The following is a 56,921-nucleotide window of genomic DNA, read 5'->3' on the forward strand; positions in this document are numbered from 1 at the left end:
GGAGGCCGCGATACCCCGTAGCGACACCGGAGCGAGGGAACCCGAAGCGCAGCGTAGGGCCCCTGGTGGGGCAAGAATTTTTGCTTACTTTTTTTTCGAATGAAAAAAGTAAGGCGCCGTAAGGGCGCAAAGGTGATTCAGCGCCACCCTGGCAAATGGATAAGCTCGCAGCACTCACAGCACTCACAGCACTCACAGCTACAGAGCAAAAAAACTTTCCCGACAATCCGAGAAGAACCTTTATTTGCCTTTCCAGACAACGTAAATCCCTCGTAGGAGCGAGCTTGCCCGCGAAGAACCAGAGAACACCGCGTTAATTCAGGCTGCCCGCGTCATCGTTGACCACCATCGCGAGCGGGCTCGCTCCTACAGGGATCAGGGGTGTTCCTGGACGGTCACCGTCGCGGTGGTCCCGGCGCGCAATTTGTCTTTACCGACATAGTCGGCATCGATCTCGATCCGCACCGGCACCCGCTGTGCCAGTTTGACCCAGGTGTAACTGGGGTTGATGTTGGCCAGCAGTCGTCCGCCCGGCAGGTTTTCCCGGTCGGCAATGGCGAAGGCAATGCTCTGCACTTTGCCGCCGAACGTTTCGCCACTCATCAACTCGATCTTCACCCGGTCGCCCTCCCCGATCCGTGGCAGCTTGGTTTCTTCAAAGTAACCACTGACATAGAACGAGTCGCTGTCCACCAGTGCCAGCAATGGACTGCCGGCCGAGGCGTAGTCGCCCTCCCGGGTCAGCAGATTGGTGACATATCCGGTCACTGGGGAGACGACGTGGGTACGCTGCAAGTCGAGCTCGGACTGGGTCAGTGCCGCGATGGCCAGTTGCACGTTGGCCTGGGCCAACACCAGGTTGGCCTGATTACGCAGCAAGTCAGCCTGAGCCACCGACACATCGGTGTTGGCTTTTTCCCACTCTTCGCCGGAAATCGCCGAACGATCCTTGAGCGTGCGCCGCCGTTGCTCCTCGCTCTGACGTTGCTTGAGCAAGGCTTCGCTGGCGGTAATGGCCGCCTGGGCTTGCCCGAGCGAGGCTTTCGACACCTCAACGGCACGTTTGGCATGTTCCACCGCCAGCGTGTAACGCGCCGGATCGATCTCCAGCAGCGCCTGGCCTTTGTTCACGTGTTGGTTGTCCTGCACGGCCAGGCTGACGATTCGCCCGGAAACATCGGCGGACAAGGTCACCACGTCGGCACGTACCCGGGCATCCCGGGTCCAGGGTGCGCGGGTGTAGTGCTCCCAGGCGAACCAGCCCAGGATAAGGGCCAGCAGCACCACCGCTACTGTCGTGAGTCGGGAAAGGATGTTCTTCAAGGCATCAGGCCCCCATCACCAGTATCAACGTGGCGCAGACACAAACGTACAACGCGCCTTCGAACAACGCCTCATGCCAGACAAACTGCAGCACACCGAGGCGCCGCAACGTCCAGTCCAGCAACAGGAAAATCGGCAGGCCCAACAGCAGCGCCTGAGCAATCGGGGGCAGATAGGCACCACCCACTTCCAGATCAATGGGCAAGGACAGGGTCTCCTTCAAGGCCAGCGGGTTGAAAATAGCCGCGATAACGCTCGACGAACGACACCACGATCAGCAGCGCCACACGCATGCGGAACACTGACCACAAGCGCTCATGCACATCGGTATGCAGGGCATCCAGTTCGTCGCCCAGGGTGCGCAGGTTATCAAGCACCTGCGTCACTTCGACCCCGGGCCGGCCGGCGACCAGCCTTCCCGTGTCCCGAACGGTCGAAAACAGACGGCTCTGCAGATCCGGGCTGAGCAGTGCATTGTTCTGCCCCTGCTGCCTGAGTTGATTCAGGGCAATGCCAAGCGCCATGCAGCCCAGGCTGACCTGGAACAGTTCACGGGACTGTGGCTCCTGCGTCGCCGGTAGCAGCCCCAGCATCATGGTCAACCGATCGACCATTCGGCTCTCGAACGCGAACTGCTGTTCATCGGTCGCCGAGGTTTTCAGCAAGGCGTATACCTGCTCGCCGTTCTCCTTGTGGAGCCGGCGCATGCGCAAGTCCGGCCGGAACGGAAAAACCAGTGCGTAGACACTCAACGCAAGTACGGTTGCACAGGTATAAGCCCCGGCAAATTCGAACCACTGGTTGGCGGTATTTTGTCCAATGCCCACGTTCAACGGGCCGAGCAACAGAAACGTCGTGAGCCCCAGGCCAATGCCGGTACCGGTGGTGGGTGGGCTGGCCAACCCCACCGCAGCCGCGTAAAGCAACGGCACCAGCAGCAAGGCAAGCATCTCGAAATTGCTGATCATTGGCACAAACATGAACTGAAGCAGCGCAGACGCCACCAGCGCCAGGCCGAATCCCCGCGCGTAGCTTTGAACCGCGAGCAGCGGCCGGGGAAACGTCGACATCAGCGAGCACAGGATACCCAGCAGCACCATGCCGGCTCGCGCACCGTCCCAGCCGGTTTCGATCCAGATCAGGCCGGCGATCAACAGCGCGGAAAAGGCCCGGATGGCATTCATGGTCGCCAGGGTGAAGTCCAGGTGCAGCGGATTTTCGCGCCCGCGAAACACGCTGCTGGCAGGTCGTCCGCTCTGGATGGCATCACTCAACTCCAGAATCTGCTCAAGCTGCTGCAGCAGACGTGCCTGCTCCCAGCGCAGCGACCAGGCCAGCGAGCGCAAGGTGGCCGGCAGCGGCTCGGTCAATTGTTCGGCCCTGTAGGCCAGCTCATCAAAGCGTTGTTGCAGCGACGTGAAGCGATGGCGCTGTTCACTGGACAGCGATCGCCCCTTGCGCGCCAGCTCATCGAGAAAGGCCAGTTCTTCGGCGCGCAGCCGTTGAATTTCTTCAGGCAGCTCGCCCTCCCAGCGCTCGGTCAACAGCAGTCGCTGGTGGCGCAGGGCTGTCAGTCGCGCGGTCAACAACACCAATTGATTGCCCAACAGTTGCACCAGGCCGTTGGCACTGCGTAACCGGGGCGCATCGTAGTACATGTGCCGGCGCACGCCTTCCAGGCCGCTGATCTGGCCCAGCAGCTGCATTTGCCGTTGCTGGAAGTCGGCTTCGCTCTCTTCGGTTCGGATCACGGCGCTGGCGTGGGTGGCCAGCAGCCGGGTGATTTGATCGATCCTGGCGAAGTAATCCCGGGCAACGGCTTCCGGCCTGGCGGTGAGCAGGCTGACCACGCACACGCAGGCAACCGCCAGCAAGGTTTCGGTGAGGCGAGTCACGGCCAGCAAAAAGGTGCCGTCCTGATCGGGAATCGCCAGCAGCGCGATGACCACGGCGGTGTAACCACTGAGCACGAATGCCCCGGAACTGGTGTAGCGCAAGAGCGTGCCACCGGCGGTGCACAGCGCCAGCCAAAGGGCCAGGGTGGTGATGAACGGCATCGGCGCCTGCGGAAAAATCGCCATGATCGCCACCGCTACGACCGCCCCCATGGTGGTCCCGATGACTTGGCCAAAACTGCGGGCCAGCACCATGCCGCCCAGTGGCTGGCTGATGATGACCACGGCCATGATCGACCACTTGGGCTGGTCCAGATCGAACAGGAACGCCAGGTACAGGGTCAACAAACCGGCCGCGATGGTTCGCAGGGCAAACAGCAATACCCCGGGCCCGGGGTTGAGCATGGCCTTGAAGTACTGCAACAACGCTTGCATGGGAACACTCGTCGAGACACCTCCAGCAAGCGTAGTCACTGTGGCGGAGCCTCGAAAGGTTTTGCTGTCGGCACCGCTTGCAGGCCCGTTTATTGTCGGCTGAAGGGCTTTTCAACGGTTTGATTCGCCAGTGAGCGTCGTCAAGGTTTGACTCAAAGCCTGGCCTGACCGAAGCTGGCGCCTTTGCAAAAGCTCGTCAGCTTCCGGATTCCTGCATGCCCAAGTCCCGCCGCTATCTGTTTATCAGCCTCTTCGCCCTGCTCGTCGTTGGCCTTGCGTGGTTTTCCCTGCGCGATACCACCCCGGTAGTTCCCGAAGCCATCCAGCATGGCTACAGCGAAGCGCTGGCGGCTGCCCGGGCCGGTCAACCAGGTGCTGCGCGGGTGCTCTATCAGCAGTTGGGTCGTCCGGACCTGTCCCCCAAGCGCCGTGTCTGGTTGCATGCCGAGTTGCCCAATTATCCAAGCTCGGTGGCCCTGAAACTGGCGAATGCCGACTTGCAGAACGAGTCGCCCGAGGTGCGAATCGCCGCGATCAGGAGCATCAGCGGGCTGGTACCGAACGGCCAGCGCAGTTTATTGCTGGGGCCATTGCTCGATGACAGCGAACAGAGCGTGCGGCTGGCCGCCATCAACGCGCTGCTGGGTTTGTCCCCGGATGAACTCGGTTTGTACTTCGGGCCGCTGGAACAAGCCATCGATGCCTGGGAGCAAGTGCTCAAGAGTGAGCCGCAAAGCGCCGAAAACCATTACCAACTGGCCCGGCTGCACCTGCACAACGCCGAACTCAAGGAAGCGCAACAGGCGCTGGACAACACCCTGCGCCTGGCGCCGGACAACCTGCCGGCGCTGGTGCTGCAGATCGAAGTGCTGGATAAACAGGGCCAGAACGACGCCGCCCGGCAGCTGCTGGCCAGGCAACTCCAGGCGCAACCCGATTCGGCCTACCTGCAACATGCCCTGGGGCTCTGGTTGCTGCATCACAACCAAAGCGAATTCGCCCTCCTCGGCCTGTCCAAGGCCGTTGAACTTGAGCCGAACAACCGCGATTACCGCTTCGACCTGGCCACCACGTTGCATGTCGAACAGGAACTGGAAGCGGCTCAGAAACAATTGCAGGAAATCGTTCAGCGCCATCCGAATGATCGCAAGGCCCGGGTGCTGCTGATCAATTACTGGAAGGAAAGCGGGCAACTGCAAAACGTGCAGATCCTGTTGGCCCAACTCGAACAGATGAACCCCGATGATCCGGCGCTGCAACAGGGGCTTTGACCCCGACTGAAACTTCGTTAAGCCCTCATCCCGGCCAAGGGTGTTGACGGCGAAGGTAGGGGAGATGATCCGCGGCGGAACGCTTACGAAAGCATGTCCTGCATCAATTCCTGCAACTTATCCAGATCGAACGGTTTGTCCAGGATCGGCGCCTTGCGTGTGATCGGGCTGTCGGTCTCGCGGATTTCCTGGGCATAGCCACTGATGAAAATCACCTTGAGTTCCGGTCGCAGCTTCACGGCGGGCTCGGCGATCTGCACGCCGGAGATGCCACCGGGCAGGCGGAAGTCGGTGATCATCATGTCCAGGTGCGGTTTGCTCGCCAGGATCTCAAAAGCCTGTTCGCCGTTTTCGGCCTGCAATACGCGGTAACCCTCGCCCGACAGATAAGCAGACAGCACCATCAGAATCGAGGGGTCGTCCTCGACGACGAGTACTACATCTTGTGCATCTTCGCTCATGGGAAGCCTTTGTTCGGTCAATTGCTGCTGATACGACCGTGGGGTCGATCAGAGGTTGCGTTTATCCGGCTGTTTTCCTGCAGCGGCAGACAAACGCGAAACAAGGCGCCTTCGCCAATCCTGCTCTGGACCGTAATAGTACCGCCATGGGCGGTCACAATCTGTTCTGAAATAAACAATCCCAGACCCAGCCCGGCGACGGCGTGCCTGGCCGATACCCGTTCGAACTGCTGGAAAATCCGCTGCTGGTTTTCCTCGCTGATGCCGATCCCCTGGTCCCGCACGTCCACCAGCGCCGTGTTCCCTTCACTGTAGACCTTCACCGAGACCGGGCTCTTGGCCCCGTAGCGCAAGGCGTTGGTCAACAGGTTGGAAATGACCTGTTCAATACGAAACTCATCCCAGTTTCCGATCACCGGCTGCTCGGCATCCAGCGTGACCGACGTCTCGGCGGCGTCGATTTGCCGGGAAAAGTTATGCAACAGGTCGCGAACCAGCGCCGAAAGGTCGAAGCGTGTCGGCCGGATCGACAACTTTCCGGTGCGAATGCGCGAAACATCGAGCATGTCTTCGATCAAGCGAATGAGGCTTTTGATCTGCCGCTCGTCGCGGTCGACCATGGCGTGCATCTTGTCCAGGGTGAAAGCGGCGGCGTTGTCCCGGGCCAGGTGCATCTTGCGCAACTGGGTTTCCAGGATCAGGCCGTTGAGCGGCGTGCGCACTTCGTGGGCGACGATGGACATGAAGTCATCGCGCATGCGCACCGCCTGTTCCAGTTCCAGTCGGGTGTCTTGCAGTTGCTCGAGCAATGCCTCCTGCTCACGGCGCCCCTGCTCCAGGGCCAGTACTTGTTCCTGCATCGCCTTGCTCTGGCGATAAAGATCGACGAACACATTGACCTTGCTCTTGACCGCATGGATGTCCAGTGGCTTGTGCAGGAAGTCCACGGCACCGCTTTCATAGCCCTTGAACGCGTAGTTCAGTTCACGCCCGGCGGCGCTGACGAAAACGATCGGGATGTTCCTGGTTTTTTCCGTGCCACGCATCAGCTCGGCCAGCTCGAAGCCATTCATGCCGGGCATCTGCACATCGAGGATGGCCATGGCGAATTCGTGTTGCAGCAGCAGTGACAAGGCTTCGTCGGCGGACAACGCCTTGTACACGATCCGGTCCTCACGCTTGATCAGCGCTTCGAGCGCCAGCAGATTCTCCGGCAGATCGTCGACGATCAGCAGCTTGGCCTGGACATGACTCAGCATGCGATTCGTTCCAGCTCGCGCGCGCCACCGACAGAGACACCGATCACGATCGCTTCGATAGCTGGCAGGTTCGTTGCACTGCTCATGATTTTCGGTAGATCCGTTCTTGTTTGACCAGCGGCTCGAACTGATTGCCGAAGGCTGAAAAATTCGGGGTTTCCTTACTGCCCAACACCAAAAAACCGCGATGGCAGAGGGATTCATGAAACAGCCCGAACGCCCGATCCTGAAGCTTCTTATTGAAATAAATCAGTACATTACGACATGAAATTAATTGAATTTCTGAAAATACACTGTCCGTCGCCAGGCTGTGATCGGCGAAGGTCACGTTCTCGCGCAGTGCCTTGTCGAAAATCGCGTACCCATAAGCCGCCGTATAGTAGTCGGCAAACGAACACTGGCCACCGGCCTGCTGATAGTTAGCAGTGTAGGTGCGGACATTCTCCATCGAGAAAATCCCTTGCCTGGCTTTTTCCAGGGAGCGCGGATTGATGTCGGTGGCGTAGATGATCGTGCGGTCGAGCAGGCCCTCTTCGCGCAGCAGAATGGCCATTGAATACACCTCTTCACCGGTGCTGCATCCGGCGATCCAGATCTTGATCGAAGGGTAGGTTCGCAGCAGCGGCACCACTTCCCTGCGGATGGCCAGGAAGTGCGAAGGGTCGCGAAACATCTCGCTGACTGGAATGGTCAACAATTGCAGCAACTGCATGAAGGCCGTCGGATCGTGCAGGACCTTTTCCTGCAGCGCCGAGATGGTATTGCACTCGAACTGACTCATCGCATGGTTGACCCGGCGCTTGATCGAAGCACCGGAATAATCACGAAAATCGTAGCTGTACTTGAGATAGATCGCCTCGGTCAACAAGCGCAATTCGATTTCGGTATTTCGCTCCACTGAAACATTGCGCTCCACTAGATACGTTCCATCTTCGGTAACCACACACGAATCAGCGAAAACAGGCGATCCAGGTCGATGGGCTTGGCCAGGTAATCGTTGGCTCCGGCCTGCAGGCAGCGCTCCTGATCGTCCTTCATGGCCTTGGCGGTCACCGCGATGATCGGCAGCTTGCGCCAGCGCGGGTCCTTGCGGATTGCAACAGTGGCTTCGAAACCATCCATCTGCGGCATCATCACGTCCATCAACACCAGATCGATGTCCTCCACTTCATTCAATCGTTCAATCGCTTCGCAGCCGTTGCGGCCAATGACCACGACTGCGCCCTTTTGCTCCAGCGCGCTGGTGAGGGCGAAAATGTTGCGCACATCGTCGTCCACCAGCAGCACCTTGCGGCCTTCGAAGACCTTGTCGCGGCTGCGGGCGACCTTGAGCATCTTCTGCCGCTCATGGGACAACCGCGATTCGACTTGGTGCAGAAAAAGCGTCACCTCGTCCAACAGCCGCTCCGGAGAGCGTGCCCCCTTGATGATGATCGAACGCGAATACTTGCGCAGCTCGGCCTCTTCATTGCGGGTCAGGTTGCGCCCGGTATAGACGATGACGGGCGGAAAGGAGCAGATGTCTTCGGTGGACATGCGCTTGAGCAGGTCACTGCCGAGCATGTCGGGCAGTTTGAGGTCGATGATCATGCAATCGAATACGCACGTGCGTAGCAGGTCCAGCGCCTCCTGTGCCAGACCAACGGCGGTGATCTCGATGTCATCGTCGCCGATCAGGCGGGCAATGCTGGCGCGCTGCAAGTCGTCGTCCTCGACCAGCAGCACGCGCTTGACCTTCTGGGTCAGCTTGGCCTCAAGACGGGCAAACACATCCTTGAGTTCTTCGCGAGTGGTCGGTTTGACCGCATAGCCAACAGCGCCCAGGTGCATCGCCGCTTCGATGCGGTCTTCGACCGAAATCACATGCACCGGGATATGCCGGGTTTCGGCGTGTTCCTTCAGGCGTTGCAGCACGGTCAGGCCGGAATGATCCGGAAGGCGCATGTCCAGCAGGATCGCATCGGGGATGAACGTCCTGGCCAGGTCGTAGCCTTCGTCGGCGCCATGGGCCACCAGGCACTGATAACCCAGTTCATGGGCAAGGTCGTAGAGGATGTGCGCAAAGTTCGCTTCATCTTCCACCACCAGAATGCAGCGGCTGCTGAACGGACCGTTGTTGCGATCGTCGTCGAAACGCGGAATATCGACTTCGGCTATCAGTGGCGACAGCGTGGACGGCAATACCCTCGGCGCAGCCGCCACAGGAGCGGCCCGCATCGGTTCAACTGGCACTTCACCGGGTTCTACATAGTGTTGCGGCAAGACCAGGGTAAACACACTGCCCTGCCCCGACGCGCTGGTCACACTGATGGAGCCGCCGAGCAAGGCCGCCAGATCACGGGAGATCGACAAACCCAGCCCGGTGCCGCCATAACGCCGGTTGGTGGTGCCATCGGCCTGACGGAACGCTTCGAAGATGCTTTCGTGCTGATCTGGCGCAATGCCAATCCCGGAATCACGGACGCTGAATGCGATGCCGTCGTTCGGCGCAGGGGCAACAGACAGGCTGACACTGCCGCTTTCCGTGAATTTCAGCGCGTTGGACAGCAGGTTCTTGAGGACTTGCTCCAGACGCTGGTGGTCGGTGAACAGCGTCAGCGGCGCCCCCTCCTGCATATCCACCTGAAAATCCAGCTGCTTGTCCGTGGCCAATGGCTGGAACAGGTCATGCAAGGCATCCACCAGGCGCACCACGCTGGTGCTCTCTGGACGGATTTCCAGTTTTCCGGCCTCGACTTTGGAAATATCCAGAATGTCGTTGATCAGGTGGAGCAAGTCATTGCCGGCAGAGTAGATCGACTCGGCGAACTTGACCTGCTCGGCGCTGAGGTTTTGCTCCGGGTTTTGCGCTAACAGCCTGGCCAGGATCAACGAGCTGTTCAGCGGTGTGCGCAACTCGTGGGACATGTTGGCGAGGAATTCGGACTTGTACTTGCTTGAGCGCTGCAACTCGATCGCGCGCTCTTCGAGTTGAATCTGCGCCTGGTTGAGCTCGGTGTTCTTCAAGTCCATGGCATCACGCTGATCGGCCAGCACCTGCGCCTGCTCGGCGAGTTGTTCATTGGTTTGTTCAAGCTCCACCTGCTGGGTTTCCAGGTGCGCTTGCGATTCCTGGAGAATCCGCGACTGCTCTTCGAGCTCTTCGTTGGCGGTCTTGAGCTCTTCTTGCTGCACTTGCAGTTCTTCGTTGAGCTGTTGGGTTTCGGCCAACACTTCCTGCAGACGCTGACGATAGCGCGCGGCCTCGATGGAGGTACCGATGTTGCTGGATATCAGTTCCAGCAGTTCGGTGTCGCGGTCACTCAGCGGACGTAAAAAGCCCAGTTCGATTACGCCATTGACCCGGTCGTCGTCACTGGTCGGCACCACCAGCACGCTGCGCGGCAAACCTTCGCCGAGACCGGAGCTGACCTTGAAATAATCGCCCGGCACCTCGTCGAGGCGAATCAGCCGCGCTTGTTGCGCCACCTGGCCGACAATGCCTTCGTCGCTGTAGATCTGTTGTCCACGGGCTTCCTGTTCACGGGAGAAACCATAGGAGGCAATGCGTTTGAGACCTCCATGATCTTCCCGGACATAAATCGCCCCCACGGCGCTGCCCAGGTACTGCGCGCAAAATTGCAGGATGTTGCGTCCCAGCAGGTCAAGGCTCAATTGCCCCAGCACCTGCTCCGCGAGCTCGGTCTGGCCGTTACGCAGCCAGGCCTGCTGCTCCAGGCGATGGGCGCTGGCTTGCTGGGCCGCGAGATTGACGCTGTAGCTTTGCGAAAGATTGAGCAGATCGCGGCGCCCGACATACGCCAGCAAGCCGCTGACGCCGGCAATGAACAACAGATAGAGGCTGATGCTCCAGACCGTGCTCTGCCGCACGTCTTCATTGCGAGCGGTGCGCAACTGCTGTTCGGTGTCGATCACTTCCTCGAACTGTTTGCGAATTTCATCGGTCAGGCGTTTGCCGCGTCCGGCCTTGACCACGGCGCGATAGTCACCGCCGCTGCGCTGCAAATCGATCAACGATTGCGCATAGTTGGCCCATTCCATCTGCAATGCCTGCAACCGCAGCAGGCGGTCGGCTTGCACCGGATTATCGGCAGTCAGCTCGAGCAAGGTGTTGAGGGCCACGGCAATTCGCGGCTTGGCGGTTTCATAGGGATCGAGGAAATGTTCGTCGCCGCTGAGCAGGAAACCGCGCATCCCGGTTTCCAGGTCCACGGTCAGCTTGACCGCTTCATTGGCGTTATTGATCACCCGGTCGGTGTGTTCCACCCACTTGATCGTCGACAGCAGATAGGTGATCAGCGAAACGAAGAACACCGCGCTGATGAGGCCCAGCCCCAATGGCAGGCTGATGTTGCGGCTCAGGAGTTTATGAAATCGTTGTTCATCAACCGAGGACACTGAGGGCATGGGGCAGGCCTTGTCGAACTGTCAGAATGCAAGGAGTTTGCCCCATACCTGGCACATTGATCCAATTTTCTGACATGTTTTCGCGCAAGGCCCTACATTCCGCTGCTCTCGTTCAGGTGCGCGGGTTATCCTTGCGTAACTTGCACTGCCATTCTTTTTCACGACGCCGGGAACTTGTCGGGATCCGCCACTTACTCATGCAAGAGGCCGGCGATTTCACTCGCCCGAAAACCCATCATTTTTCAGGAAAGCCATTATGTCTTCCGCCAACGCGCCCATTATCCTCGTCGTCGAAGACGATGCCATTGTGCGCATGCTGATCGTAGACGTACTGGAGGAACTGGAATTCAAGGTGCTGGAAGCCGATGGCAGCGAACAGGCGCTGGAAATACTCAGGGACTCGAACCGGCACATTGATCTGATGATGACCGATGTGGGCTTGCCGAACATGGACGGTCGCGAACTGGCCAATGCAGCACGTGACCTGCATCCCGCCTTGCCGATCCTGTTTGCCAGCGGGTATGCCGAAAGCATCGAAGTGCCTGAAGGCATGCACGTGATCGGCAAACCGTTCTCCATCGATCAATTACGGGACAAAGTCACAAGCCTCCTGGGGTGAGCCGGCGCCCGGCTGTGGTTTAATGCGCGCCTTTTTCGTCCCAGCCCTGTCTTTGCTTCAAGGAATTCCCGCACATGAATCAGCCCCGCGCAACCAGAGTCCTGGTCATTGGTTACGTCTGGCCCGAGCCCCGCTCTTCCGCGGCCAGCGGGCATGTCATGCAAATACTCGAGGTTTTCCTGCAACAAGGCTGGGACATCACGTTCAGCAGCCCGGCAAGCTTCGGCGAACAACGCGCCGACTTGACGGCGCTTGGCATTCGCGAAGTACCCATCGAGCTGAACAACAGCAGTTTCGACGCATTCATCAGCGAACTGGCGCCGGACATCGTGTTGTTCGATCAATTCATGATGGAGGAGCAGTTCGGCTGGCGGGTCGAGAAGCATTGTCCCGATGCCTTGCGTGTGCTCGAAAGTTGCGACCTGCAAAGCCTCAGGCAGGGTCGGCATCAACGCCTCAAGGAGCGCTTGAAGGCCAGTGAGGACAACAATGACTTCAGCGGCCTGTTCACCCCAGCGTCGCGTGAAGAATTTGAACACATGGCCAATACCGATCTGGCGAAGCGCGAAATCGCCTCATTTTATCGTTGTGATTTGACGCTGATGGTTTCCGAGGTGGAAATCGAATTACTGGTCGAGCAGTTCAGGATCCCGCGGAACCTGTTGCACTGGTGCCCATTGATGGTCGATCTGCCGACCAGCGCGCCAGTAGAGTACGAAGATCGCGCGCACTTTCTGCACATCGGCAATTTTCGCCATGCCCCAAACTGGGATGCCGTGCTCTGGCTGAAAAACGCGATCTGGCCACTGATTCGCGCGCAACTGCCTGATGCGCAGTTGCACATCTATGGCGCGTACACCCCGCCCAAGGCCACCGCCCTGCACAACGCGGCACAGGGCTTTCATGTGATGAACTGGGCAGAAGATGCCTTGCACGTGATGTCGAAGACGCGGGTGTGCCTGGCACCGCTGCGTTTTGGTGCGGGGATCAAAGGCAAGATCGTCGATGCGATGCTCTGCGGCACGCCCAATGTCACCACGCCGGTCGGCGCGGAAGCCATGCACGGTGAAGAGCCATGGCCCGGTGCCGTAACCCGTACGGCGCGCGAGTTCGCCGATAGCGCCGTGCAACTTTATCAAGACAAGACTCAGTGGCTTGGTGCCCAGGCGCAGGCCCGGCACTTGTTGGCCAGCCGCTACCCGCAGTCCACCCATGGTCCTGCGTTGATCGAAAGGCTGACCGAATGCCAAAGGAATCTGCCACACATCAGGCGCGATAACTTCACCGGCAGCATGTTGCGCCATCATCAACACAAAAGTACCCAGTACATGGCGCAATGGATCGAGGCAAAGAACCGCCTCAATTAACCGGTGTGCGATACCTATGTACCCCCATGCTGAAGTGCAGCGGTTAATGTCAGCTCTTCACACCGGTTAAACTAATCATCAATTACTCCTCGGCATCGACTGCCGCACCCAAGGCACCAAAGCCATCATCCTCGACGCGGCCAGCGTCGATGGCCAGTCGATCCTCGGCATTGGCGTGTCCGGCTAACAACATGGCCTGGTGCTGCTCGACGATCAGGGCAAGGTGCTGCGTCCGGCCAAACTGTTATGGACCAAAGAGCAGCACCCCGAGGTGTTTTCCCGCATCGCCCGCATGTTGCTACCCCACGACCGGACCTCGACATCGATCAGTTCAACGCACTCGTTGCCAGTGCGCCAATCGGTGCCGAAGGCGTGAGCATGCTGCCGTTCTTCAACGGCGAGCGGGTGCCCGCCCTGCCCCATGCCAGCGCCAGCCTGTCGGGCTTGACCATGACCAACCTGACCCGGGCCAACCTGTGCCGCGCTGTGGTCGAAGGCACGACGTTTGGATTGCGTTACGGACTGGACCTGCTACGCCACAATGGCTTACAAAGCCGCAGCATCTGCCTGATCGGCGGCGGCTCGAAAAGTGCGGTCTGGCGGCAAATCATCGCCGACACCATGAATACAGCAGTGGTCTGCACCGAACAATGCGAAGCCGCGGCCCTCGGTGCAGCGATTCAGGCGGCCTGGTGCGTATCCCGGGCGGACGGGCGCGAAGACAGCCTGGCCGACTTGTGCGAGCGCTGCGTGAAACTCGACCCGGCCAGTGAAGCCCTGCCGATCGCCGACAATGTGCAAGCCTGTCAGCAGGCTTATGAACGCTATCGACAGCTTGTCGCAACCCAATTTGAAGAGTGAACGACTATGTACCTGGTGTGTGGCGAAGCGCTGTTCGATTTTTTCAGTGAAAACGACGCCAGCGGTATGGCGTCCAAAGTGAATTTCAAAGCCATTGCCGGCGGCTCGCCGTTCAACGTGGCAGTGGGATTGTGCCGGTTGGGCGTGGACGCGGCACTGTTGGCCGGGTTGTCCAGCGACTACCTGGGCCGGCGCTTGCTGCACGTGTTGCAGGATGAAGGCGTACGCCAGGATTTCCTGGTGGATTTTGCCGCGCCGACCACCCTGGCGATGGTCGCGGTCGGGGCCAATGGCTCGCCGCAGTACAGCTTCCGGGGCGAAGGCTGCGCGGATCGACAATTGAAGCCGGAGCACCTGCCGACACTCGGGCCTGAGGTTCGCGGCCTGCATATCGGCTCGTTTTCCCTGGTGGTGCAGCCGATTGCCGATACCCTATTGGCATTGGTGCGCCGGGAAAGCGGACAGCGCCTGATCAGCCTCGATCCGAACGTGCGCCTGAACCCGGAGCCGGACATTGAACTCTGGCGCAAGCGTATCGCGACGTTGGTAGAGCTGGCTGACCTGATCAAGGTCAGCGACGAGGACCTGCATCTGTTGTATCCCGGCCAGGAACCGGCGCAGGTGATCGAGGGCTGGTTGCAGCACCGCTGTCAGCTGGTGTTCCTGACCCGGGGCGGCGAAGGCGCGACCGTGTTCAGCCGGGCCCATGGTTCATGGTCGGCTCCCGCCCGTCCGGTAAAAATCGCCGACACCGTGGGCGCGGGCGATACCTTTCAGGCGGCGCTGATTACCTGGCTGACCGAACAGCAGCTGGATTCGGTGGAGGGTGTGCAGCAACTTGGCCGCGAGCAGATCGACCGCATGCTGAAGTTCGCGATGCAGGCGGCCGCGTTGACGTGCAGCAAGACCGGGCCGGATTTGCCTTATCGGCAGCAGTTGGAAATGCGCTGACTTTCTATCAAGCACCCGATGGTCTTAACTGATACACAGGATCGCGCAATCGCGACAGGCGGCGTTTAGCCGGGTTAACCCTCGCTTAACCGTGCGGTCCAACACTTCACTGGACCGCACGCCCTCAGACTGTTCTGACGCCCAGTGCGGCAAGTTCGACAAGCCACACATCGAACTGACTTTCCGTTCGCACCGGAGATCGCTGATGAACACTCGCACCCTGCTGGTTACCACCGCCCTTGCCTGCACCGCGTTTGCCGGCCTGGCTCAGGCCAATGACACCACTACCTCTCAAGCCGTGCCCTATCACTACGGCATGCCATTGCATGTCAGCAAAGTGATTTCACTGACCGAGCCCGACACCCTGGAGTGCAAAGTGGTGAAGGCCGAAATGATATACATCGATGACACGGGAAAACCGGCAGAAATTACCTACCGTAAACTTTCCGACGCCTGCGAGAACCAAGGCTGACTGAAACGTCTGTTGGAGATTGGCCTTACCGGGTTTTGGCGAATGGCTCAACGGCCACGCCAGGCCGGACATTTTACTGGCCGTCGGGCTTGAACTGGCGCTGGGCCTGGTGTTATTCCAGACCCGGCGCGTATCGGTGGAACTCGAAACCGAAGGTTAAAGCGCCTTGCCCAGCATCGAGTGCGGCTCGACCTCTACGTGGTGCTGTCTGGAGCGCAGTTGGGCAATCAATTCGTTTATTTCCCGGCAACCATTGAGCCCGGAGGCATCGATGCCGCTGACCAATAAATCCAGGTGATCGGTTTGCCCGTCGGCATAGACTTTGACGGTCATTGACAGATCCGGTGACAGCGTGCACTGGCAGCGCTTGGGTAGAAAACTGCTTTCGATGATGTTTCGAAGTTCCAGGGCAGAAAGAAACATGGCGACTCTCTCCTTTGTGAGACTGCCAATAACGCTCAATGCTCGCTCATATGAAATCCCGGCAAGCTTCAAGGACAGCTACAGCATAAAACATGCCCTGAATTTCGCTGTGCAGCTCATCGGCAATTCAAGGGTTTAGGCAAGTCATATGTAAAACGTACCATGCAGTTTGCAATAATCGCCCCTTGCAACCCTGCAATTTGCACACTGGACGCCCCGGATTTGCATTCACTGCACACGACAGTGAGAATGCCGCCCTTCACTTCAAGCAAGGAGGCATCATGAGTTCTTTGACCGTTAATGCTTGCGCAGCGCTATTCGCACTGGGGCTTGCTGGCGTGGCGAACGCCGCCAAACTCGAAGAAACCGCGCCCTATCCGAAGGCCGAGAGCGGGTTTACCCGCCAAGTGATTCACCTCGCGCCACAGCCCCGGGAAGACGACTTCCAGGTCGAGATCCTGGCCGGCAAAACAATGACCGTAGACTGCAATCACCCGCGACTGGGCGGCACCCTCGAGGAGAAAAATCTCGAGGGTTGGGGCTACCCGTTCTATCGCCTGGAAAAAGTCATTGGCCCGATGAGCACGTTGATGGCCTGCCCGGAGGGCACGAGCAAACAGGATTTCGTACCGGTGGGCGGTGACGGCTTCCTGCTGCGTTACAACAGCAAGCTGCCGCTCGTGCTGTACGTACCCAAGGACATCGAAGTGCGCTACCGAATCTGGTCGGCGTCGGACAAGGTCGAGAAAGCCATTCGGGAATGACCCATCCATCTGAAGAACCCTGTGGCGTCCGCTGGCGGCCTGCGCAAGCATCATGCCGGAGCATCGCTCAACGCGGCGCGCTCGGCCACATGCCCCAGGCTGTCGAAATTGATGTTGGCCCCTGAGTCGATGGCGACCAGGGTCTGGCCACGAGCCCCGCTTTGTGCCACGTACTTCTTGATTCCCGCCACCGCCAATGCGCCGGAAGGTTCGGTGATCGAGCGGGTATCGTCGTAGATATTCTTGATCGCAGCGCAAAGCTCATCATTGCTGACCGTCACTACGTCATCGACGCAAAACCGGCAGACCTCGAAGCCATAAGCGCCGATCTGTGCCACCGCCACCCCGTCGGCGAAGGTGCCGACGCTGGGCAGGATCACGCGCTCACCGGCCAGCAACGCGGCTTGCAGGCACGCGGAATGTTCCGACTCGACGCCGATGATGCGAATTTCCGGCCGCAAGTATTTTACATAAGCGGCGATACCCGCGATCAGCCCTCCGCCCCCCACCGGCACGAAGATCGCGTCCAGCCGACCTTGATGCTGGCGCAGGATTTCCATGGCCACCGTGCCTTGGCCCGCGATCACCTGCGGATCGTCGAAGGGTGAAACAAAGGTGCGACCGGATTCTCCAGCGAGGTCCAGTGCATAGGCCAGTGCAAACGGAAAGCTTTCCCCGTGCAATACCGCATCAGCGCCACGACTGCGCACCCCGATGACCTTCAATTGCGGTGTCGTGCCGGGCATGACGATGGTGGCATTGATCCCCAGCTCCCGCGCGGCCAGGGCCACACCCTGCGCATGATTGCCGGCAGAAGCCGTGACCACACCACGAGCCTTTTGCGCTTCGCTCAGTTGCACCAGCTTGTTGTAGGCGCCGCGGATTTTAAAGGAAAAGGTCGGTTGCAAGTCTTCACGCTTGAGCAGGACCTGGTTGCCCAAGGCTTCAGACAAGGCCGACGCCGGTTGCAACGGCGTGCGCACCGCCAGTTCATACACCGGCGCGGCAAGGATTTGCTTGACGTAGCGTTCTAGCAGGGTTTGCTGATCGGTTGTAAAACTCATCGTCGTCTCCTGACGTTGATCGGGGCCAGGGAGACAGAAAGTAAAAACCCGCCTCCAGGGCGGGTTGGGTGCTGCAGTCGTGAGCTAGCCCGCCAAATGAGGAATGGCGGTAATAATGCTTGGCTGGCAGCGCAATACGGAGGAAGTCATGGCTCGAAATTAGCCGGGCGGTGGTGGCAAGTCAATGGCAAATTTACGGTGGTCACTGTAGGCTGCTGATTCCAGTCATTGTCCAAGGAAGGAACACATGAATGCCATTGCCCTGCCCCTTATGATCACCGCTGTTTTTGTGTCCATCGGGCCATTGTTGTATCTGGTAGTGCGCGGGTTTCAGGATCGGAAAAAGTTGCTGAAAGCAGGACAAGAGGCCTGATCCGGAAATTGCAGCGTCTACAGGATCGCCTTCGCGAGCAAGTCGGATTGCCGCACCGCCGCTCCCACAGGGAATGCATTTGAAGTGTTCAAGCGGGCTTGCTCACGAAGGCGGCGGGTGAGTTTCATTTCAATCCGACTTTATACAAGGCACCCTCCTCTTCATCGGTCAGCACATACAAATACCCGTCCGGCCCCTGTCGCACATCACGAATGCGCTTTTTCAACTCCCCGAGCAAACGTTCCTCGTGCACCACCTTGTCACCCTGGAACTCCAGGCGAATCAGTTCCTGGCTGACCAACGCGCCGATAAACACGTTGCCCTGCCAAGACTTGAAACGATCGGCATCGTAAAACGCCATGCCACTCAGGCCCGGGGACTTTTCCCAGACATGGTTCGGGGAAACCGTGCCTTCGGCGGTATCGCCCCTGGCTTCGGGAATCGGTAGACCGGAGTAGTTGATGCCATGGGTCGCCAACGGCCAGCCGTAATTCCTGCCACGCTCGATGATGTTGATTTCGTCGCCGCCCCGAGGGCCGTGTTCGTTTTCCCACAGCGTGCCGTTCCACGGGTTGAGCGCCGCGCCTTGCGGGTTACGCTGCCCGTAGGACCAGATTTCCGGGCGCACGTTGGCCTGGCCGACAAAAGGGTTGTCCTTGGGCACCGTGCCGTCCGGGTAGATTCGCACCACTTTGCCCTGCAGCTTGTCGAGGTCCTGGGCGGTTGGGCGGTCGTTGTTTTCCCCCAGGGTCACGAACAGATAGCCGTCGCGATCAAACACCAGCCGCGAGCCAAAATGGTTGCCGACCGAGAGTTTGGGTTCCTGGCGCAGTATCACCTGGAAATCCTTGAGCGCCGTCATATCTTCGGAGAGCCGGCCGCGGCCCACTGCAGTACCGGCCTTGTTACCCTCACCACCCCCTTCGGCATAGGACAGATAGACCATCCGGTCCTGCTTGAAGTCCGGTGACAACGCCACGTCCAGCAACCCGCCCTGCCCCTTGGCCCAGACCGTTGGCACGCCATTGAGCGGTGCCGACAGCTTGCCGTCGGCAGTGACCAGCCGCAGGTTGCCGGGGCGTTCGGTTACCAGCATGCTTTTACCATCCGGCAAGAACGCCAGCGCCCAGGGGTGCTCCAACCCCGTCACGACAGGGGTGGCCTCAAGGCTGCCTTCTTCGCTTTTCATCGTCTGGGTGGGCGCGCCAAGCACAGGAAAAGTGGCGGTAATCAATCCGCCGGCACAGAGGGTTGCCAACAAGTTTTTACGCAACATGCACGATTCCTTTTCTGATCAACATGAGGTCTGCTGAAAAACAGCGGGCAGAGGACCTGCCTGCCACTCAACGGTTGCTGCTGCCAGTGTCTCGTGGTGGAGGATTGGGAATGAATGTCGGCGGGCTGGCGGGAGTGGTCCGCTCGGGATAGCGATTACCGATGCCGCCGTTATCCAGCGTCGGCGGACGCGGGATAGGCACGGTATTCGGTCCGCGTATAACCGGGGCACCGGGTTGAGTGCCTTGCATGCTGTTGGGGTTGGCCCGGTGAATCGGACTGTTGTAAGGGTTGTTGTTGGTGCGGCCTGGCAGGTTCTGGGCCAGTTGCAATGAAGCAGAGGCATCGGCCTGGGCCAGAGAGCCCAGTATGGCACTCAAGGCCAGCGCAACGGCGCCAAACACGTACGGATTCATGGGGGTGCCCCTCTACATCGCGTGGATAAGGACTTCGATACCACGCTACGCCCGGGGTTCAGGTTTGTTAACAAAAACCTCCCCGGGAAGATGTAACAGAACACCTGTCAGATCAGAATGAAGACCACCAGCAATCCGGCAAAGATCGACCACTTTTCGAGATAGTAAAGTTTGCGGTTACGTTTTTTCAGTTGCTTGCCGCGCAGGCGAACCTTGTAGATCCTGCCGAACAGTCGGTTGAGTCCGCCAGTCCTGTCGCCCGCCTCATTCGGCGCACCAGCCGCCGACATGACATTGCGACTGAACCAGCGATTGAATGCCGCTGCCCACCGATACTTCATCGGCCGCTCGACGTCGCAGAACAAAATGATGCGATTGTGCGGCGTGGTGTTTTCTGCGTAATGAATGTAGGTCTCATCGAACATCACCGCTTCGCCATCGCGCCAGTGGTAATTCTGGCCATCGACATTGATGTAGCAACCGTCGGCGTTGGGTGTTTCCAGGCCCAGGTGGTAACGGTACGAACCCGCATACGGGTCGCGGTGGCGCACCAGTCTGGAGCCCGGCGGCAATTCGGCGAACATCGCCGCCTTGATCGAACCAATGCCCTGAACCAACTCTGTGGTGCGCGGGCAGAGCTTCATCGCCGACGGGTGGCTGTCGCCGTACCACTTGAGATAGAAACGCTTCCAACCAGTCTTGAAAAACGAGTTGAAACCGACGTCATCGTATTGGTTCGAACGCTTGATCTCACCAGCGTGAAGCAAATTCTGACCCTCGGCACGAATTTCTTCCCAATGCTCCTGCAACGGACGCAGGTCGGGGAAGTCGGCCGGGTCGAGATACGGTTTGTTGGGGATTTTCGAGAACAGGTAAAGAAAGCAGTTGATCGGCGCCAGAAACGTCGAGTGATCGCTCAACTGGCGACCCAGCTTATGGCGCACTTGGCCACGCAGATGGACATACGCAATAGAGACAACGTAGATAACGGCAATGATCAGTTTCACGGAAATCGTCACACATCAGAAGTAAACAAACTGCGCCCTTTACCGGCATGCCGGTCCCCGAAGCTTGTGCAGCGGCTGAATACGAAACAGAGGCCCTGTGGTGCCGTCGAGCCATGCCGATGGTCGACATCCGGCCGATAGATGGCATTTTAGCCACAGTTTGTCACCAATAGTTAACCTGCAGCTGCGAAAATGTCATCGCAGAATCCGCCAAAGCGTTGCGCAGGCCTCAACGCCCTATCGTTTAAAGAGCCAGACCAGTACAATCGCCGCCAAACTTTACGCGCCCCCAGATTGAGAGCGGGAAACCTCCCCTTTCAGCGCACGTTGACTCGGGCCAGGCGCGCCACATGCTGCTGTCCACTTAATGCCAGATGGATCTTCCACTGCCGATCGGGATGAATGTCCCAGGGTCCGAACAGTGGAAACGGGTACTGAACCGGTACTGCCGCAACCCTAGCTACTCTGAATGCTTCGCAGGAAAAACCTTTGATTTCTACAGCTAACATCACGATGCAGTTCGGCGCCAAGCCGCTCTTCGAAAACGTTTCGGTCAAGTTCAACGGTGGCAACCGTTACGGCCTGATCGGCGCCAACGGTTGCGGCAAGTCGACCTTCATGAAGATTCTCGGCGGTGACCTTGAGCCGTCCGGCGGCCAGGTCATGCTGGAGCCGAACGTGCGCCTGGGTAAATTGCGCCAGGACCAGTTCGCCTACGAAGAATTCACCGTGATCGACACCGTGATCATGGGTCACGAAGAGCTGTGGAAGGTCAAGGCCGAGCGCGACCGCATCTATTCGCTGCCGGAAATGAGCGAAGAAGACGGCATGGCCGTGGCCGAGCTGGAAACCGAATTCGCCGAAATGGACGGTTACACCGCCGAATCCCGCGCCGGTGAGCTGCTGCTGGGCCTGGGTATTCCACTGGAACAGCATTTCGGTCCGATGTCCGAAGTGGCTCCCGGCTGGAAGCTGCGGGTATTGCTGGCTCAGGCACTGTTCTCCGATCCGGAAGTGCTGTTGCTCGACGAACCGACCAACCACCTGGACATCAACACCATTCGCTGGCTGGAATCCATTCTCACGGTGCGTAACAGCACCATGATCATCATTTCCCACGACCGTCACTTCCTCAACAGCGTCTGCACCCACATGGCTGACCTGGACTACGGTGAGCTGCGCCTGTTCCCGGGCAACTACGACGAGTACATGACCGCAGCGACCCAGTCCCGCGAGCAACTGCTTTCGGACAACGCCAAGAAGAAAGCCCAGATTGCCGAACTGCAAACGTTCGTCAGCCGCTTCTCGGCCAACGCCTCGAAAGCCAAGCAGGCCACTTCCCGCGCCAAGCAGATCGACAAGATCCAGCTGGCCGAAGTCAAGCCATCGAGCCGCGTGAGCCCGTTCATCCGCTTCGAACAGACCAAGAAGCTGCACCGCCAGGCCGTGACCATCGAGCAGATGTCCAAGGGCTTCGACGGCAAGACCCTGTTCAAGAACTTCAGCTTCACCGTCGAAGCCGGCGAGCGCGTGGCTATCATCGGCCCGAACGGTATCGGCAAGACCACCCTGCTGCGCACCCTGATGGGCGAGCTGACCCCGGACGCCGGTTCCGTCAAGTGGACCGAAAGCGCGGAGCTGGGCTACTACGCTCAGGACCACGCCCATGACTTCGAAGACGACGTCAGCCTGTTCGACTGGATGGGCCAGTGGACTCAGGGCGAGCAGATCATTCGCGGCACACTGGGTCGCATGCTGTTCTCCAACGACGAGATCCTCAAGTCGGTCAAGGTCATTTCCGGTGGTGAACAAGGCCGCATGCTGTTCGGCAAGCTGATCCTGCAAAAGCCGAACGTACTGGTGATGGACGAACCGACCAACCACCTGGACATGGAATCCATCGAGGCGCTGAACCTGGCGCTGGAAAACTATCCGGGCACGCTGATCTTCGTCAGCCACGACCGTGAGTTCGTATCGTCCCTGGCCACCCGCATCATCGAGCTGAGCCCTAACGGCGTGACCGACTTCAGCGGCACCTACGACGACTACCTGCGCAGCCAGGGTGTGGTGTTCTAACAGCAGCTATTAGCTACAAGCTGCGAGCTACACGTCAAGAGCCCTGTCCATGTGACGGGGCTTTTTGCATTTTATGGTCAGGATTTTGTCAGGTGCCGATTCCTTCGCGAGCAGGCTCGCGATGACGGACTCAGGGACCCTGAAGAGCAAAAACCGTTAGCCTGCTTTCTTTTATCGCAACGCCGCGCCATCATGGAGCTCTCCCACCGCCGCCCGCGAACGAGCCCTCATGTCTGTGCAGCAAGCTGCTCCGCAAAGTTCCATGGCGATCACCCTGCAGATCGTCTCCATCGTTTTCTATACCTTCATTGCCTTCCTCTGCATCGGCTTGCCAATTGCGGTCTTGCCGGGGTATGTCCACGAGCAACTCGGGTTCAGCGCCGTCGTGGCCGGGTTGACCATCGGCTCGCAATACCTCGCCACCCTGCTCAGCCGGCCCATGGCCGGGCGGATGTCCGACAGCGTTGGCACCAAGCGCGCAATCATCTATGGCTTGGCGGGGATCGTGCTCAGTGGCGTGTTGACCTTGCTGTCGACCCTGTCGCAAGGCTTTCCCTTGCTCAGCCTGCTGATCTTGATCGCCGGGCGCCTGTTGCTGGGGATCGCCCAAGGGTTGATCGGCGTCGGCACCATCAGTTGGTGCATGGGCCAGGTAGGCGCTGAGCATACCGCGCGGTCGATCTCCTGGAACGGCATCGCGTCCTACGGTGCGATTGCCATCGGTGCACCGCTGGGCGTGGTAATGGTGCAACAACTCGGTTTCGCCAGCCTCGGCATCGCCCTGTCGCTGCTGGCCCTGGCCGCACTGCTGCTGATTCGCAACAAGCCCTCGGTACCCGTGGTGCGCGGTGAGCGCCTGCCGTTTTGGGCGGTGTTCGGGCGCATTGCGCCGTTTGGCGCAAGCCTGAGCCTGGCGTCCATTGGCTACGGCACCCTGACGACCTTTATCACCTTGTATTACGTCAATCGCGGCTGGACCGGTGCGGCCTACTGCCTGACAGTGTTCGGGGTGTGTTTCATCCTGTCGCGACTGCTGTTCATTTCCGCCATCAGCCGCTTTGGCGGGTTCACCTCTGCCATCGCCTGCATGTGCATCGAAACGGTTGGCCTGGTGCTGCTGTGGCTGGCGCCTTCGACCGGGTATGCGCTCCTTGGCGCCGGCCTGACCGGATTTGGGCTGTCCCTGGTGTACCCGGCACTGGGTGTCGAGGCCATCAAGCAGGTGCCTGACTCCAGTCGGGGCGCAGGTTTGAGTGCTTACGCGGTGTTTTTCGACCTGGCGCTGGCCATCGCCGGCCCGTTGATGGGTGCAGTGGCGCTGAACCTGGGTTATGCGTGGATTTTCTTCAGTGCGGCATTGTTGTCGGTGACGGGTTTGGGGTTGACGTTACTGCTCAAGAGTCGCTCGAAAGCCTGAGCCTTGGCACTTTCCCTGTGGGGGCGAGCTTGCTCGCGATGGATCCCTCACATCCAGGATTGATGTCGTCTGACGCGCCGCTATCGCGAGCAAGCTCGCTCCCCAGGGTTGTATGCAAATTACTGATCAGCCGTTTGCATACCTGCCCGTGTCGCCCTGCCCAGGGTCCGCGAGAAGAAGCTTCCGGCTTCAGAGATCAGATTGCGGTGAATGTCCTGGCGATCGACGCCATCGGCATCGGTGCACAGCGCGGGCATGATCACGATCTGCTCGTCATTGCACGGCGCCATGAAGACGAAGTGCCCTGCTCCCGCCAACAACTTGAAGTCAGGCGCCGTCGGCAGTTTGCGCGCCAGTGCTGCGGCGTTCTTGTCGACAGCCACCAGTTTGTCGCCATCACCGCTGTAAAGCAGCACCGGCACATGCACGTCGGCCAGGGTGTGGCGGCCGAACTTCAGGCTCAGCGGCGCCATCAGCATCAAGGCGTGGACGCGAGGATCAGCCACCGGTTGCAGGTCGTCGCGGTCGACAATCAATTCACCCCGGGTGTTGCAGGCGTCGTGGTCATCGGGACGCTCCTGGCAGTAACGGCGCAGGCGATCAAGGTCCGGGGTCGCGCCGGACAGGATCAATGCGGTCTCGCCACCGGCCGAATAGCCAATGACCCCCACCTGATCGGCATTGACGAATGGCGACAGCATACGGTCGCCCAAGGTGGCGGTAATGGCTTCGGAAATCTGGATCGGCCGACCATACAGGTTACTCAAAGTACCGAGGCGGCTGTGGTCCCTGGAGTTGTCACCGGGGTGAATCACCGCCACCACGACAAAGCCTTTCCTCGCCAGCGACGTGGCGAGGTCGTGCAGGGCCAGCGGGGTGCCGGTGTTTCCGTGGGACAGCATCAGCATCGGGAACCGGCCAATGGCGACTTTGGTGTCCTCCCCGGCTTCGACCGTGTAACCCTCGAGCTTGCTGGTGTGCTCCCAGTCACTGGAAGGATAGAAGGCGATGGCGCGCATCGGCTGCAGGTCCAGCGGGTCGAGAAAAGTCATCTCATGGAAGCCGACGCTCCAGTGAGGATGCGGTGCAGGCGCGGCGTGCACTGTATTCAGGCTGCTGAGCAGACAAATCAGTAAAGTTGCACAAAGACGCATCATGGGATGCCCCCACCTTGTTACCGGACTTGAGACGTGAACCCTTGACTGCATAAGTCGAGCCACAATCTGAAACGACCAGAAACAAAAAACTCCGTAGCTGGTACTTGCGTAGCCAGAATACAGAGTTTTTTGGGGTGTTACCTGAACGGTAGCGTTCTTTACGCAAGCCTTACGCAGCGGCGAACAGTTGCTCGCTGATTTGCGTGTGAGCAGCGCTCATGGCTTTGTTGCGAACGTCGTCACCGTAAGCCAGGCCTTCGGCGCGGACGATTTCGATGTCGGTGATGCCGATGAAACCGAACAGCACCTTCAGATATTCTTCGTGGGCAACACCGGTTGCCTGACCGGCGTGCATGCCGCCGGACGTCGAGACGATCACGACTTTCTTGCCACCGCACAGGCCTTCAGGGCCGGCTTCGGTGTAACGGAAGGTCTGGCCGGCAACGGCGATGCGGTCGATCCAGGCCTTCAGTTGAGTCGGGATGGTGAAGTTGTACATCGGTGCGGCAATCACCACCGCATCGGCGGCGAGGAATTCGGCCAGGGTCGAGGCGCTCAGTTCGGCTTCGTGCTGTTGTGCGGCGTTACGCAGTTCAGCGGTGGTGCCGGCGGCGACCAGAGTGGTGGCGGAGAAGTGGCTGATCGCGTCGGCGGCCAGGTCGCGGTAAGTCACCACGGCAGTTGGCTCGGCGATTTGCCAGGCTTTAACGACTTCGCCGCTCAACTGACGGGAAGCCGAGTTGTCGCCAAGAATGCTCGAATCGATATGCAGCAGTTTCATGTGGGTTCTCCAAGTGAGGATCGCCCACAAGGGCGATCTGATGGGACTAATCCTACAAAAGAAACCAATAGCTGATTAGACGGCAATAATGCGATAGTTCGTCTCACAGATAGAACAATCAGGCTCACATCATGCAAGACCTCAACGACCTGTATTACTTCGCCAAAGTCGTGGAAGCCGGGGGATTCGCGGCAGCCGGACGATTGCTGGGCATCCCCAAGTCACGACTGTCACGTCGCATCGCCGAACTGGAAGAACGCCTAGGCGCGCGCTTGCTGCAACGCACCACTCGACAGTTGAAGCTGACCGCCGTGGGCGAACGCTACCTCAGGCACTGCCAGGCCATGCTGCTGGAGGCGGAAATGGCCGACGAGGCCGTGGCCAGCATGTCCAGCGAGCCCCGCGGGCGTTTGCGGGTGTCCTGCCCGGTCGGGCTGGCCCACGAAATATTGCCGGGGGTGATCAGCGACTTTCTGGAACGGTTTCCGCAAGTCCAGCTGGAAGTCATGCTGCTCAACCGGCGGGTTGACCTGGTGAACGAGGGCATTGACGTTGCCCTGCGTGTGCGGGAACCGGGCGACGAAGACCCGCTGCTGGTCACCCGCCGGCTGCGTCAGGCGCAGATGCTGATGGTCGCCAGTCCCGGTTTTCTCGTTGGCCGTGAGATCAACCATCCCGAGGATCTGAAAAGCCTGCCGGTGCTCGGTGCGCTGGAAGCCGACCGCATGGTGCACATCCGAATGCTGGATCAAAAAGGCAAAAGTTGTGAACTCGCGCTCGAGGCCCGGCTGGGCATCGATGACTTTATCGTGCGCAAGGCCAGCACCCTCTCCGGCCAGGGCTTTACGATGCTGCCCATGATGTATTGTGAGCAGGAACTGGAAAACGGCTCACTGGTGCAGTTGTTGCCCGACTGGTCGTTGCCCGGTGGCTGGCTGCAAGCGGTCTATCCTCATCGACGCGGTGTGATGCCGGCGGTACGCGCCTGGATTGACCATCTGGTTGAATCCTTCAATGCCTGTGGGGAACGATTGTTATGAAGGCTGGACGGATGAGCGAAGAGGATGTCGCGCAATTTTGCCTCGCCCTGCCCGGAGCGCGGGAAGACTACAAATGGGGAGGCGTACGGGTGTTTTCGATTGCCGGGAACAAGATGTTCGCCTTGCAGGGCCTGCGGGGTGACTCCCTGGCCTTCAAGGTCGACAAGGACGTGTTTCTCGGTCATTGCGACCGCCCGGGGATTCACCCGGCGCCTTATCTGGCGCGCGCCCAGTGGATCATCATGGAAACGCCCTACCCGCTCGGTAATGAAGAACTACAGGGATTACTGCAGCGTTCCCACCAATTGGTGGTGAGCAGACTGCCAAAGCGCACTCAAGTCGGACTCTTGCTGTAGGGCTTTTGTTATTGGAACAAGGCGAACACGTGTGCGCCAAGGAACAGATGATCGATCCAGAACACCTGGTGCAGTAGCACGATGATCCAGAACGCCAACTGGAACGAGACTTTGCGCGTTTTGTGCCGAAACACCTGCTGGGCCAACAACGCGCCGGGCCAGCCTCCGGCAAACTCCAGCGCATGCAGGACATTCTCCGGCGTGCGCCATTGCTCGGCGCGGGCCTTGCGCTTGTCGCTCCAGTACAGGAAAAACGTCACGACGCTGACGATGCCGTAGGCCCCCAGGGGAATCAGCGACTCCCCATGCAGCCATGACGACACCGAACCGGACAGTGGCAACGCGCACAGGGCTGCAAACACCAGCCACTTCAGCCGTGAATGACGGACCTGTCCCCCGGACTGGCGTCCGGGGTTATTGCGCGAGCGCGAGTCACTCACGGCTTGGCCGCGCTCCAGTCAACCCAGCCGAATTGCCAGGTTGCCAGAATAAACAGACCAAAAACGATGCGATACCAGGCAAACGCCGCATAGCTGTGGTTGGCAATGAACTTGAGCAACCCGCGAACCGCAATCATCGCGAAGATGAACGCCGTGACGAAGCCGACTGCGAACACCGGGAAATCCGCCGGGACAAACAGGTGGCGGTACTTATAGCCCGAGTACACCGCTGCACCGACCATGGTTGGCATCGCCAGGAAGAACGAAAACTCGGTAGCGGTCTTGCGCGACAGGCCGAACAATAACCCACCGATGATCGTCGAGCCCGAACGCGAAGTGCCCGGAATCATCGCCAGGCATTGGGCGAAGCCGACTTTCAGGGCATCTTTCCAGGTGATGTCATCCACCGTTTCGGCATGCACTTCATGCTGACGGCGCTCGGCCCACAACATGATGAATCCACCCACGACCAGTGCCGTTGCCACGGTGATCGGATTGAACAGATATTTGTGGATCAGGTCGGCGAAGATGACGCCCAACACCACGGCCGGAAAGAACGCGATCAACAGGTTCGCGGTAAACCGCCGCGCACTCGGCTGAGTCGGCAGGCCGATAACCACATCAAGGATCTTGCGTCGAAACTCCCACACCACCGCCAGGATGGCACCCAGCTGAATAATGATGTTGAACGCCATCGCCCGCTCGCCCCCGAAGTCGAGCAAATCGGCGACGATGATCTGGTGGCCGGTACTGGAAATGGGCAGGAATTCGGTCAGCCCTTCTACAACCCCAAGAATCAATGCCTGAAAGGCGGTCCAAAGATCCATCAATCCCCCAAAAGGCTATGCGCGTCGGCATGCCCCGTCAGTATTTTTCAAAAGCGTTCATTGCGATCAGCGTACTGAAGCCCCACGCGTCAAGGATCACCACCGCAGCGTAAAAATCCTGTGAAAAAACCACCTTGAATCAGGTTTACCCGCGCGGGGCCGGAATCCTAGCAGACAAGTCCGGGCGGCGCTCGTACAGGCTCATGCGACATGGCGTGGCTGGATGCTGGCAATGGTTTATGACAGGAACAAGAACCCGCGGCGATCGGACTCGATGAAACCGGCAAGCCACGGCTTATTTCAGGGCCGCTTCACGTTTCAGTGGGGCACGCCCCTCGCCACGAGATTGCGCACGCCGATCCGGTTACAATCGGCCCCCTCTTCGATTTCCCCAAGGAACCTCCATGTCCGGGCTTGAACTGTTTGCCGCCTCCCTCGGTGTCATTGCCGTCTGGCTGACGGTCAAACAGAACCCCTGGTGCTGGCCCATCGGCCTGATCATGGTGCTGCTGTATAGCTGGATCTTTTTCGAGGTGAAGCTGTATTCGGACATGCTGCTGCAAGTCGTCTATGCCGCCTTGCAGCTTTACGGCTGGTGGCAGTGGACACGGGCTGGTGAAACCACGCATGGCCGCGAAGTCAGTCGGCTCGATGGCCGGTCCGTGGCATTCAGCCTCGCCATTGGCGCACTCGGCAGCCTGTTGCTGGGAGCGGCCATGGTCCACTGGACCGACGCTGCGCAACCCTGGCTCGATGCGGCGCTGACCGGGTTCAGCCTGGTGGCGCAGGTCTGGATGGCGCAAAAACGTGTCCAGTGCTGGCCGCTGTGGATCGCCCTGGATGTGATTTTCGTCGGGTTGTTCATCTATAAAGGCCTGTACCTGACCGCCACGCTGTACGGATTGTTCACCGTTATCGCCGTGCAGGGCTGGCGCGAATGGCGTGCCGATCCGGCTTTGCGCGCATGAAAGTCCTGGTACTCACAGGCCCCGAATCCAGCGGTAAAAGCTGGCTGGCGGCCGAGTTGCAACAGCGTTTCGGTGGGATTCTGGTTGACGAGTATGTGCGCTGGTTCATCGAACAGAATCCGCGGGACACCACGCTGGCGGACATTACGCCCATCGCCCGCGGTCAGTTGGCATGGGAAGACGAAGCGCGGGCGCAACAACCGTCTTTGCTCATCCTCGACACGCACCTGCTGAGCAATATCCTCTGGAGCCAAACCCTGTTTGGCGATTGCCCCGCCTGGATTGAACAAGCGCTTCTGGCCCGGCATTACGACTTGCACCTGCTGCTGTCGCCGGAACACGTCCCATGGACTGACGATGGTCAGCGTTGTCAGCCCCGATTGAGTGAGCGCCAGGCTTTTTTCGACCAGACCCTCGCCTGGCTTGAGCAACACGCCCAACCGGTTCAGGTCCTGCGCGGAGGTTGGCAAGAACGCCGGCGCCAGGCACTGGACACTGTGACCCGATTGCTCGACACCTGAAGGCCGCCAGGGCAATGTCCCCACCTTCCCCCTGTCTTGGGAAAAGTGTCCGTTCCTGAAACACTCTCCCTGCCCCAAACTGCCCATTTCAACGCCCTTGATCATTTGATCACCGGATTTGTTAAGGCATTGATACAACAACGCCAGAACCCTTGTTCTAAAGGGGTTCGCCGGCATTTATGAGCTGCTTGCACAGGGTTTCGTCTCACCGTTGATACACCCTCGGCAAAGATTTTCCGAAAAAAAAACGCAAGCCATTGAATCAACTAAAAATTCCAAAACCGGCACAGCTTTCGCTCCATCCCTCACACAGCTGACCCAGGCCAGGTCACACATGTAGGAATGAGCGTCGTGGGGATTTTCAAAAAAAATGGCTTGAGGTGCCTCCTGCTGATCGCGAGCGCTGCCGGCACTGTTCTGAGTTTTAACGTTCAAGCCGAAGGTAACGGTGTCATCGTGCTTGACCGTACCGTTCACTCCACGCCTATCGGTCGCAGCGGCGGCAGAGATCCGCAGCCGGCGACCATCAATGCCAACCCTTCAGCCCGCGTCAACGGCGAGCTCAGCGATGCCGACATTGCCGGGGTAACCACCGGAACGGCGCTTCGCAACGGCAACGGGCAAGGCCCGGGTGCCATACAAGGCCTGAGTATCATCACCAACCCCAACGGTATACCTGGCATGTCCGTCGGCCACGGCGGTGGCAGTGGCGGCGCAATTTCCGGAACCATCAATCGCGCCATGAGCACCGGCCTCGGCTCACTGGGCAAAATGGCGGGAGGCCAATGAGATGATTCGTTCCCTCCTGTTACTGGCCCTGCTCGGCTGCACCGGCGTGATGGCCGATTCGGGCGTCAGCTCGGTGAACAACGCCACCCTCCAGGATTCCGGTGCTCAATACCGCGGCAACTTCAACGTCAATCAGGCGGCTGGCGATCAACAGCAGCAGACCAACGTCCGCGCGATCGCCATTGGCACCCAAGCCGATGCGACCACCAGTGTCCAGCAGAAAATCACCTCGCCCGCCAATCCGTCGATGGATGCAACGGCCACTATCGGCGGCACCACCTTCAGCAATGGCAGCGGCGTGCTGGGCGTCAACCAGGGTGCCGGGGCGAACAACCAGATGGCCAACGCGATGCGAATCAGCATCAGTGCTGCACCGCAGGCCGTTGACGATAACGCCCTTTCTCAACAGAACGTGGCGTTGTTACCGAACTCGGGAGCAACTGGCACCCCAAACGGCAGTCGCCAGGTCGTGACAAGCGACCAGGCCTTCACCGGCAGCCGGGGAGTGATCCAGGTTAACCAGAGTGCCGGGGTGGGGAACCGAATGGCTAACACCCTGAGCATCCGGGTCACCGACTGACCCCAAAACAGTGCAATCAGGGAAGCACCAACACTTGACCAACAAATGAGCGCGGAGAAACACCATGAACCCGAAAACTGCTCTCAAACCTCTTGCTTTCGCTCTGGCGGCAGTGATGGCATTCGCAGCACAAGCAGGCGCTCTTGATGATGGTCAGGGCAACGGTCAGGGCAACGGGCAAGTCAACAACCCTCAGCCTGAAGGCCCGAGCCTGGAACAAATTCTGCAAATTACAGCAGGCGCCGGTGCCGCCGTGATGGACTCGCAGAACAGCCATCACAACTCCGTATCGAACCAGGGCACCGAAAACGACGCAAAGGTCGATAACTCCCTGAACAACTCCAACGGCAACATGGGTGCCAACGTTGCAGCCGGTGACGGCAACCAGCAAGACAACGCCGCCGCCCTTGCCACTGCTGACGAAAGCTTTATTTTCGGCACGGCCGTCGCCGCCTCAAGCGCGACTCAGAGGAGCAACGGCAACACCGCCAGGAACCGCTCCAACACCAACAACACAACGCTCAATAACGCCGGCAACAGCGGTTCCGGCAATATCGGCATCAACGTGACCACCGGCGCCTTCAACCAACAGAAAAACAACCTGGCGATTGCCGTTTCGGGCGGCCGTGTAGCACTGGCGGCGGCAGCGGCCAACCAAAGCACGTCCGGGATGAAGGTCACCAACAACGGCAAACCCACGACAGATGTCGTACCCGTGGGTGTGTTCGGTCTGGCTGGCGTAACCACTCAACAAGTGATAACCCCAGATAGCTGGAAGCCCCCTGTAACCAACAATGCTTCGATAACGGGCTCGATGAATAACTTCTCGGGCAACGGCGGAGCGAACGTATCGTCCGGCGTAGGCAACCAGCAAAGCAACTCGCTGTCCATCGCCGCAGGCTGCAAAACTTGCCAGTAATCGCGATCACAATCGCAATGAAAGCCCCGTCGACGGGGCTTTTCTACAGCCTCAAGGCGTATCGATCATGCGTAAGACTGTCCTATTCGCCCTGCTCTGCCTGTCTGGCCTGACCCAGGCCGCACAGATACCGGTTGCCGCCCTGCCGGGGGGCGTGCTGGTGTACAAGCACGTACAGAGTTTGCGTGAGCGCAAGTTCAGCGACATCGTCGAACAAAAAACCGATTTCAGCTGCGGCGCCGCCGCGCTGGCAACGATACTGCGCCAGGCCTATTGGCTCGACGTCGATGAGGAGCACGTCATCAAAGGCATGCTGCTCACCGCAGACCAGGACCTTGTGCGTACCCAGGGTTTTTCCATGCTGGACATGAAGCGCTACATAGAGCGCATCGGCATGCGCGCCAGGGGCTACAAGATTCCGCCTGAAAGACTCGATGCAGTGACGATTCCGGTGGTGGTACTGATGGAAATTCGCGGCTACAAGCACTTCGTGGTGTTGCAGCGGGCGGACAAGAACTGGGTCTATATCGGCGACCCGGTACTCGGACACAAACGCTACCCCCATGATGACTTTGTCAAAGGCTGGAATGGCATTATTTTCGCAATCATCGGTCCCGGTTACGACAAAACCAATGCGTTACGCAGTCCACCGGAACCGCTGACAGCCAAGAACAAGATGGATAATTTCAACCCGGTCAAAGACGCTGAATTGATGGATTTTGGCTTCATACAGAGCGACTTCTTTTAATCGCCAACAAGATGATAGGGGGCAGGATGCTCCGGGAGCAGCAAATGAAAACCTCGTATTGGGTGGTCGTTGCCTGTCTGGCAGCGACCACTTCAGGTTTTGCTGATGAGTTCAGACCCATCGAAATCAAGGACCAGGAACTGGCCGAGTTGCGTGGCCGGTATGTAATGCCGGGGCGGATCATCAGCTTCGGTGTTGTCATGAGCAGTACCTGGCGCAACGCCAGTGGTGATCTGATCGGGGCCTCTACCTCGATGCAGCTACAAGCCGCAACGGTCAAGCCCGAGTTCTATGTTTCAACCATCAAACAATCCGGTAAAGGCAGTTCGCACAACGAGGGTACCGGTAACGTGATGGGTGGCGCAGAACTGAACACCTCTCGGGGCATCACCCAGGTCACACGGGCCGCAGGCGATGGCAACCGCTCAAACAACAACATCGCCATCAACGTCAAAGAGGCCCGCACGGCCCCTGCACTGGTGCCGAGCCAGGGCCAGGCGCTGGTGGCCGGTCAAACCATTTCCGGCAGCAATGCTGCAGGCAGTGTCGCGGTGTCCGCGACGAGCGGTGGCGTTCAGATGGCCATTACCGCCAACAACAACCAGGGCACAAGCCTGCAACAGGTCGCCCAAGGCGGGTTGCTGCAAAACACCCGGTTGCTGGGTAGCAGCAATGTGGTCGACAACATGACTCAACTCAACGTAGTGCTCAACAATAATGGCCCGAGTGCTGGTGTATTGGACTGCAACCTGAACCAACTCGCTGCATTACGGACCCAAGGGTATTGAACTACGCTGAGTCTCGAGCATTGGGCACAAATGGACGGCTTATTTCATGTACCGATCAGTATCATTGCGTGCAGTCATATGCCTGAGCACTCTACTACCGACGACAATGTTACAGGCGGCAACTGACGCGGATGTGGAGGCTCTCAAACAACAACTTCAAGAGTTGAAGCAGCGATACGAGGTACAGCAAAAGGCCCTGGCGGTTCTCGAACAGCGGGTCCGCCAGGTCGAAGACCAACCCGCTTCGCCTCCCCCTAAACGCCTGGTCAAGTCGCCAGCGGACCTGAAAGGCAATCCAAAAGTCGCCACCGGCACCGGCGCCGCGGCGGCTTCAGGGGGCGCCGGCGGGGGCAGCGGCAGCTCTTATGGACAATCGCTGGCCGATGACTCACAACCGGCGCAAAGCGTTTCAAACCTGTATGACGAGGCCAGCGGGTTCTTCGGCGGTGGCAAGTTCAGCTTCGAAACCGGGATAACCTACTCCCGGTACGATACCCGGCAACTGATCCTCAACGGCTTTCTCGCCCTGGACTCGATCTTCCTGGGCGCCATCAACCTTGACCGGATCAAGGCCGACACCTGGACGCTTGACCTCACCGGCCGCTACAACTTCAACAATCGCTGGCAGTTCGACCTGAACGTGCCGGTGGTCTACCGTGAGTCCACGTATCAGTCAGGTGGCGGCAACAACGGCACTGCCAACGTCACGACCGAAGATACCGTCAAAGAAGACCCGACCATTGGTGACGTCAACTTCGGTATCGCCTACAAATTCCTCGACGAATCGGACAACACGCCGGATGCCGTGGTGACGTTACGCGTCAAGGCACCGACCGGCAAAGACCCGTTCGGCATCAAGCTGATTCGGGCGGCCGATAACTCCAACCTGGCCGTGCCTGAATCCCTGCCTACCGGTAATGGCGTCTGGTCGATTACGCCGGGGATCTCTCTGGTCAAGACATTCGATCCGGCGGTGCTGTTCGGCAGCCTGTCCTACACGCACAACCTGGAGGAGTCTTTCGACGACATCAGCTCCAACCCGGCGGTCAAGACACCGGGCAAAGTCCGAATTGGCGACAGCTTCCAGATTGGCGCGGGTATTGCGTTCGCCTTGAACGAAAAGATGAGTATGTCGTTCTCGGTCTCTGACCTGGTGCAACGCAAAAGCAAGCTCAAGGAAGATGGCGGGGATTGGCAATCGGTAGTGTCCAGCGATGCCAACGCCGGCTACTTCAACATCGGCATGACCATTGCGGCCACCGACAACCTGACCATCGTCCCCAACCTGTCCATCGGCATGACGGACGATGCCCCGGACTTCCAGTTCAGCCTGAAATTCCCTTACTACTTCTGACCCGAACAAAAAACCGCTGCAATTGCAATCGCAACGGTTTTTTCTTACAGGCTGCGATTCAGCGAATCTGGTGCTTGTGCAACAAGCGGTAGAAGGTCGGTCGCGACACACCCAATACTTTGGCGGCGATACTCAGGTTGTCGCTGTGACGATTCAATACATCGCACAACGCCTGGCGTTCGGCCCGTGACTTGTATTCTTCGAGGGTCCCCATCGGCGCGGCGATTGTATGCTGGCTGATCAATCCCAGATCACGGGCCTCGATCTGCCGGCCTTCGGCCAATACCAGCCCGCGACGAACACGGTTGGCCAGTTCGCGAACATTGCCTGGCCAGTCGTGTTTGCCCATGGCAATCAACGCGTCTTCGCTGAAACTGCGTGGGCGGCGCCCGGTTTCATGGCTGTAGAGATGGGAGAAGTGGTTGGCCAGCGTCGCCAGGTCGCCATGGCGCTCGCGCAACGGAACGGTCACCACTTGCAGTACGTTCAAGCGGTAATACAAGTCTTCGCGAAAGCGCTTCTTCTCGATGGCGGCCTCAAGGTCGGCATGCGTTGCCGCCAGAACCCGCACATCCACCGGAATCGGCTGACTGCCACCCACCCGCTCGATGTGTTTTTCCTGGAGGAACCGCAACAGGTTGGCCTGCAACTCCAGCGGCAGGTCACCGATCTCGTCGAGAAACAGGGTGCCACCGTTGGCGGCTTCTATCCGTCCGACCTTGCGCTGGTGCGCGCCGGTAAATGCGCCTTTCTCATGGCCAAACAGCTCGGACTGGATCAAATGCTCGGGAATCGCACCACAATTGATCGCAATGAAGGGTTTGCTGTGACGCTGGGACTGACGATGCAGGGTTCGTGCGACCAGTTCCTTGCCAGTGCCGCTTTCACCCCGAATCAACACCGGAGAATCAGTCGGAGCCAGTTTGCTCAACAGCTTTCGCAGCTCACGAATGGGTTTGCTGTCGCCCAGCAATTCGTGCTCGGGCTGGTCGACATAGACCGTGCCCTGCCCGCGCAAGCGCGCCATGCCAAACGCCCGCCCCAGCGTTACCTGGACCCGGGACACATCGAACGGCAAGGTATGAAAGTCAAAAAACCATTCACAGACAAAGTCGCCGACATTTTGCAGTCGCAGCACGTCCTGATTGAGTACGGCTATCCACTCGGTGCCACTGCGGCTGATCAACTCTTTGACAGCTTCCGGGTGCTCGAGGTGAAAGGGCTGCAAGCGTAACAAGCCCACGTCACAGGTTCGGTCAGTGGCGTTCTCCAGCGTGCAGCTATCAACGTCCCAACCGATAGCCCTCAATCCGGGGATCAGACGATGGCAATCGTCGCAGGGGTCCACCACTAGTAAACGTCGTAAAGCAGGCGCATCGCTCATGACTGTTCCTTGGCGCCAAATTTAAGAAAAATTATTAAAAACAGTCATTTGGCGGACCTGGCTGTAACATTAGCAAGAATTTGACAGGCCCTTGAACTGTTTGACTATAGAGTTGTCATAAAACCGGTTATAAGAAATGCTTTTGATAGTTACCTAACGACTCTTGCCTTTCATTCAGCTTTCAATGTCAGTCTCATTCTTGAGTATATGAAATAAAGTGGAAAATTCTTTTGATTGTGTGTGACCCAAACCCCGGTTGCGGGCATCAGTACAAGTAACCAGCCGAACGGTAAGCCCAACCGACGGCACATCACTTGATTGGGCATACAGAGAGAAGACCCCATGAACGCCCCGCTGCGTATCAACGAAGCACTTCTGATTGCCGACCGCGCATTTAAACCATTCAAATGCGTGGCCTGGGCTCCACAAGACGGTAATGGCGAACTCAGCCTGACCGTTATCGACCGCACCAGCACCAGCATTGGCCGCAAACAGATCCCAAGCAGCGCTTATTCCGATCCGGCACAACTCGAACTGCTGCTGGAACAGGCCCGTGCCGAATTGAGCCAGGAAGGTTACACACTGCAGTCGTGGTCGATGCCGCACTAATCGTTTTGCGGATTACCCCGGGGTAATCCGCACCCTCCCCCCGGTCATTAGTTGGACTGAACGTTCTCGCCCATCCGCACTGATCACCTTCGCAAGTTCGGACTTTTACGTACCCGGTACTTTGCAGGCTCGCTATTGGTTCGAAAAGACACTGTTGTGGCACACAGCGACTCTCCGTCTGTGACTTCTCACTGTTGTGCATCTCCCCATTCAGGGGTTGAATAGTCTCCTTTATATCGTCGCCACCCAAACTTCTGGATCCGGACGACTCGCAAGGAGATGCGGTTCATGTCAATCCGGCCCGCTATTGCCTACCCCACCACCCGGAACACTGCCGGCTCCCTTGATACGACGTTTGCCGCCAACGGCAAAGCCCAAGTGTATTTCGCCGACAGCCTTTCCAGCATGGCCAACGACGTCGCAATCGATGCCCAGGGCCGTTTGCTGGTGGTTGCGAAGGTCGCCATGGCCGATGGCTGCCGCTTTGGCCTGGCCCGCTTGCTGGCGGATGGCTCCGCTGACCTCACGTTCGGTAAGCAAGGCAGCGTCATCGGTCAATTCGAACCGGGATTCGAAGCCATGGGCGCCAAGGTTGTGGTCATGCCCGACGGCAATATCCTGTTGGCCGGGTTGCACTACGAAAATGCGCACCACACGCTTCCGGCCCTCGCATTGCTGGATCAGCGGGGCAACCTGGTTCAACGCTTTGGCGATAATGGCCAGCGCGTCGTGCGATTGCCTGGCGGTCTGTCCCTGGGCAGGCGTGATATCTGGCTGCCTCCCGGCGTGCCAGGCGCAGAAGCCTGCGATGTGGACGTACAGCCAGACGGCCGGATCCTGATCCTGGCCAACCATTACTTTGAACTGGCCGACCACGTGGGCCTGTTGATACGCCTGGATGTCGAAGGCTCTCTGGACTGCTCGTTCAATGGTCACGGCTTTGCCGTGGTACGTCACCTGCTCATGAATACCTGGCTCAGTAGCCTGACAGTACAACGCGACGGTCGGATTCTGGTGGGTGGATCGATCAACTTCCCTGAAGAAGGCTTGCTGGCCCGCTATCACCCGGATGGCCGCCTCGACGAGAGCTTTGCCGTGGATGGATTCATGACGTTCAAGGCGCATGGACATGGCGCCCAGGTCAGCCAGGTGCTCCAGCAAGACACTGGCGGTATCCTGTGTGTGGGCAGCAGTCATGAACCGATGCACTGCCTGACCTTTAAAATGCACAGCAACGGCCGCCCCGACAACCACTGCAACAGCGGCCACCCGCGATGCCTGGAAATTGGCCGCAGCGGCTGCCAGTGGAACGCCGCGCAATTACAGTCCGATGGCAGTTTGATCACCGCGGGCGCGACCCTCGGCGGCGCTGAGGCAGACTTCATTGTCGGACGGTACCAGCCCAATGGCCGTCTCGATGGCCGCTTTGGCGCAGGCCAAGGCTTTGCACGGACCCGCCTCGGCCCCAGTCTGGATACTGCCACCTGTGTCGCGGTGCAGGCCGATGGCAACATCGTAGCTGGCGGCTATTCGTTGGATGGCAGTTACAAGGCCGTCGTCACACGATATCTGGGCTGAACCGATCCGGTTGTTCTGCGCTTGATCTTCTCGGCGGCTTACGGCAACTTGCGCGCTTCTTAAAACAAGGAGCAGCCGATGTCCGGCTCAATGGCCCAGGCGTTCGCACACAACTTTCTCGGGAACTCGCCCCGTTGGTACAAGGCCTGCATCGTCGGCTTTCTGATTCTCAATGCGCTGGTACTGTGGACCGCAGGCCCGGTGGCTGCCGGCTGGCTGCTGGTGCTGGAGTTCATCTTCACCCTGGCCATGGCACTCAAGTGTTATCCGCTGATGCCCGGCGGCCTGTTGTTGATTGAAGCCCTGCTGCTGAAAATGACTACGCCCCAGACGCTGTACGAGGAGTTGCTGCACAACTTCCCGGTGATCCTGCTGCTGATGTTCATGGTGGCCGGTATCTACTTCATGAAGGACTTGTTGTTGTACCTGTTTTCGCGCTTGCTGTTGGGGGTTCGCTCAAAGGCCCTGCTGGCCCTGATGTTCTGCTTTTTGTCAGCCTTTCTGTCGGCGTTCCTCGATGCCTTGACCGTGACCGCCGTAATTATCAGTGCCGCCGTAGGCTTTTACTCGGTGTATCACCGCGTCGCCTCGGGTAACGATCCGCGTCAGGACAGCGAGTTCAGCGACGACCAACATCTGCCAACACTGCATCAGGGTGATCTCGAACAGTTCCGCGCCTTTCTGCGCAGCCTGCTGATGCACGGTGCCGTGGGTACCGCTCTGGGCGGCGTTTGTACGCTGGTTGGTGAACCGCAGAACCTGCTGATCGGCCATGAAATGGGCTGGCACTTCTCCGAGTTCTTTACCCGGGTTGCGCCGGTATCCCTGCCGGTACTGGTTGCCGGGCTGGTAACGTGCGTCCTGCTGGAAAAGCTGCGCGGGTTCGGATACGGCACGCTGCTACCGGATAACGTCCGTGCGGTGCTGGCCAACTACGCCGCCGAAGACAATGCCGAGCGCACCATACGCCAACGTGCGGCACTCCTGGTGCAAGGCGTTGCCGCATTGATCCTGATTGCAGGGCTGGCGTTCCACATCGCCGAAGTGGGCTTGATCGGCCTGATGGTGATTGTGTTGATCACCGCCTTTACCGGCATCACCGACGAACACCGCCTCGGCACCGCGTTCAAGGACGCCATGCCGTTCACCGCCTTGTTGGTGGTGTTTTTCGCTGTGGTCGCGGTGATTCACGACCAGCAACTGTTCGCCCCTCTGATCCACTGGGTGCTGACACTGCCGGCGAACCAACAGCCGGGCATGCTGTTCATTGCCAACGGACTGTTGTCCGCCATCAGCGACAACGTGTTCGTGGCAACCATTTACATCACCGAAGTGAAACGCGCATTCATGGCGGGTGAGATGACCCGTGAGCACTTCGAGACACTGGCCATAGCGATCAATACCGGCACCAACCTGCCGAGCGTGGCGACGCCCAACGGTCAGGCGGCCTTCCTGTTCTTGCTGACCTCGGCAATCGCACCGCTGGTGCGCCTGTCTTATGGGCGGATGGTGTGGATGGCCCTGCCGTACACCGTGGTGATGGGGACATTGGGCTGGTATGCGGTGAGTTACTGGTTGTAACCCCCCAACCCTGTGGGAGCGAGCTTGCTCGCTCCCACAGGAGATACGTGTTATCCGAGGCGATGCCAGACGCGACCGTCACGGATGAGCAATTCTTCACCGGCCTTGGGGCCGTTTTCCCCGGCAGGATAGCTCTGCATGCTGGAATCCTGCTGCCAGGCATCCAGGAACGGCTGCACGGCGCGCCAGCCGTTTTCGATGTTGTCGGCGCGCTGGAACAACGTCTGATCGCCAGTCAGGCAATCGTAGATCAAGGTTTCGTAGCCGGTGGACGGCTGCATCTCAAAGAAGTCCTTGTAGGCGAACCCCAGCTCGATGTTGTCCATCTTCAGGGCCTGACCGGGCCGCTTGGCCAGCAGGTCGAACCACATGCCTTCGTTGGGCTGGATCTGAATGCGCAAATAGGTCGGCTGCAGCTCATCGACCTCGGTATCGCGGAACTGCGCATAGGGCGCCGGCTTGAAACAAATCACGATCTCGGTGTCGCGCACGCTCATGCGCTTGCCGGTACGCAGGTAGAACGGCACCCCGACCCAGCGCCAGTTGTCGATCATGACCTTGAGGGCCACATAGGTTTCGGTATTGCTGTCGGGCGCGACCTTGTCTTCCTGGCGATAGCCTGGCAGTGCCTTGCCGCCAATCTCACCCGCGACGTATTGGCCACGCACCGAGTTGGTGCGGGCCTCCTCGACCGTCCAGGGCCTGATCGCGCCGACGACCTTGGCTTTCTCGCCACGGACCGCATCGGCGCCAAACGCGGCGGGAGGCTCCATCGCCACCATCGCGAGCAACTGGAACAGGTGATTGGGCACCATGTCCCGTAGTGCACCGGTGTGCTCATAAAAACTGCCACGGGTTTCCACGCCGACGGTTTCGGCGGCGGTGATCTGCACGTGATCGATGTAGTGATTGTTCCAGAACGCTTCGAACAGGCTGTTGGAGAACCGGCTGACCAAGATGTTCTGTACGGTCTCCTTGCCCAGGTAATGGTCGATCCTGTAGATCTGCTTTTCCGTCATCACCTTGAGCAGGCAGGCGTTCAAGGCCTCGGCCGTTTGCAAGTCGGAGCCGAAGGGCTTTTCGATCACTACCCTTCTGAAAGCCTCGGGGGTTTCCTTCAGCAAGCCGGCGGCACCGAGACGGCGTGCCACTTCACTGAAGAAACGCGGCGCGGTAGCCAGGTAGAACACCGCATTGCCGGTTCCGCTGTCGGCGATTTTCGCCGCCAGCGCTTGATAGGTGCTGTCGTCCAGGAAGTCACCCTGGACGTAGCTGATGCCTTTGGCGAGTTTGGACCAGACGACTGGATCAAGGGTGTGGTCGCCCTTGCCAGCCATCTCGCTTTGAATGAAGTCTTCGAGCTTTTGCGCAAAGCCTTCATCGCTGATGGCGTTGTGGTCAACGCCGATGATCCGCAGTCCCTCCCCGAGTAAACCGTTGCGCTTGAGGTTATACAGCGCCGGTACCAACAGACGCTTGACCAGGTCACCGTGGGCGCCAAACAGAAACAGCGTCGTCGGTGGTGCGGGCTCAGCCTTGGATTTCCTGCGGATCGAATGGGTCATTTCTTCGAGGTCTCCACATGGCCGCCGAAGCCGAAGCGCTGGGCCGAGAGGATCTTGTCGCCAAAGGTACCTTGCCCACGGGAGCGGTAGCGGGAGAACAGCGAGTTCGACAGCACCGGCACCGGCACTGCTTGCTCCATCGCGGCTTCGATGGTCCAGCGACCTTCACCGCTGTCGGCCACGGACCCGGAAAAACCGTCGAGTTTCGGATCACTGGCCAGGGCGTCGGCGGTCAGGTCGAGCAACCACGAAGACACCACACTGCCACGACGCCAGACTTCGGCGATGTCGGCGACGTTCAGGTCGAAGCGCTGGTCTTGCGGCAGGCTCTCGCTGTTTTTGGTTTGCAGGATGTCGAAGCCTTCGGCGAAGGCCTGCATCATTCCGTATTCGATGCCGTTGTGGATCATCTTCACGAAATGCCCGGCACCGGCGGGGCCGGCGTGAATGTAGCCACGCTCGGCACGATCGTCGTCGGACTTGCGGTCCTTGGTGCGCGGGATATCACCCAGGCCCGGGGCCAGGGTGGCGAACAGCGGATCAAGGCGCGTGACGGTCTCGGCATCGCCGCCGATCATCATGCAGTAACCACGCTCCAGGCCCCAGACGCCACCGGATGTACCGACATCGATGTAATGCAGGCCTTTTTCCGACAGGGTTTTCGCCCGGCGGATATCGTCCTTATAGAAGGTGTTGCCGCCGTCGATGATGGTGTCGCCGGCTTCGAGCAAGGTGGCGAGGGTGTCGATGGTCTCTTCGGTCGGCGCGCCGGCCGGCAGCATGACCCACACCGCACGCGGCCTGTCCAGGCCAGCGACCAGGGCCGGCAGGTCGGCGACGCCAGTGGAACCCTCTGCGGCCAGGGCTTCGACAAAGGCGGTATTGCGGTCATAAACAACGGTGGTGTGCCCGTTGAGCATCAGGCGCCGTGCAATATTGCCGCCCATGCGGCCCAGTCCAATAATCCCGAGTTGCATGTGCTGATGCTCCCTACTACAAATAAAATGTGTGTCAAAGGTTATAGCCCAACGCGACTCATGAGGTTAGTCCAGAGCGTTGGCACGAAGTTTCCGGGCATTGTGCCCGATCCTGATGGATAACGTCGGGAATCAAGCCGAAGACACAACGACAATGAAAAATAAAAAAGTTCCCTTCAAGGGCAAAAGAAATCAAAATTGGCGCCGATAGTAGATCAGCCGCTGATTTCGAGGCGGCTCTACAGTTGAGACACGCCATTTGCGAGGTGAGCAATGGGCACAGTACACACCGCACTGCCAGCACAAACCCTTTACGTCACTATCCGTCGCGATGAATTGCGTCAGTTGAAGGACGAACGCGATCAGTTGAAACAGGAGCTGGCGCAATTGCGGCTGCTGCTGCAATCCGGTCAGACGCAGCCCATGGCTGTGACGCAACGCACCCCACTCGCCTGATTCCCTCGTTTCAAGCGGGAGCAGTCTGCACTGCTTCCGCACCGGCTCACGTCCTGCCATCCTCGGTAACTCACAAAATTTTCACAATTGTTACACGAGAATTACTCGTTTAGGTCGCCCGATTCCGCGCGGCCCTCGTTCGTCGTCCGTGATATCCAAGTCCCGGCGGTGGTAGTGAATTCTCGGCTGGAGCGCTGAATGTCTTTGTTTAAACGCAGCCAAACGACTGCGGCAGGTTTCGACTGGGCCGGATTCGTCTGGTTGTTTGTATTCTTCTGGTACTTTTCCGGCATTACCCAACTACTGATCCAGCTGACTGGCACCTCCGGCTTTAGCGGATTCCGCCAGGCCTTTGTCATGAGCGCTATCTGGCTGGCGCCGATGTTGCTGTTCCCCAGGCAAACCCGCGTCATGTCCGCGGTGATCGGCGTCGTACTGTGGGCGTGCTCCATGGCGAGCCTGGGCTATTTCTTCATTTACCAGCAGGAATTTTCCCAGAGCGTCATCTTCATCATGTTCGAGTCGAACGTGGCTGAAGCCGGCGAGTACATGACCCAGTATTTCGCCTGGTGGATGGTCCCGGCCTTCCTCGCCCACAGTGCTTTTTCCTGGTTCCTGTGGACACGCCTGCGCCCGGTGTACCTGCCCCGTGGCAAGGCAATCGTGGCAGCAACGGCCATTCTGGTCGCCGTGGTCGCTTATCCGCTGATCAAGCAGACCCAGCGTACCGGCAGTTTCGCCGCCGGGTTCGAGAAGTTCGAAACCCGCATCGAACCTGCGGTGCCATGGCAGATGGCCGTGGCCTATCACCGCTACCTGGACACCCTGGCCGGTATGCAGGACATGCTGGAAAGCGCCAGCAAGATTCCCCCCCTGCACAACCTCAAGGATGCAATGGCCAACACGCCTGCGACCCTGGTGCTGGTGATCGGCGAGTCCACCAACCGTCAGCGCATGAGCCTGTATGGCTATCCCCGGCCAACCACGCCGGAGCTGGACAAGCTCAAGGATCAATTGGACGTTTTCGACAACGTCATTACCCCGCGCCCCTACACCATCGAGGCACTGCAGCAGGTCCTGACCTTCGCCGACGAAGAAAACCCGGACCTGTACCTGACGACGCCATCACTGGTCAGCATGATGAAACAGGCCGGTTACAAGACCTTCTGGATCACAAACCAGCAGACCATGACCAAGCGCAACACCATGCTCACGACCTTTTCCGAACAGGCCGACCAGCAGGTGTACCTGAACAACAACCGCAACCAGAACGCCGCCCAGTACGATGGCGACGTGATCGAGCCGTTCAACAAGGCCCTGGCCGATGCGGCACCGCGCAAGCTCATCGTCGTGCATTTGCTCGGCACGCACATGAGCTACCAGTACCGCTACCCGTCGACCTTCGACAAGTTCCAGGACCGCTCCGGCGTACCGGCCGGCATTCGCGATGACCAGTTGCCGACATACAACAGCTATGACAATGCCGTGCTGTACAACGACTTCGTGGTGTCCAGCCTGATCAAGGACTACGCCAGGACCGATCCGAACGGCTTCCTGCTGTACTTGTCCGATCATGGCGAAGACGTGTTCGACTCTGCGGGTCACAGTACCCTGGGGCGCAACGAGAACAAGCCGACAGCACCGATGTACACCATTCCATTCATGGCCTGGGCTTCGCCGAAATGGCGGGCAACCCATGACTGGAACCTCGCCGGTGATCTCTCGCGGCCTTACAGCAGCTCACACCTGATCCACACTTGGGCCGATCTGGCAGGCCTGAGCTTCGACGAACTCGATCGCAGCAAAAGTGTGGTCAGCGACAGTTTCAAGGCCCGGCCATTGATGATCGGCAACCCCTATGAGCGTGAGCAACGCGCGTTGATCGACTTCAGCCTGATGAAGCCGAAAACGCCACCCGCGGTCGCTCAGCAGTAATCCTTTCTGGGGCCGATTCCGGCCCCTTTTTCATGCTCCCGCTTCGGAAGTGGCAGCCGTTGGTGAAGTTAATTCCCATTTAACCGAATCGGCGGATAATTCCATTTCGACACTGATTCAAAGTGGGAGGCATACCATGAAACGTACCGCCGTGATCCTCGCCAGCCTGATGGCACTGGGCTCGGCCAGCGCATTTGCCGAGGGAGGCGCCGAACGCATGCGCTATTACTACGAAAGTCTGCGACTGGCCCAGCAACAAGCCCTGGGCCATCCGATCCAAAGCACCGAGCTGCGGGTGCCCGACGATCAAACCGCACAAATGACTGAAACCTACAGACCGAAATGATCCATGGACCTCTGACTGCGGCTCTACAGTTGGAGAACACCGTTCGGGCGTCCTGATGGACGCCCTTTTTTATCTGCCGTCTTTTGATTCCCGGGCTACAGCGCCTTGGTCCAGAACAGCATGCGCCCATGGGCCGGATCGAACATGCCAGCGGCGAAACCGGCTTTTTCATAGGAGCCCTGCGCCACGGCATTGCCTTCCAGCACCTCCAGGGTGAGCTTGCAGCAACCACGCTGGCGGGCGATGTCCTCGACCTTTTGCAGCATCTTCCGGCTCAAGCCCAACCCGCGAAATTTTTTCACCACCGACACATCGTGCACATTGACCAACGGCCGGCAGGCAAAAGTCGAAAACCCCTCGAAGCAATTGACCAGCCCGGCTGGCTCGCCGCCGACAAAGGCCAGCACACTGAAGGCGTGGGGACGCCTGGCAAGCTCTGCCGGGAGTTGCTCCAGTACATGGGCTGGCAACGACTGGCCCCCCCCCCCCATCGGGTCCTCTGCATAATGGTTCAACACCAGACAAATAGCCTCGGCATGCACCGGATTGGTGTAACTGGCTTGAAGCACAAGAATTTCTGCGGAGTCCATTTCCATCCTCGATCACACATAAAGTAGCCCCCAGCATGTATTTCACGCTGAAGTGCCTGCTGAACATAGCGCGAGCACCGTGCTATCGACAATCGCAACCGCGCAATTCTTTGGCGCTCAAGCGCCCCAGATCAAGGCTTCCGTCCATCCCAGCTCGGCAAAATCCTCGGCCCGCAAGTGCGACTCACCGGCGCAGAAGAACTCGTCGAGTTGCGGTGGCTTGACCGAGGTGCCACTGAGCATGGCGTGAACCTGGCCGCGGTGATGGATCTGGTGTTCAAACAAATGGGACAGCAGGCGCAAACGACTGTCGTGTTGCGGAGTTTCGCGGGCAATGGTCACGATTTTGCCAAGGTCGGCGTCGCGCATCTGCTCGCAATAGGCAATCAGCCGGCGGTCGACATGGGCCTGTTCGCCAACGAGATCGGTCGCCATGAGAAAGGGCTCGTCTTCCTTGAAAAACACACGGCAATCGGGATGCGGATCGTCGCCGCGCAGTTCGCGCTCCAGGGCGTCCACATAAAACCAGTCACAGGTAAGGATGTGGTTGAGGGTGGCGCGGATAGTCGGGAAGAAGCTGACCCGCGGTGCAGTCAGTTCCTGGGGACTCAACTGACGCCAGGCCTTGGCCAGTCGGTGATTGGCCCAGGCGTTCTGATAGGCCATGGTCAGCAAGTGGTGCGACAGGGGCTGATTCATGTTCGCTGCTCCCGATCAAATCCCGATCAAACTTCGGCGAAACGTTGCAGTTGCATTTCCTGCAATCGGCTGAGGGTGCGACGGAACGGGAATTCCAGATAACCCTCGGTGTAAAGCGACGCCATTGGCACTTGCGCTTCAAGGTACAGCGGCACCTTGCGGTCGTAGCATTCGTCCACCAGTGCAATGAACCGTCGCACACCGTCGTCATGCACCGACAACTGCGGCAGCTCGCGGTCCCCCGCTGCCACCCGCTCGACACCGTCTTCGGTGCCACGGGCAATGCGCCCGGCACGCTTTTGCGCGCTGAGGTTGGGTACGTCACCCAACAGAATAGCGCTGTAGGTATCGCACAGGGCGATGAAATCCATGGCTGCGAAAGGTTGCTCGCACAGTGCGGCGTAACGGGTCCAGAGCACGGTCGGGCTGACCTTGACCACCTCGAGTGAGCGGTAACCGACCTTGACCGGTTCGTTCGATACCGGCTGATTCACGGCCAAACCCGAGAACACCTCGGTGAGCGCATCTGGCTGGCCGGGCTCGGCCACCCAATAACGTTGCGAGCCTGCACCCGGGTGCAGGCGATGGTCTTCGCCGCCATCCACTGCAATCACCTGCATGTGTTGCTTGATCGCCGCGATGGCGGGCAGGAAACGGTCGCGATTGAAACCGTCGGCGTACAGCTTGGACGGCGGGAGATTGGAGGTGCAGACCACCACCACGCCCTGTTCGAACATCACCTGGAACAGGCGCCCGAGAATGATCGCGTCGCCGATGTCATTGACGAACAGCTCGTCGAAACACAACACGCGAACCTCTTCGGCCAATTCACGGGCCAACGCCTTGAGCGGATCGGCGGTGCCGGTCAGTTGAAACGAGCGCTGATGCACCCAGCCCATGAAGTGGTGAAAGTGCTGGCGCCGTGCCGGTACTCGCAGGCTTTGGTAGAACTGGTCCATCAACCAGGTTTTACCGCGCCCCACCGGCCCCCACAGGTACACACCGGAAATGGGCGAGCGGCCCTCGTGCAACGCTTCGTGGCATTTTTGCAGGGCCCACACGGCATGCTCCTGGGCCTCGTCCTGGACGAAGCCCTTTTGTTCAATGGCGTGCTGCCAGGCGCTTAAGGGGGAATCGATAGTCATGGGCGGCAGTATGCCATTGCGCATTAAAAACGCGACCAGTGATCGGCGGTTTTGTGCAAAAGGTAAAAGCACCTTGACGCTTTAAATTACTCGTATCATATTTTATAAATGTCGTACGTAATTTATATAAACCCCGCCGTCATCCCTCTGGAGTCATCCCATGCATTACAAAGTTTTCGGTCGCAAAACCGGCTTGCGTGTTTCCGAACTGGCGCTGGGCGCCGGTAATTTTGGTACCGGTTGGGGCCATGGCGCCGAGCGTGACGAAGCCAAGCGCATTTTTGATGGCTACCGGGAAGCCGGTGGCAACTTCATCGATACTGCCAATGGCTATCAGGGCGGGCAATCCGAGGCCATGCTCAGCGAATTCATCGCCGCGGAGCGCGATAGCCTGGTCATCGCCACCAAATACACCCTCGGGACCACACCGGCAGCCGGCATTTCCCACACGGGCAACAGTCGCAAGAACATGGTGCGCGCTGTCGAGGAAAGCCTTAAACGGCTGAAGACCGAGCATATCGACCTGTTCTGGGCCCACATGAGCGATGGCGTCACGCCCATGGAAGAGATCCTGCGCGGCTTCGACGATCTGGTCAGTGCCGGCAAGATTCATTACGCCGGGCTATCGAACTTCCCCGCGTGGCGCATCGCCCGCGCCGACCTGCTGGCCGAGGTGCGTGGGTTTGCGCCGATTGCCGCGATCCAGGTCGAGTACAGCCTGGCCGAACGCACAGCTGAGCGTGAACAACTGCCGATGGCCGAAGCTCTGGGCCTGGCCGCGACCTTGTGGTCGCCGCTGGGTGGCGGTTTCCTGACCGGCAAGTATCGCAACAGTGAAGGCGACAACCGTGCGAACAAGCTCGGCGTGCTGATTCATACTGAAAAAAGCGCCCGCGAAACCGCCCTGCTCGATACCTTGATCGATATCGCCGCAGCACTCGATGCCAGCCCGACCCACGTGGCCATCGCCTGGCTGCGGGACAAGGCCAGGCGTTCGACCACGGCACTGATTCCGATCCTGGGTTCCCGGACACGCGAGCAACTGGACGCCACGCTGGGCGCGCTGAATGTGCAGTTGAGCACCGACCAACTGGCACGACTGGATGGCGTCAGTGATGTGGCCAAAGGCGTGCCGCACGAGTCCATTTCCGGTTCGTTCGCACGGTACAGCGGCGGTCAGGTCCTTGACCTGCCAATCGTTCCAGTGGCCTGACGCCAACATAAACTGTGGGAGCGAGCCTGCTCGCTCCCACAGAGGGATTGCGTTTTACCGGTCGACCTTATGCCTGGCCGCATACAGGCACAGCATCTCCATCGCCAGCGTTGCCGCCGCCAGCGAGGTGATCTCCGCGCAGTCATAGGCCGGAGCCACCTCCACAACGTCCATGCCGACCAGGTTGGTACCGCGCAGACCGCCGAGAATCTCCAACGCCTGTACCGTGCTCAAGCCGCCGCATACTGGCGTTCCCGTACCAGGCGCGAACGCCGGATCGAGGCAGTCAATGTCGAAGGTCAGGTACACCGGGTTGTCGCCGACCCGCGCGCGAATCGCCTCGACAATCGCCTCGCAGCCACGGCGATGCACCTGCCGCGCATCGAGCACCTGAAAGCCCTGATGATCATCGTTGGTGGTGCGCAAGCCGATTTGTACCGAGCGCGACGGGTCGACCAGCCCTTCCCTGGCCGCGTGCCAGAACATGGTGCCGTGGTCGATGCGCTTGCCCTCCTCGTCCGGCCAGGTGTCGCTGTGGGCGTCGAAGTGGATCAGCGACAACGCCCCATGCTTGCGGGCATGGGCCTTGAGCAGTGGATAGGTAATGAAATGGTCGCCGCCAAACGTCAGCATCGCCGTGCCGGCGTTGAGGATGTGCTCGGCGTGGGCCTCAATCATTTCGGGCGTCGACTGCGGCGAGCCGTAATCGAAATCGCAATCGCCGTAGTCGATCACCGCCAGGTGATCGAACGGGTCAAACGTCCATGGCCAGTGCCGTTCCCAGGCGATTCCGGCAGAGGCGGCGCGAATGCCGCGTGGCCCGAAGCGTGCACCGGGGCGGTTGCTGGTGGCGGTGTCGAATGGCACGCCGCTGACGGCCACGTCGACTCCACGCAAGTCACGACTGTAGCGGCGACGCATGAAGCTGGTAATGCCGGCGTAGGTACTTTCGGCGGCCGTGCCGTAAAGGCTGTCACGGGTAAGTGCTTGATCGTTCTGCATCGGGACGTCCATTGAAGGCTCCTTGGCTTTTTCTTATTGGCGGCTACGGAAAGTGGTCCACAGGCGAGTGCGCTGGCGCATGTCCTTGAGGCTCATGCTGCGGTCGGCATACAGCCGTTCGCGCACCTCGGCCTGCGGGTAGATGTCCGGATCGGTGCGTACCGTTTCATCCACCAGCGGCGTGGCGGCCTGGTTCGCCGTGGCGAAGAACAAGGTGTTGGTCAGTGCCGCAACGGACTCGGGGCGCAACATGAATTCGATAAAAGCGCGAGCGGCTTCGGGGTGCGGCGCGTCCTTGGGAATCGCCAGGTTGTCCTGCCACACGAGGGTGCCTTCCCTGGGAATCCGGTAGGCGATTTCATAGGGCTTATTGGCCTTGCGCGCCTGGTCGGCGGCCATGCTCGCGTCCCCGTTGTAGGTCAGCGCCAGGCACACGCTGCCATTGGCCAGATCGCTGATCTGCCGCCCGGTGGCGACGTACAACACGTTCGGCTGTAACTGATGCAGCAACGCCTCGGCGGCTGACAGATCGCTCTTGTCGGTGCTGTAGGGATCTTTACCCAGGTAATGCAGCGCCAGTCCGATGACCTCCTGGGGCGAGTCGAGAATGGCGATGCCGCAATCCTTCAACTTGCTCGCGTATTCGGGTTTGAACAGCAGGTCCAGGCTATTGAGCGGCACGTCCGGCAAGCGCTGCTTGACCGCCTCGACGTTCATGCCCAAACCCAGGGTGCCCCAGGTGTACGGCACGCCGTAACGGTTACCTGGATCGACAGCGGCGAGTTTTTCCAGCAAATCAGGATCGAGGTTGGCGTAACCCTTGAGTCCTTCGTGGGGAATCGGTTTCAACGCCCCGGCCGCAAGCCCCCGGGCCAGCACGCTGGAGGACGGCACCACCACGTCATAACCGCTGCCGCCCGTGAGCAACTTGGTCTCCAGCACTTCCGAAGAATCGAAAGTGTCGTAGCGCACATGGATGCCCGTTTCCTGCTCGAACCGTTGCAGGGTTTCGGGGGCGACGTAATCGGCCCAACTGTACAGATTGACCTCCTTGTCCTCGGCCTGGGCCGAAACAGCAAAGGTGAGCAACAGCGCGGGTATACACAGCTTGAACATGGGAGCCATGACGAACACCTGACCAAAGGAAGTGGTTGCAGGATGCGTCGTCGGATACATTGGTGAAATATCAAGTTAATTAACCTGACTTTATTACGGAGTAATGTTTGATGCTCGGCCAACTCCACGATCTGGATCTGCAATTGTTGCGCCTGTTTGTCAGCGTGGTGGAATGCGGCGGTTTCAGCGCAGCCCAGGGCCAGCTGGGGTTGAGCCAGTCGAGCATCAGCCAGCAAATGGCCAAGCTGGAAACCCGCCTTGGCTATCGGCTATGCAGTCGCGGCAAGGGAGGGTTCAGGATCACGCCCAAGGGCGAACGACTCCTCAGCGCCACCCGTGGATTGTTCGAGTCCATCGAAGCCTTCCGTCATCAGTCCAACGGCGTGGCCGGACGCTTGATCGGCGAAGTGCGCCTGGGTCTGTCCGAAGCCCTGGATCAATCGGTGCTGCAACGGGTGGCCGAGGCGATCCGGCGCTTCCGTGAGCGGGATGAATCGGTGCGCATCGAACTGATCAGCGCCATGCCCGGTGAAATGGAACGCTTGCTGCTGCAACAGCGGCTGGACCTGGCCATCGGCTATTTCTCGCAAGTGCAAAGTGCGTTTGACTACCGCCAATTGTTCATCGAAACCCAGCATCTATATTGCGCCCCCGGTCATCCGCTGTTCACCAACGCGGCTCCAGACGATCAGGACCTGCAGGCCTGCGACCGGGTCGATCACCCCTACCGCTTCCTGCGCAGTGACGAGCCCTTTCAGGGCAAGCGGTGTTCCGCACGATCGGAACAGGTCGAAGGCACCCTTGCCTTCATTCTTTCCGGCAAGCATGTCGGTTACCTGCCCAGCCACTTTGCCCGCTCCTGGGAAGACAAGGGTTTGCTCAGGGCCGTGCGTCGCAACGACATGAGTTTCGATGTCGCGTTTCATCTGGCCCGGCACCGGGCACAGGTGCCCGGCGATGCGCAGAAGGCATTCGAAGAGGACCTGCTCGCGGCATTTGTCTGAATACGCCGTGGTCTACGCTGAAACGGTGCCGGTCATCACCATGCAAAAATGCACAGATAACCTGCACTTATCCGGGTTGTACAAGGCAAATTTGCACTGATACGATCCGTCATCGCTCGCGCGCGAGCATCTCGATAAATAACAATAAAAGCAGGGAGTTAGTGATGACTGCTCAGGTTTCATCGAAGGTGGCGCAGTCCATGGATGCCATGCAAAACGAAGTGCTGGCCGAGGTTCGCAACCACATTGGTCATCTGACCCTCAACCGCCCCGCCGGCCTCAATGCCCTCACCCTGGACATGGTGCGCAACCTGCAGTGCCAGCTCGACGCCTGGGCCCAGGATTCGCAAGTCCATGCCGTGGTCTTGCGGGGTGCCGGCGAAAAAGCCTTCTGCGCCGGCGGCGACATACGCTCGCTGCACGACAGTTTCAAAAGCGGCGACACCCTGCATGAAGACTTCTTCGTCGAGGAATACGCCCTCGACCTCGCGATCCACCACTACCGCAAACCGGTGCTGGCCCTCATGGATGGCTTTGTCCTCGGCGGCGGAATGGGTCTGGTGCAAGGCGCAGACTTGCGCGTGGTCACCGAAAAAAGCCGTCTGGCGATGCCGGAAGTCGGCATCGGCTACTTCCCCGACGTCGGCGGCAGTTACTTCCTGCCGCGCATTCCCGGTGAACTGGGGATTTACCTCGGCGTCAGTGGCGTACAAATTCGCGCAGCAGACGCGCTGTATTGCGGCCTGGCGGACTGGTACCTGGAAAGCGACAAACTGGGCGACCTGGACGAGAAACTTGATCAGCTCGAATGGCACGACACTCCGCTCAAGGACCTGCAAGGCCTGCTGGCCAGACTCGCCGTGCAGCAACTGCCTGATGCACCGCTGGCAACGTTGCGCCCGGCCATCGACCACTTCTTCGCCCAGCCCGACGTGCCGAGTATTGTTGAACAACTGCGTCAGGTAACGGTCGCCGACAGCCACGAATGGGCCATGACCACCGCCGACCTGCTGCAAACCCGCTCGCCGCTGGCCATGGGCGTGACCCTGGAAATGCTGCGTCGCGGTCGGCACCTGAGCCTTGAACAATGCTTCGCCCTTGAGCTGCATCTGGACCGCCAGTGGTTCGAGCGAGGCGACCTGATCGAAGGCGTGCGCGCCTTGCTGATCGACAAAGACAAGACACCACGCTGGAATCCGCCCACCCTCCAGGCGCTGGACGCCGAACACGTGGCGAGCTTCTTCAGCGGGTTTGACCAGAGCGAGAGCTGAGCCATGCACGATATCGAATTGAGCGAAGAGCAAGTCATGATCCGCGACATGGCCCGGGATTTTGCCCGTGGCGAAATCGCGCCCCATGCCCAGGCCTGGGAAAAAGCCGGCTGGATCGACGACGGTCTGGTGGCGAAGATGGGCGAACTGGGCTTGTTGGGCATGGTGGTCCCCGAGGAATGGGGCGGCACCTATGTCGACTACGTGGCCTACGCGCTGGCGGTCGAAGAGATTTCCGCCGGCGACGGTGCTGCCGGCGCCTTCATGAGCATCCACAATTCCGTGGGCTGCGGGCCAGTACTCAACTACGGCAGCGAAGAACAGAAACAGACCTGGCTGGCGGACCTGGCCAGCGGTCAGGTCATCGGCTGCTTCTGCTTGACCGAGCCCCAGGCCGGTTCCGAGGCGCACAACCTGCGCACCCGCGCCGAACTGCGCGACGGTCAGTGGGTGATCAACGGCGCCAAGCAGTTCGTCAGTAACGGCAAGCGGGCCAAGCTCGCGATTGTATTTGCCGTGACTGATCCGGACCTGGGCAAACGTGGCATCTCGGCATTCCTGGTACCGACCGATACCGCCGGTTTTATCGTTGATCGCACCGAACACAAGATGGGCATTCGCGCCTCCGATACCTGCGCCGTGACCCTCGACAATTGCACCATCCCGGAGGCCAATTTGTTGGGCGAACGCGGCAAGGGCCTGGCCATCGCCCTGTCCAACCTCGAAGGCGGGCGAATCGGCATCGCCGCTCAAGCACTCGGCATTGCTCGCGCGGCGTTCGAAGCGGCGCTGACCTACTCCCGTGATCGGGTGCAGTTTGGCAAAACGATCAATGAACACCAGAGCATCGCCAACCTGCTGGCCGACATGCACATGCAACTGAACGCCGCACGGTTGATGATCCTGCACGCCGCACGCCTGCGCACGGCCGGCAAACCCTGCCTGTCGGAGGCGTCACAAGCCAAGCTGTTTGCCTCGGAAATGGCGGAAAAGGTCTGCTCGTCCGCCATTCAGATTCATGGCGGTTATGGCTACCTGGAAGACTATCCGGTGGAAAAATACTACCGGGATGCGCGGATCACGCAGATCTACGAAGGGTCGAGCGAGATACAGCGGATGGTGATTGCCCGCGAGCTGAAGAACTACCTGATTTAATGTCCTGTACCTGTAGGAGCGAGCTCGCTCGCGATGGCAGTCAACGATGACGCTGGGCACCTGAATCAACCCGGTGCCCTTGGTTTTTCGCGAGCAGGCTCGCTCCCACATTGGATCTCAGTGCTTGCAAGATCCCTTGTGGGAGCGAGCCTGCTCGCGATGGCGTCAGTGAAACCGCCGCATCACTTCCCGACGAACTCCGCCTCGCGCTTGGCAATGAACGCCGCCATCCCTTCCTTCTGGTCCTGCGTCGCGAATGCCGCATGGAACACCCGGCGCTCGAAGCGCACGCCTTCGGCCAGGCTCACTTCAAAGGCACGGTTGACGCTTTCCTTGACCATCATCGCAATCGGCAGCGACTTCTTAGCGATCAACGCGGCGACTTTCAGCGCTTCATCCAACAGTTCATCGCTCGGCACGATACGCGCCACAATGCCGCAACGCTCCGCTTCCACGGCATCGATCAAACGCCCGCTCAGGCACATTTCCATGGCCTTGGCCTTGCCCACGGCGCGGGTCAGGCGCTGGGTGCCACCCATGCCCGGCAACACGCCGAGGTTGATTTCCGGCTGACCAAATCTGGCATTGTCCCCCGCCAGGATGAAGTCACACATCAAGGCCAGCTCACAGCCGCCCCCCAGGGCGAAACCGTTGACCGCCGCGATGATCGGTTTGCGGCGGTTGGCCACACGGTCGCTGTCGCTGAACAGGTCGTCGATATAGATCTGCGGGTAGGTCAGCTCAGCCATTTCCTTGATGTCGGCACCGGCGGCAAAGGCTTTTTTCGAACCGGTCAGAACGATGCAGCCGATGTTCGAGTCAGCCTCGAAGCCGTCGAGGGCCTGGTTCAGTTCGCTGACGATCTGCGCGTTCAACGCATTCAGCGCTTGTGGACGGTTGAGGGTGATCAGGCCAACGCGGCCATGGGTTTCCAGCAAAATCGTTTCGTAACTCACAGGGGACTCCTTCTTATAAATTGCGCGAAATGACCATGCGCTGAATATCGCTGGTGCCTTCGTAGATCTGGCAGACCCGCACGTCGCGGTAGATTCGCTCCAGCGGGAAGTCGTTGAGGTAACCGTAACCGCCGAGGGTTTGCAGCGCCGAGGAGCATACCTTCTCGGCCATTTCCGAGGCGAACAACTTGGCCATCGACGCTTCGACCAGCGCCGGCTTGCCGCTGTCGCGCAGGGCTGCGGCGTATTGCACCATTTGCCGCGCCACCGCGATCTGGGTCGCCATGTCCGCCAGGCGGAACGCCACGGCCTGGTGCTCGATGATGGGCTTGCCGAAGCTCTCGCGCTCACGGGCGTAGTCGCGAGCCGCTTCGAAGGCGGCGCGGGCCATGCCCACCGATTGCGAAGCGATCCCGACGCGGCCGCCTTCAAGGTTGGCCAGGGCAATCCTGTAGCCTTCGCCCTCCTCGCCCAAACGATTGGCCACCGGCACCTTCACGTCTTCGAAAAGGATCTGGCAGGTGTCGGATGCATGCTGACCGAGCTTGTCTTCGACCCGCGCCACGGTGTAGCCCGGCGAATCGGTCGGCACGATAAAAGCGCTGATGCCGCGTTTGCCGGCGCTCGGATCGGTCACTGCAAACACGATCACCACCCCGGCATTGCGCCCGGAGGTGATGAACTGCTTGCAACCGTTGAGCACGTAATGATCGCCCTCCAGGCGCGCGCGGGTTTTCAGGCCGCTGGCGTCGGAACCGGCCTGGGGTTCAGTCAGGGCGAAAGCGCCGAGCATCGCGCCGCTGGCCAGCGGCTTGAGGAAGCGCTCTTTCTGCTCATCCGTGCCGTAGGTGAGGATCGGCACACAACCCACGGAGTTGTGCACACTCATGATGGTCGAACAGGCGCCATCGCCGGCGGCGATTTCTTCCAGCGCC

55 protein-coding genes and 2 pseudogenes (1 of these 57 running past the window's edge) are annotated in these 56,921 nt (G+C 59.4%); 31 read left to right on the plus strand and 26 right to left on the minus strand.

Annotation, left to right across the window (positions count from 1 at the left end):
- Positions 1-375 precede the first annotated feature (375 nt).
- The 3 genes from CAF65_RS18040 to CAF65_RS18050 are packed head-to-tail and all read right to left on the minus strand — an operon-like array spanning position 376 to position 3,653.
- On the minus strand, positions 376-1,323 hold the full coding sequence (locus CAF65_RS18040) for an HlyD family secretion protein (RefSeq protein WP_085717498.1): 948 nt from the start codon (positions 1,321-1,323) through the stop codon (positions 376-378).
- Between the two features lie 4 nt (positions 1,324-1,327).
- Positions 1,328-1,528, minus strand: coding sequence for a DUF1656 domain-containing protein (locus CAF65_RS18045; RefSeq protein WP_008001544.1), 201 nt, complete (start codon positions 1,526-1,528; stop codon positions 1,328-1,330).
- Positions 1,518-3,653, minus strand: coding sequence for an FUSC family protein (locus CAF65_RS18050; protein ID WP_085717499.1), 2,136 nt, complete (start codon positions 3,651-3,653; stop codon positions 1,518-1,520). The genes CAF65_RS18045 and CAF65_RS18050 overlap by 11 nt, the downstream gene beginning before the upstream one ends.
- A 215-nt stretch (positions 3,654-3,868) precedes the next feature.
- Here CAF65_RS18050 and CAF65_RS18055 point away from each other — a divergent pair, with 215 nt between their 5' ends.
- Positions 3,869-4,924, plus strand: a complete 1,056-nt coding sequence (locus CAF65_RS18055) for a tetratricopeptide repeat protein (protein WP_085717500.1) — start codon at positions 3,869-3,871, stop codon at positions 4,922-4,924.
- Between the two features lie 83 nt (positions 4,925-5,007).
- On the opposite strand, the gene CAF65_RS18060 is transcribed toward CAF65_RS18055, so the two are convergent.
- The 4 genes from CAF65_RS18060 to CAF65_RS18075 all read right to left on the minus strand — a co-directional run bounded on the left by CAF65_RS18060 (position 5,008) and on the right by CAF65_RS18075 (position 11,051).
- On the minus strand, positions 5,008-5,385 hold the full coding sequence (locus CAF65_RS18060; RefSeq protein WP_007970583.1) for a response regulator: 378 nt from the start codon (positions 5,383-5,385) through the stop codon (positions 5,008-5,010).
- A gap of 17 nt (positions 5,386-5,402) precedes the next feature.
- Positions 5,403-6,644: a hybrid sensor histidine kinase/response regulator gene (locus CAF65_RS18065; protein WP_085717501.1), complete on the minus strand. Its 1,242-nt coding sequence runs from the start codon at positions 6,642-6,644 to the stop codon at positions 5,403-5,405.
- Between the two features lie 82 nt (positions 6,645-6,726).
- Positions 6,727-7,560 (minus strand): protein-glutamate O-methyltransferase CheR, encoded by an 834-nt coding sequence (locus CAF65_RS18070; protein WP_085717502.1) that lies wholly within the window; start codon positions 7,558-7,560, stop codon positions 6,727-6,729.
- Complete coding sequence (locus CAF65_RS18075; RefSeq protein ID WP_085717503.1) at positions 7,560-11,051, minus strand: response regulator; 3,492 nt, start codon at positions 11,049-11,051, stop codon at positions 7,560-7,562. Before CAF65_RS18075 ends, CAF65_RS18070 begins: the two co-directional genes overlap by 1 nt.
- A gap of 256 nt (positions 11,052-11,307) precedes the next feature.
- On the opposite strand from CAF65_RS18075, the gene CAF65_RS18080 reads away from it, so the two are divergent.
- The 6 genes and pseudogenes from CAF65_RS18080 (at position 11,308) to CAF65_RS28360 (ending at position 15,481) form a co-directional block, all read left to right on the plus strand.
- Positions 11,308-11,670, plus strand: a complete 363-nt coding sequence (locus CAF65_RS18080; RefSeq protein WP_085717504.1) for a response regulator — start codon at positions 11,308-11,310, stop codon at positions 11,668-11,670.
- Positions 11,671-11,744: 74 nt separating this feature from the next.
- Positions 11,745-13,037, plus strand: a complete 1,293-nt coding sequence (locus CAF65_RS18085) for a glycosyltransferase (RefSeq protein ID WP_085717505.1) — start codon at positions 11,745-11,747, stop codon at positions 13,035-13,037.
- Between the two features lie 94 nt (positions 13,038-13,131).
- Positions 13,132-13,898, plus strand: a pseudogene (locus CAF65_RS18090) (FGGY-family carbohydrate kinase).
- A 6-nt stretch (positions 13,899-13,904) separates the two neighbouring features.
- Complete coding sequence (locus CAF65_RS18095) at positions 13,905-14,849, plus strand: carbohydrate kinase (protein ID WP_085717506.1); 945 nt, start codon at positions 13,905-13,907, stop codon at positions 14,847-14,849.
- Between the two features lie 205 nt (positions 14,850-15,054).
- On the plus strand, positions 15,055-15,321 hold the full coding sequence (locus tag CAF65_RS18100) for a DUF2790 domain-containing protein (RefSeq protein ID WP_085717507.1): 267 nt from the start codon (positions 15,055-15,057) through the stop codon (positions 15,319-15,321).
- A gap of 19 nt (positions 15,322-15,340) precedes the next feature.
- Positions 15,341-15,481, plus strand: a complete 141-nt coding sequence (locus CAF65_RS28360) for a hypothetical protein (RefSeq protein ID WP_158090068.1) — start codon at positions 15,341-15,343, stop codon at positions 15,479-15,481.
- Here the strand turns inward: CAF65_RS28360 and CAF65_RS18105 are convergent.
- Entirely contained in the window at positions 15,478-15,744 is a 267-nt protein-coding gene (locus tag CAF65_RS18105) for a DUF1652 domain-containing protein (protein WP_085717508.1), read from the minus strand. The two genes, CAF65_RS28360 and CAF65_RS18105, sit on opposite strands and share 4 nt — an antisense overlap.
- A 281-nt stretch (positions 15,745-16,025) precedes the next feature.
- Here CAF65_RS18105 and eco point away from each other — a divergent pair, with 281 nt between their 5' ends.
- Positions 16,026-16,508, plus strand: a complete 483-nt coding sequence (gene eco / locus CAF65_RS18110) for a serine protease inhibitor ecotin (protein ID WP_085717509.1) — start codon at positions 16,026-16,028, stop codon at positions 16,506-16,508.
- 50 nt (positions 16,509-16,558) lie between these two features.
- Here the strand turns inward: eco and ilvA are convergent, their stop codons facing one another.
- Entirely contained in the window at positions 16,559-17,572 is a 1,014-nt protein-coding gene (gene ilvA, locus CAF65_RS18115; RefSeq protein WP_085717510.1) for a threonine ammonia-lyase, biosynthetic, read from the minus strand.
- Between the two features lie 268 nt (positions 17,573-17,840).
- Here ilvA and CAF65_RS18120 point away from each other — a divergent pair.
- Positions 17,841-17,945: pseudogene (locus CAF65_RS18120) on the plus strand (DUF2834 domain-containing protein); the annotation flags it as partial.
- Positions 17,946-18,069: 124 nt separating this feature from the next.
- On the opposite strand, the gene CAF65_RS18125 reads toward CAF65_RS18120, so the two are convergent.
- The 3 genes from CAF65_RS18125 to lpxO all read right to left on the minus strand — a co-directional run bounded on the left by CAF65_RS18125 (position 18,070) and on the right by lpxO (position 20,643).
- Complete coding sequence (locus CAF65_RS18125; protein ID WP_085717511.1) at positions 18,070-19,221, minus strand: PQQ-dependent sugar dehydrogenase; 1,152 nt, start codon at positions 19,219-19,221, stop codon at positions 18,070-18,072.
- A 67-nt stretch (positions 19,222-19,288) separates the two neighbouring features.
- Entirely contained in the window at positions 19,289-19,636 is a 348-nt protein-coding gene (locus CAF65_RS18130; RefSeq protein ID WP_085717512.1) for a hypothetical protein, read from the minus strand.
- Between the two features lie 107 nt (positions 19,637-19,743).
- Complete coding sequence (gene lpxO / locus CAF65_RS18135) at positions 19,744-20,643, minus strand: lipid A hydroxylase LpxO (protein WP_085717513.1); 900 nt, start codon at positions 20,641-20,643, stop codon at positions 19,744-19,746.
- 489 nt (positions 20,644-21,132) lie between these two features.
- Between lpxO and CAF65_RS18140 the strand changes: the two genes are divergently transcribed.
- Entirely contained in the window at positions 21,133-22,719 is a 1,587-nt protein-coding gene (locus tag CAF65_RS18140) for an ABC-F family ATPase (protein WP_033044478.1), read from the plus strand.
- 229 nt (positions 22,720-22,948) lie between these two features.
- Positions 22,949-24,136, plus strand: coding sequence for an MFS transporter (locus CAF65_RS18145; RefSeq protein ID WP_085717514.1), 1,188 nt, complete (start codon positions 22,949-22,951; stop codon positions 24,134-24,136).
- Between the two features lie 119 nt (positions 24,137-24,255).
- On the opposite strand, the gene CAF65_RS18150 is transcribed toward CAF65_RS18145, so the two are convergent.
- Both CAF65_RS18150 and CAF65_RS18155 read right to left on the minus strand, forming a co-directional pair.
- Entirely contained in the window at positions 24,256-25,293 is a 1,038-nt protein-coding gene (locus CAF65_RS18150; protein ID WP_085717515.1) for a dienelactone hydrolase, read from the minus strand.
- Positions 25,294-25,462: 169 nt separating this feature from the next.
- Positions 25,463-26,074 carry an FMN-dependent NADH-azoreductase gene (locus tag CAF65_RS18155; RefSeq protein ID WP_085717516.1) on the minus strand — a complete coding sequence of 204 codons (612 nt, stop codon included), beginning with the start codon at positions 26,072-26,074 and terminating at the stop codon, positions 25,463-25,465.
- A 131-nt stretch (positions 26,075-26,205) separates the two neighbouring features.
- Between CAF65_RS18155 and CAF65_RS18160 the strand changes: the two genes are divergently transcribed.
- Together CAF65_RS18160 and CAF65_RS18165 are read left to right on the plus strand one after the other, a co-directional pair.
- Positions 26,206-27,114: a LysR substrate-binding domain-containing protein gene (locus tag CAF65_RS18160; RefSeq protein ID WP_085717517.1), complete on the plus strand. Its 909-nt coding sequence runs from the start codon at positions 26,206-26,208 to the stop codon at positions 27,112-27,114.
- A complete protein-coding gene (locus CAF65_RS18165) occupies positions 27,111-27,470 on the plus strand; it encodes an MmcQ/YjbR family DNA-binding protein (protein WP_057400078.1) in 360 nt (119 codons plus the stop codon). Before CAF65_RS18160 ends, CAF65_RS18165 begins: the two co-directional genes overlap by 4 nt.
- Before the next feature lie 8 nt (positions 27,471-27,478).
- Here CAF65_RS18165 and CAF65_RS18170 read toward each other — a convergent pair whose 3' ends face one another.
- Together CAF65_RS18170 and CAF65_RS18175 are read right to left on the minus strand one after the other, a co-directional pair.
- A complete protein-coding gene (locus tag CAF65_RS18170; protein WP_085717518.1) occupies positions 27,479-27,910 on the minus strand; it encodes a DUF1294 domain-containing protein in 432 nt (143 codons plus the stop codon).
- Entirely contained in the window at positions 27,907-28,737 is an 831-nt protein-coding gene (locus CAF65_RS18175; RefSeq protein WP_085717519.1) for an undecaprenyl-diphosphate phosphatase, read from the minus strand. The genes CAF65_RS18170 and CAF65_RS18175 overlap by 4 nt, the downstream gene beginning before the upstream one ends.
- Positions 28,738-29,141: 404 nt before the next feature.
- Between CAF65_RS18175 and pnuC the strand changes: the two genes are divergently transcribed.
- From pnuC to CAF65_RS18215, 8 genes are all read left to right on the plus strand, one after another.
- Positions 29,142-29,705, plus strand: a complete 564-nt coding sequence (gene pnuC, locus CAF65_RS18180; RefSeq protein WP_085717520.1) for a nicotinamide riboside transporter PnuC — start codon at positions 29,142-29,144, stop codon at positions 29,703-29,705.
- The gene (locus tag CAF65_RS18185; RefSeq protein WP_085717521.1) at positions 29,702-30,226 is read left to right on the plus strand and encodes an AAA family ATPase; all 525 of its coding nucleotides are present in this window, start codon (positions 29,702-29,704) and stop codon (positions 30,224-30,226) included. The genes pnuC and CAF65_RS18185 overlap by 4 nt, the downstream gene beginning before the upstream one ends.
- 342 nt (positions 30,227-30,568) lie before the next feature.
- Positions 30,569-31,015, plus strand: coding sequence for a hypothetical protein (locus CAF65_RS18190; protein WP_371919016.1), 447 nt, complete (start codon positions 30,569-30,571; stop codon positions 31,013-31,015).
- A gap of 1 nt (position 31,016) precedes the next feature.
- Positions 31,017-31,595 (plus strand): adhesin, encoded by a 579-nt coding sequence (locus tag CAF65_RS18195; protein ID WP_085717523.1) that lies wholly within the window; start codon positions 31,017-31,019, stop codon positions 31,593-31,595.
- Between the two features lie 64 nt (positions 31,596-31,659).
- Positions 31,660-32,514 (plus strand): heme utilization protein, encoded by an 855-nt coding sequence (locus CAF65_RS18200; RefSeq protein WP_085717524.1) that lies wholly within the window; start codon positions 31,660-31,662, stop codon positions 32,512-32,514.
- Between the two features lie 67 nt (positions 32,515-32,581).
- Complete coding sequence (locus tag CAF65_RS18205) at positions 32,582-33,262, plus strand: C39 family peptidase (RefSeq protein WP_085717525.1); 681 nt, start codon at positions 32,582-32,584, stop codon at positions 33,260-33,262.
- Between the two features lie 26 nt (positions 33,263-33,288).
- Entirely contained in the window at positions 33,289-34,050 is a 762-nt protein-coding gene (locus CAF65_RS18210; protein WP_085717526.1) for a hypothetical protein, read from the plus strand.
- 46 nt (positions 34,051-34,096) lie between these two features.
- Complete coding sequence (locus CAF65_RS18215) at positions 34,097-35,404, plus strand: transporter (RefSeq protein ID WP_085717527.1); 1,308 nt, start codon at positions 34,097-34,099, stop codon at positions 35,402-35,404.
- A 58-nt stretch (positions 35,405-35,462) separates the two neighbouring features.
- Here CAF65_RS18215 and CAF65_RS18220 read toward each other — a convergent pair whose 3' ends face one another.
- Positions 35,463-36,788, minus strand: coding sequence for a sigma-54 dependent transcriptional regulator (locus tag CAF65_RS18220; protein WP_085717528.1), 1,326 nt, complete (start codon positions 36,786-36,788; stop codon positions 35,463-35,465).
- A 342-nt stretch (positions 36,789-37,130) separates the two neighbouring features.
- On the opposite strand from CAF65_RS18220, the gene CAF65_RS18225 reads away from it, so the two are divergent.
- The 3 genes from CAF65_RS18225 (at position 37,131) to nhaB (ending at position 40,556) form a co-directional block, all read left to right on the plus strand.
- Positions 37,131-37,397, plus strand: coding sequence for a hypothetical protein (locus CAF65_RS18225; protein ID WP_007983639.1), 267 nt, complete (start codon positions 37,131-37,133; stop codon positions 37,395-37,397).
- A gap of 288 nt (positions 37,398-37,685) precedes the next feature.
- Complete coding sequence (locus CAF65_RS18230) at positions 37,686-38,975, plus strand: hypothetical protein (RefSeq protein WP_085717529.1); 1,290 nt, start codon at positions 37,686-37,688, stop codon at positions 38,973-38,975.
- 78 nt (positions 38,976-39,053) lie between these two features.
- Positions 39,054-40,556: a sodium/proton antiporter NhaB gene (gene nhaB, locus CAF65_RS18235; protein WP_085717530.1), complete on the plus strand. Its 1,503-nt coding sequence runs from the start codon at positions 39,054-39,056 to the stop codon at positions 40,554-40,556.
- A gap of 50 nt (positions 40,557-40,606) precedes the next feature.
- On the opposite strand, the gene zwf is transcribed toward nhaB, so the two are convergent.
- The gene (gene zwf / locus CAF65_RS18240; RefSeq protein WP_085717531.1) at positions 40,607-42,121 is read right to left on the minus strand and encodes a glucose-6-phosphate dehydrogenase; all 1,515 of its coding nucleotides are present in this window, start codon (positions 42,119-42,121) and stop codon (positions 40,607-40,609) included.
- Complete coding sequence (gene gnd, locus CAF65_RS18245) at positions 42,118-43,122, minus strand: phosphogluconate dehydrogenase (NAD(+)-dependent, decarboxylating) (protein ID WP_371919017.1); 1,005 nt, start codon at positions 43,120-43,122, stop codon at positions 42,118-42,120. Before gnd ends, zwf begins: the two co-directional genes overlap by 4 nt.
- 249 nt (positions 43,123-43,371) lie before the next feature.
- Here gnd and CAF65_RS18250 point away from each other — a divergent pair, with 249 nt between their 5' ends.
- From CAF65_RS18250 to CAF65_RS18260, 3 genes are all read left to right on the plus strand, one after another.
- On the plus strand, positions 43,372-43,554 hold the full coding sequence (locus CAF65_RS18250) for a DUF6026 family protein (RefSeq protein WP_085717533.1): 183 nt from the start codon (positions 43,372-43,374) through the stop codon (positions 43,552-43,554).
- 198 nt (positions 43,555-43,752) lie between these two features.
- Positions 43,753-45,489 (plus strand): phosphoethanolamine transferase CptA, encoded by a 1,737-nt coding sequence (locus tag CAF65_RS18255; protein WP_085717534.1) that lies wholly within the window; start codon positions 43,753-43,755, stop codon positions 45,487-45,489.
- Between the two features lie 136 nt (positions 45,490-45,625).
- The gene (locus tag CAF65_RS18260) at positions 45,626-45,835 is read left to right on the plus strand and encodes a hypothetical protein (RefSeq protein WP_085717535.1); all 210 of its coding nucleotides are present in this window, start codon (positions 45,626-45,628) and stop codon (positions 45,833-45,835) included.
- 95 nt (positions 45,836-45,930) lie between these two features.
- On the opposite strand, the gene CAF65_RS18265 is transcribed toward CAF65_RS18260, so the two are convergent.
- The 3 genes from CAF65_RS18265 to zapE form a co-directional block, all read right to left on the minus strand.
- Complete coding sequence (locus CAF65_RS18265) at positions 45,931-46,425, minus strand: GNAT family N-acetyltransferase (protein ID WP_085717536.1); 495 nt, start codon at positions 46,423-46,425, stop codon at positions 45,931-45,933.
- A gap of 117 nt (positions 46,426-46,542) precedes the next feature.
- Entirely contained in the window at positions 46,543-47,124 is a 582-nt protein-coding gene (locus CAF65_RS18270; RefSeq protein WP_085717537.1) for a DinB family protein, read from the minus strand.
- A 26-nt stretch (positions 47,125-47,150) separates the two neighbouring features.
- On the minus strand, positions 47,151-48,269 hold the full coding sequence (gene zapE / locus CAF65_RS18275) for a cell division protein ZapE (RefSeq protein ID WP_085717538.1): 1,119 nt from the start codon (positions 48,267-48,269) through the stop codon (positions 47,151-47,153).
- A gap of 160 nt (positions 48,270-48,429) precedes the next feature.
- On the opposite strand from zapE, the gene CAF65_RS18280 reads away from it, so the two are divergent.
- Positions 48,430-49,482: an aldo/keto reductase gene (locus CAF65_RS18280; protein WP_085717539.1), complete on the plus strand. Its 1,053-nt coding sequence runs from the start codon at positions 48,430-48,432 to the stop codon at positions 49,480-49,482.
- 54 nt (positions 49,483-49,536) lie between these two features.
- Here CAF65_RS18280 and speB read toward each other — a convergent pair whose 3' ends face one another.
- On the minus strand, positions 49,537-50,496 hold the full coding sequence (gene speB / locus CAF65_RS18285) for an agmatinase (RefSeq protein ID WP_085717540.1): 960 nt from the start codon (positions 50,494-50,496) through the stop codon (positions 49,537-49,539).
- Positions 50,497-50,517: 21 nt separating this feature from the next.
- Entirely contained in the window at positions 50,518-51,609 is a 1,092-nt protein-coding gene (locus CAF65_RS18290) for a polyamine ABC transporter substrate-binding protein (protein WP_085717738.1), read from the minus strand.
- Between the two features lie 101 nt (positions 51,610-51,710).
- On the opposite strand from CAF65_RS18290, the gene CAF65_RS18295 reads away from it, so the two are divergent.
- From CAF65_RS18295 to CAF65_RS18305, 3 genes are all read left to right on the plus strand, one after another.
- Positions 51,711-52,604, plus strand: a complete 894-nt coding sequence (locus CAF65_RS18295; RefSeq protein ID WP_085717541.1) for a LysR family transcriptional regulator — start codon at positions 51,711-51,713, stop codon at positions 52,602-52,604.
- A 164-nt stretch (positions 52,605-52,768) separates the two neighbouring features.
- Positions 52,769-53,875, plus strand: a complete 1,107-nt coding sequence (locus CAF65_RS18300) for an enoyl-CoA hydratase/isomerase family protein (protein WP_085717542.1) — start codon at positions 52,769-52,771, stop codon at positions 53,873-53,875.
- A 3-nt stretch (positions 53,876-53,878) separates the two neighbouring features.
- Positions 53,879-55,030: an acyl-CoA dehydrogenase family protein gene (locus tag CAF65_RS18305; protein ID WP_085717543.1), complete on the plus strand. Its 1,152-nt coding sequence runs from the start codon at positions 53,879-53,881 to the stop codon at positions 55,028-55,030.
- Positions 55,031-55,212: 182 nt separating this feature from the next.
- Here CAF65_RS18305 and CAF65_RS18310 read toward each other — a convergent pair whose 3' ends face one another.
- On the minus strand, positions 55,213-55,986 hold the full coding sequence (locus CAF65_RS18310; protein WP_033051912.1) for an enoyl-CoA hydratase: 774 nt from the start codon (positions 55,984-55,986) through the stop codon (positions 55,213-55,215).
- A gap of 13 nt (positions 55,987-55,999) precedes the next feature.
- Positions 56,000-56,921 carry the 3' portion of an acyl-CoA dehydrogenase gene (locus CAF65_RS18315; protein WP_085717544.1) on the minus strand. The gene runs 206 nt beyond the window's last position, so the window shows 922 of its 1,128 coding nt (coding positions 207-1,128); its start codon lies off the right edge, out of view — the gene reads right to left on this strand; the stop codon is at positions 56,000-56,002.

The organism is Pseudomonas sp. B28(2017) (genome assembly GCF_002113025.1).
Lineage (GTDB): Bacteria > Pseudomonadota > Gammaproteobacteria > Pseudomonadales > Pseudomonadaceae > Aquipseudomonas.

Coding starts and splice junctions, on each gene's coding strand:
- CAF65_RS18050 (WP_085717499.1), bottom strand. CDS start 3,653: ATGCAAGCGTTGTTGCAGTACTTCAAGGCCATGCTCAACCCCGGGCCC.
- CAF65_RS18055 (WP_085717500.1), top strand. CDS start 3,869: ATGCCCAAGTCCCGCCGCTATCTGTTTATCAGCCTCTTCGCCCTGCTC.
- CAF65_RS18060 (WP_007970583.1), bottom strand. CDS start 5,385: ATGAGCGAAGATGCACAAGATGTAGTACTCGTCGTCGAGGACGACCCC.
- CAF65_RS18065 (WP_085717501.1), bottom strand. CDS start 6,644: ATGCTGAGTCATGTCCAGGCCAAGCTGCTGATCGTCGACGATCTGCCG.
- CAF65_RS18075 (WP_085717503.1), bottom strand. CDS start 11,051: ATGCCCTCAGTGTCCTCGGTTGATGAACAACGATTTCATAAACTCCTG.
- CAF65_RS18080 (WP_085717504.1), top strand. CDS start 11,308: ATGTCTTCCGCCAACGCGCCCATTATCCTCGTCGTCGAAGACGATGCC.
- CAF65_RS18085 (WP_085717505.1), top strand. CDS start 11,745: ATGAATCAGCCCCGCGCAACCAGAGTCCTGGTCATTGGTTACGTCTGG.
- CAF65_RS18095 (WP_085717506.1), top strand. CDS start 13,905: ATGTACCTGGTGTGTGGCGAAGCGCTGTTCGATTTTTTCAGTGAAAAC.
- CAF65_RS18100 (WP_085717507.1), top strand. CDS start 15,055: ATGAACACTCGCACCCTGCTGGTTACCACCGCCCTTGCCTGCACCGCG.
- CAF65_RS18105 (WP_085717508.1), bottom strand. CDS start 15,744: ATGTTTCTTTCTGCCCTGGAACTTCGAAACATCATCGAAAGCAGTTTT.
- eco (WP_085717509.1), top strand. CDS start 16,026: ATGAGTTCTTTGACCGTTAATGCTTGCGCAGCGCTATTCGCACTGGGG.
- ilvA (WP_085717510.1), bottom strand. CDS start 17,572: ATGAGTTTTACAACCGATCAGCAAACCCTGCTAGAACGCTACGTCAAG.
- CAF65_RS18125 (WP_085717511.1), bottom strand. CDS start 19,221: ATGTTGCGTAAAAACTTGTTGGCAACCCTCTGTGCCGGCGGATTGATT.
- CAF65_RS18130 (WP_085717512.1), bottom strand. CDS start 19,636: ATGAATCCGTACGTGTTTGGCGCCGTTGCGCTGGCCTTGAGTGCCATA.
- CAF65_RS18145 (WP_085717514.1), top strand. CDS start 22,949: ATGTCTGTGCAGCAAGCTGCTCCGCAAAGTTCCATGGCGATCACCCTG.
- CAF65_RS18150 (WP_085717515.1), bottom strand. CDS start 25,293: ATGATGCGTCTTTGTGCAACTTTACTGATTTGTCTGCTCAGCAGCCTG.
- CAF65_RS18155 (WP_085717516.1), bottom strand. CDS start 26,074: ATGAAACTGCTGCATATCGATTCGAGCATTCTTGGCGACAACTCGGCT.
- CAF65_RS18160 (WP_085717517.1), top strand. CDS start 26,206: ATGCAAGACCTCAACGACCTGTATTACTTCGCCAAAGTCGTGGAAGCC.
- CAF65_RS18165 (WP_057400078.1), top strand. CDS start 27,111: ATGAAGGCTGGACGGATGAGCGAAGAGGATGTCGCGCAATTTTGCCTC.
- CAF65_RS18175 (WP_085717519.1), bottom strand. CDS start 28,737: ATGGATCTTTGGACCGCCTTTCAGGCATTGATTCTTGGGGTTGTAGAA.
- pnuC (WP_085717520.1), top strand. CDS start 29,142: ATGTCCGGGCTTGAACTGTTTGCCGCCTCCCTCGGTGTCATTGCCGTC.
- CAF65_RS18185 (WP_085717521.1), top strand. CDS start 29,702: ATGAAAGTCCTGGTACTCACAGGCCCCGAATCCAGCGGTAAAAGCTGG.
- CAF65_RS18190 (WP_371919016.1), top strand. CDS start 30,569: ATGAGCGTCGTGGGGATTTTCAAAAAAAATGGCTTGAGGTGCCTCCTG.
- CAF65_RS18195 (WP_085717523.1), top strand. CDS start 31,017: ATGATTCGTTCCCTCCTGTTACTGGCCCTGCTCGGCTGCACCGGCGTG.
- CAF65_RS18200 (WP_085717524.1), top strand. CDS start 31,660: ATGAACCCGAAAACTGCTCTCAAACCTCTTGCTTTCGCTCTGGCGGCA.
- CAF65_RS18205 (WP_085717525.1), top strand. CDS start 32,582: ATGCGTAAGACTGTCCTATTCGCCCTGCTCTGCCTGTCTGGCCTGACC.
- CAF65_RS18210 (WP_085717526.1), top strand. CDS start 33,289: ATGCTCCGGGAGCAGCAAATGAAAACCTCGTATTGGGTGGTCGTTGCC.
- CAF65_RS18215 (WP_085717527.1), top strand. CDS start 34,097: ATGTACCGATCAGTATCATTGCGTGCAGTCATATGCCTGAGCACTCTA.
- CAF65_RS18220 (WP_085717528.1), bottom strand. CDS start 36,788: ATGAGCGATGCGCCTGCTTTACGACGTTTACTAGTGGTGGACCCCTGC.
- CAF65_RS18225 (WP_007983639.1), top strand. CDS start 37,131: ATGAACGCCCCGCTGCGTATCAACGAAGCACTTCTGATTGCCGACCGC.
- CAF65_RS18230 (WP_085717529.1), top strand. CDS start 37,686: ATGTCAATCCGGCCCGCTATTGCCTACCCCACCACCCGGAACACTGCC.
- nhaB (WP_085717530.1), top strand. CDS start 39,054: ATGTCCGGCTCAATGGCCCAGGCGTTCGCACACAACTTTCTCGGGAAC.
- zwf (WP_085717531.1), bottom strand. CDS start 42,121: ATGACCCATTCGATCCGCAGGAAATCCAAGGCTGAGCCCGCACCACCG.
- CAF65_RS18250 (WP_085717533.1), top strand. CDS start 43,372: ATGGGCACAGTACACACCGCACTGCCAGCACAAACCCTTTACGTCACT.
- CAF65_RS18255 (WP_085717534.1), top strand. CDS start 43,753: ATGTCTTTGTTTAAACGCAGCCAAACGACTGCGGCAGGTTTCGACTGG.
- CAF65_RS18260 (WP_085717535.1), top strand. CDS start 45,626: ATGAAACGTACCGCCGTGATCCTCGCCAGCCTGATGGCACTGGGCTCG.
- CAF65_RS18265 (WP_085717536.1), bottom strand. CDS start 46,425: ATGGACTCCGCAGAAATTCTTGTGCTTCAAGCCAGTTACACCAATCCG.
- CAF65_RS18270 (WP_085717537.1), bottom strand. CDS start 47,124: ATGAATCAGCCCCTGTCGCACCACTTGCTGACCATGGCCTATCAGAAC.
- zapE (WP_085717538.1), bottom strand. CDS start 48,269: ATGACTATCGATTCCCCCTTAAGCGCCTGGCAGCACGCCATTGAACAA.
- CAF65_RS18280 (WP_085717539.1), top strand. CDS start 48,430: ATGCATTACAAAGTTTTCGGTCGCAAAACCGGCTTGCGTGTTTCCGAA.
- speB (WP_085717540.1), bottom strand. CDS start 50,496: ATGGACGTCCCGATGCAGAACGATCAAGCACTTACCCGTGACAGCCTT.
- CAF65_RS18290 (WP_085717738.1), bottom strand. CDS start 51,609: ATGGCTCCCATGTTCAAGCTGTGTATACCCGCGCTGTTGCTCACCTTT.
- CAF65_RS18295 (WP_085717541.1), top strand. CDS start 51,711: ATGCTCGGCCAACTCCACGATCTGGATCTGCAATTGTTGCGCCTGTTT.
- CAF65_RS18300 (WP_085717542.1), top strand. CDS start 52,769: ATGACTGCTCAGGTTTCATCGAAGGTGGCGCAGTCCATGGATGCCATG.
- CAF65_RS18305 (WP_085717543.1), top strand. CDS start 53,879: ATGCACGATATCGAATTGAGCGAAGAGCAAGTCATGATCCGCGACATG.